The 57,671-nt window shown below is 65.6% G+C and carries 44 protein-coding genes, 1 other RNA gene and 2 pseudogenes (1 of these 47 cut by a window edge); 30 read left to right on the top strand and 17 right to left on the bottom strand.

Annotated features, from left to right (window positions below; all coding sequences use genetic code 11):
• The 6 genes from recC to ABQU90_RS20070 form a co-directional block, all read left to right on the top strand.
• Positions 1-93, top strand: the final stretch of a protein-coding gene (gene recC, locus ABQU90_RS20045; protein WP_323520792.1) for an exodeoxyribonuclease V subunit gamma. 3,312 nt of this gene lie to the left of the window's left edge; 93 of the gene's 3,405 nt are visible here — the last part of the coding sequence; its start codon lies beyond the left edge, outside the window; the stop codon is at positions 91-93.
• A complete protein-coding gene (gene recB / locus ABQU90_RS20050) occupies positions 90-3,968 on the top strand; it encodes an exodeoxyribonuclease V subunit beta (protein ID WP_323520791.1) in 3,879 nt (1,292 codons plus the stop codon). The genes recC and recB overlap by 4 nt, the downstream gene beginning before the upstream one ends.
• Before the next feature lie 586 nt (positions 3,969-4,554).
• Complete coding sequence (locus tag ABQU90_RS20055) at positions 4,555-7,161, top strand: AAA family ATPase (protein ID WP_407078718.1); 2,607 nt, start codon at positions 4,555-4,557, stop codon at positions 7,159-7,161.
• A gap of 168 nt (positions 7,162-7,329) precedes the next feature.
• The gene (locus tag ABQU90_RS20060; protein WP_064507888.1) at positions 7,330-7,620 is read left to right on the top strand and encodes a HigA family addiction module antitoxin; all 291 of its coding nucleotides are present in this window, start codon (positions 7,330-7,332) and stop codon (positions 7,618-7,620) included.
• 147 nt (positions 7,621-7,767) lie between these two features.
• Positions 7,768-8,244, top strand: coding sequence for a hypothetical protein (locus ABQU90_RS20065; RefSeq protein ID WP_323520790.1), 477 nt, complete (start codon positions 7,768-7,770; stop codon positions 8,242-8,244).
• Positions 8,245-8,438: 194 nt separating this feature from the next.
• A complete protein-coding gene (locus tag ABQU90_RS20070) occupies positions 8,439-8,633 on the top strand; it encodes a hypothetical protein (protein ID WP_323520789.1) in 195 nt (64 codons plus the stop codon).
• A 426-nt stretch (positions 8,634-9,059) separates the two neighbouring features.
• Here ABQU90_RS20070 and ABQU90_RS20075 read toward each other — a convergent pair whose 3' ends face one another.
• Positions 9,060-9,392, bottom strand: coding sequence for a hypothetical protein (locus ABQU90_RS20075; protein WP_323520788.1), 333 nt, complete (start codon positions 9,390-9,392; stop codon positions 9,060-9,062).
• Positions 9,393-9,542: 150 nt separating this feature from the next.
• Here ABQU90_RS20075 and ABQU90_RS20080 point away from each other — a divergent pair, with 150 nt between their 5' ends.
• On the top strand, positions 9,543-10,235 hold the full coding sequence (locus ABQU90_RS20080; RefSeq protein ID WP_323520787.1) for a hypothetical protein: 693 nt from the start codon (positions 9,543-9,545) through the stop codon (positions 10,233-10,235).
• 247 nt (positions 10,236-10,482) lie between these two features.
• Positions 10,483-12,495 carry an AAA family ATPase gene (locus ABQU90_RS20085; RefSeq protein WP_323520786.1) on the top strand — a complete coding sequence of 671 codons (2,013 nt, stop codon included), beginning with the start codon at positions 10,483-10,485 and terminating at the stop codon, positions 12,493-12,495.
• Between the two features lie 152 nt (positions 12,496-12,647).
• Here ABQU90_RS20085 and ABQU90_RS20090 read toward each other — a convergent pair whose 3' ends face one another.
• Positions 12,648-13,484 (bottom strand): restriction endonuclease, encoded by an 837-nt coding sequence (locus tag ABQU90_RS20090; protein WP_323520785.1) that lies wholly within the window; start codon positions 13,482-13,484, stop codon positions 12,648-12,650.
• Between the two features lie 793 nt (positions 13,485-14,277).
• Here ABQU90_RS20090 and ABQU90_RS20095 point away from each other — a divergent pair.
• From ABQU90_RS20095 to ABQU90_RS20105, 3 genes are all read left to right on the top strand, one after another.
• On the top strand, positions 14,278-15,390 hold the full coding sequence (locus ABQU90_RS20095) for a pectate lyase family protein (RefSeq protein ID WP_323520784.1): 1,113 nt from the start codon (positions 14,278-14,280) through the stop codon (positions 15,388-15,390).
• 243 nt (positions 15,391-15,633) lie between these two features.
• On the top strand, positions 15,634-16,530 hold the full coding sequence (locus ABQU90_RS20100) for an RluA family pseudouridine synthase (RefSeq protein WP_323520783.1): 897 nt from the start codon (positions 15,634-15,636) through the stop codon (positions 16,528-16,530).
• A gap of 126 nt (positions 16,531-16,656) precedes the next feature.
• Positions 16,657-16,983, top strand: coding sequence for a hypothetical protein (locus ABQU90_RS20105; protein ID WP_323520782.1), 327 nt, complete (start codon positions 16,657-16,659; stop codon positions 16,981-16,983).
• 106 nt (positions 16,984-17,089) lie between these two features.
• On the opposite strand, the gene ABQU90_RS20110 is transcribed toward ABQU90_RS20105, so the two are convergent.
• Entirely contained in the window at positions 17,090-17,521 is a 432-nt protein-coding gene (locus ABQU90_RS20110) for a hypothetical protein (RefSeq protein ID WP_323521124.1), read from the bottom strand.
• 231 nt (positions 17,522-17,752) lie between these two features.
• Between ABQU90_RS20110 and ABQU90_RS20115 the strand changes: the two genes are divergently transcribed.
• Entirely contained in the window at positions 17,753-18,154 is a 402-nt protein-coding gene (locus tag ABQU90_RS20115; protein WP_055852415.1) for an antitoxin Xre/MbcA/ParS toxin-binding domain-containing protein, read from the top strand.
• A gap of 387 nt (positions 18,155-18,541) precedes the next feature.
• On the opposite strand, the gene ABQU90_RS20120 is transcribed toward ABQU90_RS20115, so the two are convergent.
• Positions 18,542-20,149, bottom strand: a complete 1,608-nt coding sequence (locus tag ABQU90_RS20120) for an alpha/beta hydrolase (protein ID WP_323520781.1) — start codon at positions 20,147-20,149, stop codon at positions 18,542-18,544.
• A 333-nt stretch (positions 20,150-20,482) separates the two neighbouring features.
• The gene (locus ABQU90_RS20125) at positions 20,483-20,839 is read right to left on the bottom strand and encodes an XVIPCD domain-containing protein (RefSeq protein WP_323520780.1); all 357 of its coding nucleotides are present in this window, start codon (positions 20,837-20,839) and stop codon (positions 20,483-20,485) included.
• 345 nt (positions 20,840-21,184) lie between these two features.
• Between ABQU90_RS20125 and ABQU90_RS20130 the strand changes: the two genes are divergently transcribed.
• Positions 21,185-21,445, top strand: coding sequence for a hypothetical protein (locus tag ABQU90_RS20130; protein WP_323520779.1), 261 nt, complete (start codon positions 21,185-21,187; stop codon positions 21,443-21,445).
• Here the strand turns inward: ABQU90_RS20130 and ABQU90_RS20135 are convergent.
• Entirely contained in the window at positions 21,432-21,866 is a 435-nt protein-coding gene (locus ABQU90_RS20135; protein ID WP_323520778.1) for a DUF6393 family protein, read from the bottom strand. The two genes, ABQU90_RS20130 and ABQU90_RS20135, sit on opposite strands and share 14 nt — an antisense overlap.
• Before the next feature lie 698 nt (positions 21,867-22,564).
• Here ABQU90_RS20135 and ABQU90_RS20140 point away from each other — a divergent pair.
• Positions 22,565-23,053 (top strand): hypothetical protein, encoded by a 489-nt coding sequence (locus ABQU90_RS20140; RefSeq protein WP_323521123.1) that lies wholly within the window; start codon positions 22,565-22,567, stop codon positions 23,051-23,053.
• Between the two features lie 102 nt (positions 23,054-23,155).
• Positions 23,156-23,232, top strand: a non-coding RNA gene (locus ABQU90_RS20145) — sX9 sRNA.
• Positions 23,233-23,367: 135 nt separating this feature from the next.
• On the opposite strand, the gene ABQU90_RS20150 is transcribed toward ABQU90_RS20145, so the two are convergent.
• Both ABQU90_RS20150 and ABQU90_RS20155 read right to left on the bottom strand, forming a co-directional pair.
• Positions 23,368-24,480 carry a type II toxin-antitoxin system RelE/ParE family toxin gene (locus ABQU90_RS20150; RefSeq protein ID WP_323520777.1) on the bottom strand — a complete coding sequence of 371 codons (1,113 nt, stop codon included), beginning with the start codon at positions 24,478-24,480 and terminating at the stop codon, positions 23,368-23,370.
• Positions 24,467-24,673 carry a hypothetical protein gene (locus ABQU90_RS20155; protein WP_323520776.1) on the bottom strand — a complete coding sequence of 69 codons (207 nt, stop codon included), beginning with the start codon at positions 24,671-24,673 and terminating at the stop codon, positions 24,467-24,469. Before ABQU90_RS20155 ends, ABQU90_RS20150 begins: the two co-directional genes overlap by 14 nt.
• Positions 24,674-24,922: 249 nt before the next feature.
• Here ABQU90_RS20155 and ABQU90_RS20160 point away from each other — a divergent pair, with 249 nt between their 5' ends.
• Positions 24,923-25,447 (top strand): CcdC protein domain-containing protein, encoded by a 525-nt coding sequence (locus ABQU90_RS20160; protein ID WP_323520775.1) that lies wholly within the window; start codon positions 24,923-24,925, stop codon positions 25,445-25,447.
• A gap of 31 nt (positions 25,448-25,478) precedes the next feature.
• Here the strand turns inward: ABQU90_RS20160 and ABQU90_RS20165 are convergent, their stop codons facing one another.
• A complete protein-coding gene (locus ABQU90_RS20165; protein ID WP_323520774.1) occupies positions 25,479-26,744 on the bottom strand; it encodes a phospholipase D-like domain-containing protein in 1,266 nt (421 codons plus the stop codon).
• 168 nt (positions 26,745-26,912) lie between these two features.
• The gene (locus ABQU90_RS20170) at positions 26,913-27,461 is read right to left on the bottom strand and encodes an RNA 2'-phosphotransferase (protein WP_323520773.1); all 549 of its coding nucleotides are present in this window, start codon (positions 27,459-27,461) and stop codon (positions 26,913-26,915) included.
• Positions 27,462-27,794: 333 nt separating this feature from the next.
• On the opposite strand from ABQU90_RS20170, the pseudogene ABQU90_RS20175 reads away from it, so the two are divergent.
• Both ABQU90_RS20175 and ABQU90_RS20180 read left to right on the top strand, forming a co-directional pair.
• Positions 27,795-28,343 (top strand): annotated as a pseudogene (locus ABQU90_RS20175) (YdeI/OmpD-associated family protein); the annotation flags it as partial.
• Positions 28,344-28,459: 116 nt separating this feature from the next.
• Positions 28,460-29,821 (top strand): MFS transporter, encoded by a 1,362-nt coding sequence (locus ABQU90_RS20180; RefSeq protein WP_115526484.1) that lies wholly within the window; start codon positions 28,460-28,462, stop codon positions 29,819-29,821.
• 252 nt (positions 29,822-30,073) lie between these two features.
• Here the strand turns inward: ABQU90_RS20180 and ABQU90_RS20185 are convergent, their stop codons facing one another.
• The 5 genes from ABQU90_RS20185 to ABQU90_RS20205 all read right to left on the bottom strand — a co-directional run bounded on the left by ABQU90_RS20185 (position 30,074) and on the right by ABQU90_RS20205 (position 35,394).
• Positions 30,074-32,245, bottom strand: a complete 2,172-nt coding sequence (locus tag ABQU90_RS20185) for an FUSC family protein (RefSeq protein WP_323520772.1) — start codon at positions 32,243-32,245, stop codon at positions 30,074-30,076.
• Positions 32,242-33,702 carry an efflux transporter outer membrane subunit gene (locus tag ABQU90_RS20190; protein WP_323520771.1) on the bottom strand — a complete coding sequence of 487 codons (1,461 nt, stop codon included), beginning with the start codon at positions 33,700-33,702 and terminating at the stop codon, positions 32,242-32,244. Before ABQU90_RS20190 ends, ABQU90_RS20185 begins: the two co-directional genes overlap by 4 nt.
• Complete coding sequence (locus ABQU90_RS20195; protein ID WP_323520770.1) at positions 33,699-34,622, bottom strand: efflux RND transporter periplasmic adaptor subunit; 924 nt, start codon at positions 34,620-34,622, stop codon at positions 33,699-33,701. Before ABQU90_RS20195 ends, ABQU90_RS20190 begins: the two co-directional genes overlap by 4 nt.
• The gene (locus ABQU90_RS20200) at positions 34,619-34,837 is read right to left on the bottom strand and encodes a DUF1656 domain-containing protein (protein ID WP_074052590.1); all 219 of its coding nucleotides are present in this window, start codon (positions 34,835-34,837) and stop codon (positions 34,619-34,621) included. The genes ABQU90_RS20195 and ABQU90_RS20200 overlap by 4 nt, the downstream gene beginning before the upstream one ends.
• Before the next feature lie 101 nt (positions 34,838-34,938).
• Positions 34,939-35,394, bottom strand: coding sequence for a MarR family winged helix-turn-helix transcriptional regulator (locus tag ABQU90_RS20205; RefSeq protein WP_323520769.1), 456 nt, complete (start codon positions 35,392-35,394; stop codon positions 34,939-34,941).
• Between the two features lie 130 nt (positions 35,395-35,524).
• Between ABQU90_RS20205 and folE the strand changes: the two genes are divergently transcribed.
• The 6 genes and pseudogenes from folE (at position 35,525) to ABQU90_RS20235 (ending at position 46,062) form a co-directional block, all read left to right on the top strand.
• Positions 35,525-36,127, top strand: a complete 603-nt coding sequence (gene folE / locus ABQU90_RS20210) for a GTP cyclohydrolase I FolE (protein WP_055852376.1) — start codon at positions 35,525-35,527, stop codon at positions 36,125-36,127.
• 19 nt (positions 36,128-36,146) lie between these two features.
• On the top strand, positions 36,147-37,616 hold the full coding sequence (locus ABQU90_RS20215) for a DUF3375 domain-containing protein (protein WP_115526479.1): 1,470 nt from the start codon (positions 36,147-36,149) through the stop codon (positions 37,614-37,616).
• Entirely contained in the window at positions 37,603-38,307 is a 705-nt protein-coding gene (locus tag ABQU90_RS20220) for a DUF4194 domain-containing protein (RefSeq protein WP_115559364.1), read from the top strand. The genes ABQU90_RS20215 and ABQU90_RS20220 overlap by 14 nt, the downstream gene beginning before the upstream one ends.
• A gap of 417 nt (positions 38,308-38,724) precedes the next feature.
• Positions 38,725-39,234: a hypothetical protein gene (locus ABQU90_RS20225; RefSeq protein ID WP_323521147.1), complete on the top strand. Its 510-nt coding sequence runs from the start codon at positions 38,725-38,727 to the stop codon at positions 39,232-39,234.
• Positions 39,235-39,390: 156 nt separating this feature from the next.
• Positions 39,391-43,069 (top strand): annotated as a pseudogene (locus ABQU90_RS20230) (ATP-binding protein); the annotation flags it as partial.
• Positions 43,070-44,001: 932 nt separating this feature from the next.
• Complete coding sequence (locus tag ABQU90_RS20235) at positions 44,002-46,062, top strand: TonB-dependent siderophore receptor (protein WP_323520767.1); 2,061 nt, start codon at positions 44,002-44,004, stop codon at positions 46,060-46,062.
• 25 nt (positions 46,063-46,087) lie between these two features.
• Here ABQU90_RS20235 and ABQU90_RS20240 read toward each other — a convergent pair whose 3' ends face one another.
• The gene (locus tag ABQU90_RS20240) at positions 46,088-46,861 is read right to left on the bottom strand and encodes a sulfite exporter TauE/SafE family protein (protein ID WP_193552549.1); all 774 of its coding nucleotides are present in this window, start codon (positions 46,859-46,861) and stop codon (positions 46,088-46,090) included.
• Positions 46,862-47,127: 266 nt separating this feature from the next.
• Between ABQU90_RS20240 and ABQU90_RS20245 the strand changes: the two genes are divergently transcribed.
• The 6 genes from ABQU90_RS20245 (at position 47,128) to bphP (ending at position 55,932) form a co-directional block, all read left to right on the top strand.
• The gene (locus ABQU90_RS20245; RefSeq protein WP_323520766.1) at positions 47,128-47,517 is read left to right on the top strand and encodes a YchJ family protein; all 390 of its coding nucleotides are present in this window, start codon (positions 47,128-47,130) and stop codon (positions 47,515-47,517) included.
• A gap of 809 nt (positions 47,518-48,326) precedes the next feature.
• Positions 48,327-48,533: a hypothetical protein gene (locus tag ABQU90_RS20250; RefSeq protein ID WP_323520765.1), complete on the top strand. Its 207-nt coding sequence runs from the start codon at positions 48,327-48,329 to the stop codon at positions 48,531-48,533.
• Positions 48,534-48,872: 339 nt separating this feature from the next.
• Complete coding sequence (locus ABQU90_RS20255; protein ID WP_323520764.1) at positions 48,873-51,047, top strand: lytic murein transglycosylase; 2,175 nt, start codon at positions 48,873-48,875, stop codon at positions 51,045-51,047.
• Between the two features lie 1,025 nt (positions 51,048-52,072).
• Positions 52,073-53,338 carry a TCR/Tet family MFS transporter gene (locus ABQU90_RS20260; RefSeq protein WP_055852348.1) on the top strand — a complete coding sequence of 422 codons (1,266 nt, stop codon included), beginning with the start codon at positions 52,073-52,075 and terminating at the stop codon, positions 53,336-53,338.
• A gap of 99 nt (positions 53,339-53,437) precedes the next feature.
• Positions 53,438-54,031 carry a biliverdin-producing heme oxygenase gene (locus ABQU90_RS20265; protein ID WP_323520763.1) on the top strand — a complete coding sequence of 198 codons (594 nt, stop codon included), beginning with the start codon at positions 53,438-53,440 and terminating at the stop codon, positions 54,029-54,031.
• Positions 54,028-55,932 (top strand): bacteriophytochrome BphP, encoded by a 1,905-nt coding sequence (bphP, locus tag ABQU90_RS20270; protein ID WP_323520762.1) that lies wholly within the window; start codon positions 54,028-54,030, stop codon positions 55,930-55,932. The genes ABQU90_RS20265 and bphP overlap by 4 nt, the downstream gene beginning before the upstream one ends.
• Before the next feature lie 223 nt (positions 55,933-56,155).
• Here bphP and ABQU90_RS20275 read toward each other — a convergent pair whose 3' ends face one another.
• Complete coding sequence (locus ABQU90_RS20275) at positions 56,156-57,331, bottom strand: benzoate/H(+) symporter BenE family transporter (RefSeq protein ID WP_323520761.1); 1,176 nt, start codon at positions 57,329-57,331, stop codon at positions 56,156-56,158.
• Positions 57,332-57,671: the final 340 nt, after the last annotated feature.

Raw genomic sequence — 57,671 nt, forward strand, 5'->3', positions numbered from 1 at the left:
CTCGAACGCGGCAACACCGACACTACGCTCGACCCGGAGCGTCTGATCGACAGTTGGCGGCACTGGCACGGCGCCCAGGACGACGCCGAATGAGCGCGCCCGTGACCGACCCGTATCTGCAGTTGCCGCTGCACGGCGTGCGCCTGATCGAAGCCAGCGCCGGTACCGGCAAGACCTTCACCCTGGCCACGTTGTTCACCCGGTTGGTGGTCGAACGCGGCTTGCGCATCGGCCAGATCCTGGCAGTGACCTTTACCGAAGCGGCCACGCAGGAATTGCGCCGCCGCATCCGCGAACGCCTGGTGCTGGCCGCCTCCCTCGTCCCCGATGCCGTCGTAGGAGCGGACCTGGCCGCGACCAAACCGCCTGTAACGCAGGCATCCAACGCGCCATCAGCGTCTGTAGGAGCGGCGTCGGCCGCGACCGACCTCGCCGACGTCCCGTCGCGGCCAAGGCCGCTCCTACAGGAAGCGCCCGACGTCCTGCTCACCCGCGCCATCCTCACCGCGCATCTGGCCCACGGCGATGAAACCCCGGCCGCCTTGCGTCGCCGCCTGCAGCAGGCGGTAGAAGAAATCGACCTGGCCGCCGTGTTCACCATCCACGGCTTCTGCGCGCGCGTGCTGCGCGAACATGCGCTGGAAAGCGGCCAGGCCTTCGCCGCGCCGCAACTGCTCGCCAACGACCGCGAATTGCTGGGCGAAGTGGCCGCCGATCTGTGGCGCCAACGTGCGGCCGATGCGGTGATGGCCGAAGACTTGATCGCGCTGTGGTCGGGCGGCCCGCCTGCGCTGGCCACCGATTTGCGCGCGTTGGTGCGGCACGCGGCGATCCTGCCGGCAGCGTCCGATGCCAGCAGCGACGATGCCGCCGCATTGCTGCAGGCCGTGCACGATGCGCGCCACGCGCTGGCAAGCGCATTCCACGCGCATGGCACGGCGTTTTTCGAATCCATCATGTCCGCCATCGATGGCGGCATCTTGAGCAAGGTCAGTTACAAACCGGAGTGGCTCACCGCGCTGTGGCACTGGTTCGACAGCTTCGCCGCCGCGCCAACGCACGACAGCGCCCCGCATCCCAAGCTGCTCAAGTTGACCGCGGCCGAACTGGCATCGGGCACCAACAAGAAGTTCCTCGATCGCACACCGGCCTCGCCGATGAGCCACGAAATCGATGGCTATCTCACGGCGTTGGCACGTGTCGAAGAATGGCGTACACGCCGCCGCATCCGTCTGCTGCATGCCCTGCGCGACGATGCCATCGCACGGCTCGCGCTACTCAAGCGCCAGCGCCGTGTGCAGACCTACGACGACCTGGTCGATGGCGTGGCGCACGCGCTGCAAGGCCCGCAAGCCGATGCCCTGGTGCAACGCCTGCGCGCGCAATACGCCATCGCGCTGGTGGACGAATTCCAGGACACCGACGACCGTCAGTGGTCGATCTTTTCCACCGTATTCGGCGAAGGCCCGCTCGCACGTGCGGCCGGTCTGGAGCCGGCGCTGTTTTTGATCGGCGACCCCAAGCAGGCCATTTACGGTTTTCGTGGCGGCGATGTGCGCACCTATCTGGCCGCCGCAATCACCGCCGAACTGGCCCCACCGCTGAGCCACAATTTCCGCTCGCGCCCCGGCGTGCTGGCGGCGATCGATGCGCTGTACGCGCAGGCCGGCTACACCGAGGCCTTCCTTACCGACGGTATCGTCTTCCACCCGGTGCAGGCCGGCACCAAGCGTAGCGATGCCGACCTGCAGCGCGATGGCGCCACTGCCCCGGCGCTGACGCTGTGGCGCGCGCCGGAACCGCCGCCGCCTGCGAAAGGAAAGCCCAAACCCTGGAGCGCCGGCCGCGCGCGCGAGCTGGCCACCGCCGCCTGCGTGGCCGCCATCCGCGGCTGGCTGGCCGGTGGCCGCGACGGCACCGCCACCATCAACGGCAACCCGGTGCAGGCCGGCGATATCGCCGTGCTGGTGCGTAGCCACGGCGAGGCCACGCGCATCCAGCAAGCACTGGGCGCGATGGGCATTCCGGCGGTTGCCGCCGGCAAGCAGAGCCTGTTCGCCACCGACGAAGCTTTGGAACTGCTGGCCCTGCTGCAGGCCTTGCTGGATCCCGGCGACGACAGCCGCCTGCGCGCCGCGCTGGCCACGGTATTGATCGGCGAAGACGCCATCGCCATTGCCGCGCTGGAACGCGATGGCGAACGCCATCGCCGCTGGCAGCAGCACGCACTGGACTGGCGCGAGCGCTGGCAGCGCGGCGGCCCGCTGGCCTTGATCGGCGAGTTGGGCGCCACGCACGGGCAACGCCTGCTCGCGTTGGTCGATGGCGAGCGCCGCCTCACCAATTACCTGCAACTGGCCGAACTGCTGCAGGAAGCCGACGTGCGCGCACTCGGCCCGCACGGTCTGGTGGACTGGCTGGCACGCCGCATCGCCAATGCCGACGACAACGACGAAGCCCAGCAACTGCGGCTGGAATCGGACGCGCGCCGCGTGCAGATCGTCACCCTGCACAAGAGCAAGGGCCTGGAGTATCCGCTGGTGTTTCTGCCGTACATCGGCATCGGCCGCAGCGACAAGGGCGCTGGCCGCCATTGTGTGGTGCATGCGCCGGATAGCGGCCGTCAGCTGCATTGGAACGTGTCCAAATGGAGCCGTGAGAAAGACGACCCGACCTGGAGCGCCGCCGAAGCCGCCTGGAAGCAGGAACAACGTGCCGAAGACGCACGCCTGCTCTACGTCGGCCTGACCCGCGCCGAGCATGCGCTATGGATCGCCAGCGGCAGCTTCCATCAGCACGAACGCACCGCTTTGTCGGGCATGCTGCGCGCGCTCGATGCGTTGCAAGGCGCGGCAGGCGAGGGCGCGGTGGTGGTGGACACCAGCACCCCGCCAGCCAACCTGCCGCGCCTGCCGCCGCCGCTCGAAGCGCAGGTGCCGCCGGCGCGCAGTCCGCAGCGGCACATCGCGCCGGAATGGTGGGTCTATAGCTTCACCCAGCTGGCCAACGCCGATGCCGGTGCCGCCATCGACCCGATGGCCAGCGCCACCGTAGTCGGCAGTGGCGGCAGCGACGAACCGTCCGGCAGCGAGGCGGTGGCAGTTGCCGCGGCCACCGAGGCCGAACCGTTCGATGCGCGTTTTGCCGGCAACCGCTTCGGCGTGGTGATGCACGATGTGTTCGAGCGCTGCGACTTTGCCGCCTGGCACGCGTGGCAGCCCGGCCAACCCGCGCCCGAGGGTCAGGCCACCGCTATCCTCGAGGCCCTGCAACGCGGCGGCTACGCCAAGGACGACCTAGACGACGGCCTGCGCGTGCTCACCGCCCTGATCGGCCACACCCTCACCGTGGTATTGCCCGAAGGCACCGCCCTGGCCGCCGTGCCCGAGCCGCAGCGCCGCAACGAAATGGAATTCCACTTCGCCATGCGGCCCACCCGCGTTGATGCGCTGCTGGCGTTGCTGCATCGGTTTGGTGTGGTCGGCGACCGCCAGGCCTTCGGCGCGCGCCACCGCCTGGAAGGCCTGATGACCGGCCTGATCGATCTCACCTACACCGTCGACGGCCGCTGGTATGTGCTCGACTACAAATCCAACCGCTTGCCCAGCTACGACGCCGATGCCCTGGCCCGCGCCATGGCGCACAGTGAGTACGAGCTGCAGGCGCTGATCTACACCGTGGCCTTGCACCGCTGGCTGCGCTTCCGCCTGGGCGACGTCGCCGATGGTGGCGGCTACGACTACACCCGCGACTTCGGCGGCGTGCGTTACCTGTTCTGCCGCGGCCTGGACGCCACCCGCAACGCAGCCGACCCCGGCTCCGCCAGCGCTGCCGTGCCCGGCCCGCCCGCTCCCGGCATCCACGCCTGGCGCTTCGACCCGGCCCTGGTCGACGCCCTGGACGCGCTGTTCGCCGGCAGCGTCCTGGAGCCGACCTCCAGCAACGCAGGCACGCCCAATGCCCACTAGCGCACAGCCTCTTGCTGCCGACACACCAAAGCCCCTGTCCCTCCGGGAGAGCGCGCAGGCCGTCAGCGTCGACGTACCAAAGCCCCTCTCCCCCCGGGGCGATCAGGCACTGGTTGCGCGCCGCTGGCGCGCGTGCCCTGGAGCGCCCGCGCCGCTGGCGTGGGCTGGGCCGCGGAGCGGGGGTTGGAGTGAGGGTACGTCCGCCACCGAAGCATCCGATCAATGAACCAACCGACCACGTGCTTCACCAGCAACGGGCTCACGTCCGTCTCTCATCAGAGCGCCAGGGCAGCGTCCGCATGCCACTGGAACGCGCACGTTAGAGTGCCCGCCCCACAAGCGTGGGCCTGGGCGCAGAGCCCAAGTGAATTTAATCGCAGGCCATCGCGCGAGACGCCTACCCCATGACCCGTCGAACCGCATCCTGCGCCAGCGGACCATCAAAGCCCCTCTCCCCCCTGGGCGATCAGGCACTGGTTGCGTGCCGCTGGCGCGCGTGCCCTGGAGCGCCCGCGCCACTGGAATGGAATGGGGCGCGGAGCGGGGGTTGGAGTGACGCTACGTCCGCGAGTCAGGCATCCACCCCATGAGCCCTCCAACCCTGCTGACCGCCCTCCACCAGAGCGGCGCCCTGCGCACGCTGGATCTGGCCTTCGCCCAAAGCCTGCAACGCCTGGCCCCAGACACCGACCCACAGGTCCTGGCGGCCGCCGCGCTCGCGTCGCTGGCAGTCACCAGCGGCCATGCCGGGCTGGACCCGGCGCGCGCCGCCATGCTGCTGGACCAACGCGACGGCCCATCGCCCGCATTCCCGGACCCCGCCGACTGGCAACGCACCCTGGCCGCCTCGCGCTGGGTCGACCAACCGAACCCCGACGACCCGGCCGCCGCCGACTGCCCGCTGGTCCTCGAACACGGCCTGCTCTACTTGCGCCGCTACCGCGAGTACGAACGTCGGCTGGCCCTGGGCCTGCAGCGCATCGCCGCCCAGCCCATGCCGGCGTTCGACGCCGACGTGCTGGCGCCGTTGTTCGCACAGCTGTTCCCAAACGCGACCCCAACCGCTCAGCCTGTGGACCCAATCCCTCTCCCCCCGGGAGAGGGTGCCCGAAGCGCGGGTGAGGGGTCGGGCCTGCCCGCGCCATCCCACCACCAAGACGGCACGAAGCCACCGACCCCGTCCCACTCCCCAGACCGCCAGGCCCAAGCCGCCGCGCTGGCGCTGCGTCGCGCGCTGCTGCTGATCACCGGCGGCCCCGGCACCGGCAAGACCACCACCATCGCTCGCTTGCTGCTGCTGCGCATCGCCCAGGCCCATGCCGCCGGCCACGCGCCGCCACGCATCGCCCTGGCCGCGCCCACCGGCCGTGCCGCCGAGCGCATGGCCGAAAGCCTGCGCGCCGCCGTCGCCCGCGCCATCGCCGCCGGCATCCAGCTGCCGCCCCCTCCCAACGCAGCCACGCCCAGGCCAACGACACAATCGCCGAACCCCGCCACGTCTCCTCTGCATCCAGCGACAGAGGCAGCAAACCTCGGTGCTTCACCTCTCCCGCAAGCGGCAGAAACAGCAGGCCCGCATGTTTCCCCTCGCCCGCAAGCGGAAGCAGCAAGCCCTGATGTTTCCCCTCACCTGCAAGCAAAAGCAGCAAGCCCTTATGTTTCCCCTCTCCCGCAAGCGGAGGCAGCAAGCCCTGATGTTTCCCCTCACCCGCTTGCGGGAGAGGGTGCCCGAAGGGCGGGTGAGGGCCCGCCACTGCCCTGGGAATTCCTCCTCCCCACCGGCGCCAGCACCCTGCATCGCCTGCTCGGCGTCATCCCGGATTCGCCAAACTTCCGCCATAACGCAGACAACCCGCTGCCGTTCGACCTGATCGTCGTCGACGAAGCTTCCATGGTCGACCTGCCGCTGATGTGCAAGCTGGTCGAAGCCGTGGCCGATGGCACCCAGCTGATCCTGCTCGGCGACGCCGACCAGCTGCCTTCGGTGGAAGCCGGCGACGTGCTCGCCGCCATCCTGCAGGCCGCCGGCCCCGGCGATGCCCTGCAACCGCACGACGCCAACGCGCTGCAACCGCTGCTCGGCAGCACGCCCACTGACAGCACGCCTGCCAGCATCCAGACCGTTAGCCACACCATCAGCCACACCCACAGCAGCGGCCTCACCGGCCACCGCGTGCACCTGCTACGCGGCTATCGGCAAGCAGAAAACTTCGCACTCGCCCCACTGGCCGACGCCATCCGCGCCGGCGACGCCGACACCGCGCTGGCCCTGCTGCGCAGCGGCGAGCTGGCCGGCGTGCACTTCCACGAAGACGGCGACGACCCGCTCACCCTCGGCCGCGACGCACTGCTGGCCCACTGGCGCGCCCTGGCCGATGCGCAAGACCCTGCCGCCGCCCTGCGCGCGGCCAGCCGCCTGCGCCTGCTCACCGCCGTACGCGCCGGCCCGCAAGGCGCGCGCGGCCTCAACGCCCGCATCGAACAACTGCTCGCCGACACCGGCTCCGGCGCCCGCAGACTTGGCGGCGCCTCGCCCTGGTTCCAGGGCCGCCTGCTGCTGATCACCGAAAACAGCTACCGCCACGGCCTGTTCAACGGCGACGTCGGCATCTGTTTGCGCAGCGACGCGAGTCCCTCTTCGGGGCGAAGCGACGCGAATCCCTTCTCGGGGCGCGACGACACAAGCGCCAGCTCAGAGCGCAGCGATGCGAGCACCGTGACAACGCGCGCCGCCGCAGCCCCGTCTTCCGGCTCAGCACACCCCAGCGGCACCGCAACCCGCGACGACCCCGCCGCCGACCGCCGCGCCCAAGGCCCCTTGGTCGCCTGGTTCGAAGGCGACGGCGACGGCCAGGTGCGCGGCTTCCACCCCGCCACCTTGCCCGCCCACGAGAGCGCCTTCGCCATGACCGTGCACAAGGCCCAGGGCAGCGAATTCGACGACGTCTGGCTGCAACTGCCCACCCGCGACGCCCGCGTGCTCAGCCGCGAACTGCTCTACACCGGCATCACCCGCGCTCGCCGCGCCCTGCACCTGGCCGGCAGCGAAGCGGTCATCCGCGCCGCACTCGCCCGGCACGCCGCGCGCATCTCGGGCCTGGCGTGGCGGTTGGGTGCGCAGCAGCAGGCGGCACCTGCCAAGCCAGCAACAGAACCATCCACCGCGTCGCCCGTGCAGGGGTCGTTGTTCTGATGGACGCAAGCCGGCGCGATGACAGCAGTGAAAAGTGTTCTCAGGCAAAGAGCTGTAGCCGAAGACAGTTGTTCGAAATTTTCGAATAACTGCCGCCGACGGCAAGAGCTATGCCACCAAGCACTAAAATCGCGGCGATCATCGCCACTGAGCACAAGGCATCTGTCCATGACAGTCCTACCCAACATCCACCCCGGCGAAATCCTGCTTGAGGAGTTCCTCGAGCCGATGGGCATCAGCCAGAACGCACTGGCGCGGGCTACCGGCGTGCCGCCGCGTCGTATCAACGAGATCGTGCTGGGCAAGCGCGGCATCACCGCCGACACCGCCGTGCGCCTGGCTGCAGCGCTGGGCACGACCGAGCGCTTCTGGCTGGGCCTGCAAGCCGATTACGAGCTGGAACAAGCGCACCGCGCGCTGGGCGATTTGCCGTCACGGATCAAGCGGCTGGCGGCGTGATACGCGTTTTTTCAGCATGCCGCGTTAAGCACATAACCAGAGCAGATTAGCGAATCTGGTCTGACCGTTGCGCGGTAAGGCAGCACTGCCTGCTGCAACGCTTGGCTGTTGTAGGCAGTAATCAATTCTAGAAACAGGACCACACCGATGGACCGACGTCGTCGCAAACGGATGGAGCGCTACTGGGCGCGGGCAGAAGCCAAGGCGCGTGCTGCGGTCGACCGGTTGGCCCCGCAGAGCTGGTTCGATCTGTGGCATACGCATGTGGACTGGAATGGCCGCGGCCACTCCTCTGCTGAGCATCGGCAGATGGTCAACGCGGTTGCAGTGCGTGTGCTGTGCTACCTGGAGACACGTCTGGCGCATCGTGGTGCAGCGGTGCAACTGTGGGCGGACCTCAGTCCGGACACGATGGATACCGGCATCTACGCGCACTCTGCCAACCCGAACGGCACGACCTTCCCCGCGACCTTTCCCAACCTGGATTGGCAGCAGGCTCTGCCTAGGGAGGTCGCAGCGATACTGCCCGCCACGCATCGGGCCGGCATCGCGTCATGCGATGGCAGTACCTGGTACGTCGTGCAGCGTCAGCCCGATGCAGCCAGCACGGGGGGCCGCCAATGAATTCCACCGACAAAGCCCACCGCACCGCAGTGCGTTACGCAGTCGGTGCCCGTCAGCCGCGGAGAGCAAAGCCGCCTGTCACCGGCGCCATCTATCGCCTGGCGCACGCCTGCTTCGGGTGCCGCAGAAGTCTCAAGATTGCGCCGCGCGACCAGGTGGCACCGTGCCCTGGCTGCGGCAAAACGCTGTGCGTGATGGGACGCTCTTTCAAGGCGCCGCCGGCCCGCAACCATGTGCAGTGGATCCAGGTCGAGCGGCTGTACCGCGCGGGCTTTCGGTTCTTCAGTTACCGCAGCCACCTGTGCGCTCCGCTGCCTGCCAAGCTGCCGGAGGTGAATCGCTTCATCCGTGAGCATGCTACGCACCCGTTACGTCTGGGCGGTGCTTGAAGCTCTTTGCAAAGCGCTTCTCTCAAGACGCGAGGTCAGGCGATCCACCTGACCCCGTTTTGCCGTCTGGCAGGCCGTGCGGCTTACTTGCCCTTCTTTTCCTGCTTGGCCGCGCGCTTTTCCTTCAGCGTCTTGGCCGGCTCTTTCTTCTGGCTCTTCTTCTGGTCCATCCCCTTGCTCATGACACCCTCGTAGTTGCTGGATTGATCGGTCGGGCAGCGCCATGACCCTGGCGTGCCTGCGCACTTTACGGCTTGTGCGCCCTGGAATGGGAGGGGGGAGCGAGGCCGGGGGACAAGCGGCGTGTCAGGCGCAGCATTTTCAAGGAGCGGCGCCGGCAGCTCCCGCAGCCGCCGGCAGCCCCAGAACGCAAAACGCCCGCGTGCGACGGTCACCGTCTGCACGCGGGCGCTGGCGGCAACGGCCTTACTTGGCCGGCCCGCGCTGGTACTGCTCGCCGCCGGTGTTGAGGTGGCCATTGGTCTCATCGATGGCGAAGTTCACCGTCTCGCCATCGTTGGTGACCTGCAGTGCCCCGTCCTTGTAGACGGCCGGGTAGCTCTCGGTCTTGGGCTTGCGGCTGAAGAACTTCGGCGTGGTGCTGCGGACCATGAAGGTCTCGCCATTACGCGCGATGTCCATCGTCTCTTCCTGCGTCTGCACGTTGACCCAGTGGCCGACGAACTTTTCGCCCTCCACCTTGGCGCACCCGGTCACCAGCAACGCCGCGGCAAGCGCGGTACCCATCCACTTCATCATCGTGCGTTCTCCAGTTGAGGCTGGGGCGAGGATGGCCGGTGGGGGATGTATGGGAGGTCAAGGCTGCCGTAATACGGCGGCGCTACTGCAGAGGCGGCCCACACTGTTGGTAATATCAAACCTGACCTAATCAAAAGAAGCGGACTACGCGTGAATTGGTATCGCATCGCTTTTACCAGCTTGCTCCTGATCCTAATCGCCGCGTTAGCGCTGTCTGCAAAATCAGTGACCTCTTATTTCGATGAAGTGTCTGAACAGCCCGCGCAACGGCAGCAGGCCACAACTCCATCGCCGCAGGACATGATTCTTATATGGACAGCGATCGTAGATCAGCCATATCCCGGATTGCCTTTTCCGCCTAAGGACAAAGACTCCCATGCGGCTACAAAACGTAAACCGGTTGTACTGCTCGATCGATCCACGCAGACGTGTGCAGGTACCAGAGCGCAGCAGCCGTGCGCTTCAAGTTTGAACCAAGAGCTGCTCTCAGGTTCCGCTGTCGATGCATTTGTATCCAAGCAAGCGCGAAAAGCACTGATTTCGGCGAATGCCAGCCAAGTGACGGTACGGCTACCTGACAGCACCTACGTTCAAGGAGCGTCAACAGCCGCCGTCGATGCCTTGCTTGTCGACTTCAACTGGGCGGCTTTCTACAAGGCGTTCCCGGGAACGGCCGGGTACTTACAACTGAGCGTGCCAGTCCTCGTCGATGGAGGCTCCCACGCCTTGGTATATGCCGAACAACGTTGCGACGGGCTATGTGGCACGGGCACGCTATACCTTCTGACACATGGAGGCGACGGATGGAAGATCACCAATGGACTTGTACTTTGGGTCAGCTGAGGTGGCCTAGTCATCGTTGCAGTGTTGGATTATGAGGCTCTATACCGGAGCAGGTACGCCGAAATGAAACTGATCCCGCTCTAGAAAGAGTCTACCTGACCCCGTTAATCGGTCATCGTCGAGATAACGCCGTAGTGGCGTCCGCCACGAAGACGCCTGAGCGCTTAACAAATTGTTTGGCAAATAGGCTCTTTTGGGTATGCTGATTGAGAGAGGGACATCAAACTATTAGATAGGGAGACGGCGGATGCGACTGCAGAGAGCTAAGGTCACAAACTACAGGGGTATCATCGACACCGGCTGGTTCGAAATCGAAAAAAACAAGACCATCATGGTCGGCCCCAACGAGGCGGGTAAGACAGCGGTGTTGCAGGCGTTGCAGCAGATCAATCCGCCCGAGGGCGTACCAAAGTTCGATGCGCTTCGCGACTATCCGCGAGCCAAGTACAACGACATCTCGGTCGGCAAGGTCAACGTCGAGAACGTCACTGTGGTTGAAGTTGAATTCGTGCTTGATGATGCGGATCGCGCGGCGCTGCCTGCCAGTATGCATGGCGTTCGGTACCGATGCGGAAGGAAATTAAACAACCAGTTATGGCACGATCTTCTTGATGCCCCTGCGTTGCCCGCTTACGGTACGATTTCAAAAGATTTTGCTCGACTTTGCTCCCATCTTGATCCGCGTGCGGAATCCAAGACGCCTGGTGGCGTACCACCCAGCATCGAACTTGCTGCGATCACTAATGGATGGGTTGCATCCACTGCAATCACGGGAGAGCGGGCTACCTCGCTAAAAGCCTGGTTAGATAAGTCTCTGGCGCTGGTCGATGAAAATGATGTCGCCGAGGAACAGCGGTTCGATCGGCTCGTCCTTGAAACTACGGCGTACCTCGATCGTGATGCGGCACTAAAGGCCCTTTACGCCAAATTGCCTGTCTTCGTGCTCTTCAACAATTACTATCGGGTCAGGCCACTGATCCAGCTCGACCATCTTGCGCAGCGACTTGCCAGCAATGTGCTCGATGACGACCAGTATGACTATGGCAACGTTTGCCTGCTAAAGCTGCTCGGATTCACCGCGCGCGAACTCTCCGATCTGGGAAAGACGGCGCCTCCGGCTGAGAATGATCCCGCTGCGTTGCAGAACTACCGCAACCAACTGGATAAGCGTTCGTACCAACTCAATGCGGCCAGTGTGAAGCTTACTGACGAGATCCGTTCGGTCTGGCGTCCGCGCGAAGGGCGCGCCGAGGCGGACAAGTTGCGTATCCTTGCCGACGGTCAGTACCTTAAGGTGGTAGTGGAGGACGAGGTAGGGGTCGACATCGAGCTCCATCAGCGGTCCGAAGGATTTCAGTGGCTGGTGTCGTTCTTCGTAGTCTTTTTCGCCGAAGCCTCCGACAAATACGAAAACGCCATCCTGCTTCTCGACGAGCCTGGAATGTCCCTGCATGGTTTGAAGCAGCGCGAGTTCCAGAAGACATTGAGTCGCTTGTCCGAGGGCAACCAAACGATCTTCACGACCCATTCGCCGTTTCTCGTTGGGTCCGGTGAGCTTGACTTGGTGAGAGTAGTCGACATGCTTGATCGCAGGGTCGGAACCAAGGTTCACACCAAGGTGAGCTCGGGAGACTCTGCGGCCCTGCTACCGCTACAGGAAGCCCTAGGCTATGACTTGGCCCACAGCCTTTTCACCCAAGAACGCAACCTTGTCCTCGAGGGATTGACTGACTACTGGTACATTGAGGCTACGGCGGCAATGTTGCGCAGCGATGGCGTGGTGAACCTCAACGAAAAGATTGCATTGGTGCCTGCGGGCAGCGCAAGCAAAGTGGTTTATTTCGCCACAATCCTCCACGCACAAAATTTCAAAGTTGTGGCCTTGCTTGATTCCGACTCCGCCGGTGATCAGGCTGCGAAGCAGGAGACACTGGTCCATACCTTGGGTAACAAGTGCATCTTGAGAACCAAGGATGCGTATTCCGGTACCGTAGGGAGCCCAGAAGTCGAAGACCTGCTTCGGGAGACGCTCACCAGCATTGCTAGGGACACGTTGTCGATTGATGTGTCTGCCGATGCAGCGGCCCAGCCCGGCCGGCCCATCATCGACCTACTGAGTGCCAATGCTGGATTCTCGAAGTACAAGCTGGCCAAGGCTTATGTCAAGTGGGCCCGCGATCATTCATCCAGCAATCTAACGTCAGCCGAGCGCGATCAGTTCAAGACATTGTTCGAGAAGATCAACAAGGCCTTGAAGTAGCCTCATGGTTCTGGGTAGCGGTCACTGGGTGGCAGCTGTTTTCGCCGCCCTATGGGCTGAATAGCCTCTAATTGACGCGTGGAGAAGCATACTAGCGCTGACATTCTGTCCCCACGACAAGGCAACACCTGAATACGGGGGTCAGGGTTCACTTATGCGGTTCCTTTGCACTTCGGGAACTGACTACAGCCTAGAAAGTTCTCGCTAGTGCGCCGGTTTCTTCTCTGCACGAGCGCGCTGCCGCAGCGTGGGCAGCTTGGGATGGCAACGGCCGCGCAGGCAGTGGAATCAGGTGAAGCAAAGACAGGCTCGATACGCACGGCTGTCGCCGTCGGCTGCGCTATGACTTGCTGTTGCACCGCTCGTATCATCCCCAACAGTTGCTCGCCGCCAATCAATTCAATCGGCTTGCCTTGGGCGAAGTGCTCTGCATCATTGGTGTAGCTGCCGATACAGACGATCTTGACCGCGTCAGCCTGGTGATGGGCGAGCAGGCCGAACATTTCGCGTACGACGCTGACGCCGACCTGTTGGCGCTTCCACTGTTTGCATTGCACCAGCGTGCGGCGGCCGTCCTTGCGCAGGATCAGGTCGATGCCGCCGTCGGGGCCGCCCAGGCCGGTTTCCTCGACGCTATAGCCTTGTCGGCGAAAGGCTTCGCCCACCAGTTGTTCGAACTGGCGCCAGCCGCCGGCCGCCAAACTCTCCAGCGTGGTGCGTGTTTCCAGAAAGCGTCGCCGCCTGCGTGTGTCCAGGTAGGAGAACAACGCGGCGAGCCAGCAGATGCCGAGCAGCATCCACGCCAAGGGCGCGAACATGCCATTCGATTGTTGGGCAATGCCTTGCGACAGCATCCCGCCGTGCTGAGAGAACCACCAGCCGATGCCGTAGCGCACTGCGAGATACGCGGCGATTCCCGCAACGAAGGCGGCTGGCCACGGCAATGCGGCCAACGCTTCAAACCCGCTCTGTTTCTTTCTGCGTCCCATGCAAGAACCCCCGTTCCAAGTTCGACCATAGCTGCTGAAATGTGTTTTGTCAGCAGAGCGCTCCTGCCGATACGAACAACGTCCCATCAACGATCTGCGCGATGCACGCGGTCGGAAAAAGGCGAGATTTGTCATTAAAAGCTTGAGCTCGCTTATGCGTCTGGCCGCGCTCCTGCGCGTGCAGGTATGGATGCGATCAACCCGGCGTCGTCGATCTTGGTGTGAGCGTTGTCTGCCAACGCATCGTATGGGTATGGCTCGAACGTCTTCCTCCGTGATCGGAGAGAGAGACATCCTGCAGAGAGAATCGGCACGGCAAAGCGCGATCCCATTGCATGAAGCGGCTGCGGACGCCACGGCCAAAGCCAGCGTCGGCAAGTTGTAAGCGGCCGGTCTTCGACGTGTCTTTTTTTTGACGCCGTACACGTCCAAACAGCGCGCGTAGCGATGCAGGCGCTGTGCGTTTTGCGCAATGTCTTCAACGTTGTCCCAATGGCTCGGGTGACATGCGTCGGCGCATTGTGGATTTGTGTGCATGCCATCACCCGCGATGGGTTCGCTGCGCAGCAAAACGCAACACACGCGCAATTTATAAGTGAATAGTCGTTTGCGGTTGAGTCTGTTTTGCTAGATTTCGCCCGCCATCGCGGCACCCTGCAATAACAGTGGTGTTGCCGATGGCCAGCATGCCTGCCGTCTTCGTCTTGCGACGTGCGTGCGGCAGGCAATCTCTTGCATGCGTCATGGGGACAACATGAAGATCGAATCGAGCAAGACTCTTGCGCGAAGTGGGATGCTGCGCGCCGTTTGCGGCGCGTGCCTGTGTGTGGCGAGCATGGCGGCGTTGGCCGATCCTGCACGTGAGGTGGCCAGCACCGGGTGGGCAACACAAAATGGTGGGACACGTGGCGGCAGCGCGGCGGCGCTGGCAGATACGTTCGTGGTCGCCGATGCCGATGCGCTCAGGACGGCGTTGCGCGCACCGGTCGGTGCGGGCGGACGCCTGATCTATGTGCAAGGCGTCATCGACGTCAGTGGCGGTGTGGCCTATGCCACCAAGGCCGAAATGAAGCAGCGCGCGCGCCTGGAGATTCCCGCCAAAACTACGCTGATCGGGGTGGGAGCCGATGCCTGGATCATCGAGGGCTATCTGCTGGTCAAGAGCAACGATGTCATCCTGCGTAACCTCAACATCGAAAACCCTTGGGATCCGGAGCCGCTGTGGGATCCGACCGACGGCAAGCTGGGTAACTGGAATTCAGAGTTCGATGGGCTGACCATCGACGGTGCCAGCAATGTATGGATCGACCACATGGTGTTCACCGATGGACGCCGGCTGGATGATCGCAACGAAGTCGCCAATGGCCGCCATGTGCAACATCACGATGGCGCGCTGGACGTCAAGAATGGTGCCAACTACGTGACCATCTCGCACACGTTCTTCGATCACCACGAGAAGAACACGCTGATTGGCTCCACCGACAAGACCGACCGTGGTGATGTGGGCAAGTTGAAAGTCACCATCCACGATTCGCTGTTCAACGCGGTGGCATCACGTGGCCCGCGTGGGCGTTATGGCCAGATCCATCTATTCAACAATCTGCACCTGGGCGACAAGGCCGATCCGGACTATCCGTTCAACTATGCGCATGGTGTGGCGATCCAGTCGGCGATTTTGTCGGAGAACAATACCTTCCTGGTGGGCGGCGCCAGTGGCTGCAAGGATGTGGTGCAGGACATCGGTGGCGGCAGGTATATCGATCGTGGTTCGCAGGTCAACGGCGTGCCCATGGTCTGCACACTCAACACGGCGATCGGCTGGAAGCCGCCGTATGCGTACGCGCTGCTGCCGACGTCGGAGGTGCCAGCCGCAGTGCTGGCAGACGTAGGAACCGGGCTGCTGTAGCGGCATGCGGCGCAGGCGCGGGCCTGCGCCGCATGCATGGTGTCGATGCGTGCGTCGGGATGAGCGCACGCCACATGCGTGCCAGCAAGCCAGGCGGCAGGGGATGCGTTGTCCACCAACGCGCTGCTTGGAGATCGCTTGGGAATCGCATTCCCCGATCAGCGAGGCAGGCACGTTGCAGTGATAGTCGGTGCGGCAAGGTACGATCCCATTCAATTGTTTGAGTGCGCTGCTGCCGTCGCCATGTCCGCTCCCCGCCCGACCCGTGATGGCATTCCTGCCAGCCAGTTCCAGCTGCCGTCCGGCCCTTGGCACACGGTGCTGCAGGCGCTATGTGCGTGCTTTCCTGGCGTGTCGGCTGAGACGTGGCGCGATCGCTTCGCGCGTGGACGCGTGCTGGATGACCAGCAGCAGGCACTGGATGTCGCCACGCCGTATCGGCTTGGCGCGGAGATCTATTATTTTCGCGAAGTCGCGGATGAGCCGATCATCGCTGCAACGGAAACGGTGGTGCATGCCGACGCGCATATCGTCGTGGCCTGCAAGCCGCATTTTCTGCCCGTGGTGCCTGCTGGTGCGTACGTGCGCCAGACGCTATTGACGCGGTTGGTTCAGCGCCTGGATAACCCGGCGCTGGTGCCGCTGCACCGCATCGACCGCGATACCGCAGGGCTTGTGCTGTTCTCGGCCAACCCGGCCACGCGCGGGGTCTATCAAACGTTGTTTCGCGAGCGACGCATCCGCAAGCACTATCTGGCGGTGGCGCCGCCGCTGCCGGGGCTGGCGTTTCCGTATGTGCATCGCAGCCGACTCGAACCGGGCGAGCCGTTCTTTCGCATGCGCGAGTGCGTGGGCGAACCGAATAGCGAGACGGTGATCGATGTGGTTGCGCGCGGCGCAGACGCGTGGACCTATCGGTTGGAGCCGGTCACCGGGCGCAAGCATCAGTTACGCGTGCATATGGCCGCGCTGGGCGCACCGATCCTGCATGACCGCTTCTATCCCGATCTGGAAGACCAGCGGCCAGATGATCCAGAACGGCCGTTGCAGCTGTTCGCGCAGACGCTGGCATTCGATGACCCGCTCACGGGGGAACCGCGGCACTTCACCGCGACGGTCGGACCAATACATACCGCTTGAAGCGATGGCGCTACAACGACGCGTGCCGCTAAGACATGCCCGCATTATCTGATTTTCAGATATCCGGGATAACACGCTAGCGTGAGCTCGCGGGCATCCCGCCCGCACACGTCGAGCGCGAGTGCCATGACGACATTGAAACACCGCAAGACCGCCAAGCGGCCAGACCCCGTGCTGGCGAATAACCGACCGATGCAGGAGGACTTCACCTTCGGCGTCACCGTCGCGCAAATCGACAAGTTCCACACGCTGCTGCGCACGATCACTGCGCAGAGCGACATGGTAGCGGTGTGCAGCGGCCATCCACTGGATGCCACCAGCCTGTCGGTGCTGGGCGAGAACATTTTCAATGCCGCACGCGCGGCGCGCGTGGTCGTCGACCAGATCCACGCGCAGCGGCTTAGCGATGATTGCGCAGTGCGGGTATCGCTAGCGCGCGGTAGCAAGCGGTAGTGCAGATATCAGATGCCGGGGCGCGCGCCTGCATGCGGCCCCGGCGGGTGCAGGCATCGCTCGGGATGCCGGCTGAAACGGTTCCGGCGCGTAGCGCCGAATGGCTTCAACGCACCTTGTACAACACCGCCGCACCCGGCCGTGGCTCGAACATCGGCACGGTCTGCTCCTTGAGTGCGGTGCCCTTGGCGTCCCACACCAGCGTTTCGACCGGGTAGTCGTCCTTGCGGGTCATCGTGTCGATCTGCTTGACGATCACGGTCTTGCCGGCGGGTACTTCCGGGTTCCAGGCGAACACGCCCAGGCGCCCGTAGAACACGGCCGGGGCGGTGGCATCCAGGCGGCGGTCGGGGCACATCACCAGGCCACGCTCCAGCATCACGCGCAGCGCGCCGACGGGCACGGCCTTGACGGTGGGGCTGGTGCGCTCGGTGCTGTGGCCGGGGCAGACATTGGCCGAGCGGGTGATCATGTCTTCGGCGACTTGCCGGTCGGATTGGGCCAGCGCCGGCACGGCGGTGGCGGACAGGGCAAGCAGGGCAACGGCGGACTTCCAGTTCATCGGCGACTCCTCATGAGATGACACTCCAGAAACGGCGGCCCGGGTCACCCGGCGCCACCAGCAACGCGCCCAGATGCTAGCAAGGCGGTTGTTAAAGACTGCCGATGGCAATGCCGGCTGACTGAGGCAGCGGATGTCGGGAGACTCCTGATTGAGCGCAGTCAGCCGCACCGTTAGCGTGCGCGTTAGACACTGCCGGACTGCACCGTGGAACGCGCTGACCTGATTGACTCACTGCTCATTGGCATGCGCCGGGCCGAAGCCCTGCGCGCGCAGCCGTCCAGCTACAGCACCGCGCACAGCGCACAGATGGCGGTCGATCACGGCAAGGCCGCCGACGCCGAGCTGGTGCTGTCGCTGTTCAAATTCAGCCCGGAGCATCTCAAGTTGCTGGGCGGTGCCGGGATCGAGGCGCTGGGCGAGATCGTGTGCCACGCCTGGGCACTGCACGGCGGCAATAACGAGGCGCTGATCCGCTGGTTTCGCGAGCCGATGAACGCGCTGGATGGCCAGACCCCCGCCGCATTGGTCCGCTCCGGCAGTCTCAAGGTGTTGCTGCTGGTATTGCGCCAGCAGATGGAGTGGGAGCTGCCCAAGCGCTCGGCGTGAGCAGCTGAGAAACCGACTGTACTCACCGCCTAGCGGACGTGGCCGGTGCTCGGTGCACGCTGCACACCGGTGATGGGCGCGTCGTCCAGAGCCACCTGACGACTGCTCGCGACGTGTTTTTAGCTGCTCTCAGTGGCGAGAGCGAAGATGCGCGCGGTGTGGTCAATGCCAGGCATCTTGCGCGTCGTGCACAGCACGTTGGCGCAGGTTTCGCGATGCTCAGGTGCGTTGCTGCACGCAGCAGCCCTGCATGCAGTTGCACGAGCGCGCTGCTGCGCCGTGCGGTGTTGCACCGCAGGCGCAGATATCGCTTTAATCAGCCGCGCGAAACCCCTCACGCATACCACCGGGGCGCCACGCGGCGGCGCCGGCAGTGCGAGGGCGCACTTACTGCTTCGGTCGCGCCACTGCGTACATTTCCGCGGCGATCTTCTTCATCAGTGCGTTGCCGTCGTCGCCTTCCTTGTACAGGTCGAAGTGGCTGCGGCCTTCCAGATAGCGGAAGTCGCTCTTGGCGCCCAGGCCGTCAAGCACCGACTGGAATTTATGCGCCGCGCCGTCCAGGTAGAACGTGTCGGCGGTGCCGACAATCAGGTGAATCTTGCCGTCCAGGTCCGGCTTGAGCGTGGGCCATTGCGCGGCCACGCGGGCGGCGATGTCGTAATGCGTGCGCCAGTAGGCTGCCACGGCCGGGTCGACCTTGCCGGTGTCGCGGTCGAACATCGGCACCGGGCGGCCGTCGGCACCGCGCGGGGAGAACACCCACTCGAACGAGGTGAGCTGGCCGCCGTACGGGCCGAGCACGCGTTCGAGCTTGGCGAAGGTTTCCAGCTCGGCCACCACCTTGCCCCCATCGCGGACCAGCGGGAACTGGCTGCCGTCGGGGCGCCGGTAGACGTTGGCATTGGGCGCGTACAGATCCGGGCCGGTGAAGTCGCGGAAGTCGCTGGAATCGGGCGAGGTAGACCAGGTGCCGCCGAACAGTTTGGGGTAGCGCGTCTGCAGCCACAGCGTGGCCCAGCCGCCGGACGAGTGCCCGGTCAAGAACCGGCCGCTGGCCTTGCCGTCCATCTTGTACTGGCGCTCCAGTGCCGGGATCAGCTCTTCGGTCAGCGCGGTGCCCCAGGGGCCATTGTTGACCGAGTCGGCGAACTCGTGGGTGCCGGTGGGCGTGGCCTGATCCAGGAACACCCAGATCATCGGCGGCATCTGCTTGGCCGCCATCACGCTCCAGGTGGCGGCGATGCTGCCGGCAAAGCGGTTGTAGTTGCCGCCGAAGCCGTGGGTGACATACACGGTGGGGTAGCGCGTGCGGGCCTTGGCGTCATAGCCGGGTGGGGTGAGCACGCGTGCGCGCAGCGAGACCGGCCGGCCCCAGAACGCGCTTAGCGACTGACTCACCATCGAGGCATCGGTGGTGTGCAGCTTGGCCTCGGGCACGGCATCGCGCACAGCCTGCGGTGCGCGTGGCGAGACCTGCCACGGGTCGTCCGAGACGGGTAGCTGTGTGCTCAGCGTCAGTGCCGGCAGCGCTGCGCCTTTGCCCAGGGTGACCGGCGTCACCGCGCTCAGCAGATCGCCGCCATCGCGGCCGCCGTAGCCATAGCTGTGGTCCGGGTCCAGCACGGCCTGGAACAGATAGGCACCGGCCGGCAGCGCAGAAAACCCGTTCGGGTAGGCGATGTTATCCAGATCGATCTGCACGCTGGCCCCCGGCGCGAGCCCGGCAACCTCCTGCGCGGCCACCGTGGTGGCACTGGGACGGAACGGGTTGGTATCCACCGCCTCCACCTTGCCGTCCTTGGCCTGCGCCTGCGCGTCCTTGGCCAGGGTGGCGAACACTAGTAGCCGCCCGGAAACCTGCTGGTCGGTGGCGCCACCCAGGGTGACGCGCAGCAGGCGATGCGCGGCCACCGGCTCGGCGGCGTGCGCGGCGCAGGCGCACAGCAGGCCAACGGCCAGCCCAAGGCGAGGTGCAAGACGATGCAGGGACATGCGGATCCTTTGAGACGCAGATGGATGGAGTGGGCATGGCGGCCCTGAGCGGACTGTAGCCAGTTTGCAGCGTGGCGCGTGCTGCAATCGCGAGATCTAGTCACCGTATCCGATCTGAGTAACGTGAAACTTACTCCGGCGGCGCGAGCGACGGGAGCCATAGCGCCTGAGGAAGTCCAATGCACAGGGGGCAGCTAGAGTTGCCGCCTCCTGTCGCCAAGCAGCTCAAATGAGCAACGCCGACGCGCCAGGCAGCCTGGAACCGTGGCTGTAAGCGTGCTGCATCGGTGAGCTAAGGGAACAGCGCACTACAATCGCATTTCAAGCTGCTGCTCACCGCATTCCAAGCGCACCATGACTTGGTTGTTCCACTGCGCGTGATGCCTCTTGCGTAGATGTCTGCACGGTCTGCTGATTTGCAACTTCGAGTTTCTGCAGATTCTCGGCCAAGGGCTGATTGACGGCTTCGGCTTTGTCCACATGCGTGCGCACCACATCCATGTCGTTCCCAGGATTCTTGTACGTTGCGAAAACATTGCCGTTCGTTTGACTGGGAATGACGTCTTGGATCTCGGGTAGAGACGGGCGATTGAGCTTGGCCTGGACCGCAAGTGCACCTGCAATGCGTTCCTTGTCTTGCTGATTGCTATAGATGCCGGCATCCGGGCCGAGCTTATCGAGCCCGGCCAAGGCTTGCTTGAACAATGGGTCATCACGCAGCCGCGCTTCTTGCTGCGGATCGAGAGGTGCTCCACCTGCGCTGAAGGTGCGTCCCGAGTTGCCTAGTCCTGGCACCGAGGGCTGGATCGATTCGTCGAGCTGTCGTCCCGATGCAGGCGCCCAATGGCCGAAAACGCCGTCGTTCTTCGGTTCCGGAAGTCGTACATCCCGCAGCACGCTATCGGCCAGTGTGTTGGAGTTTTGCAACTGGGGATCGTAGGGGTAGTTGTCATCCTTGCTCTTGGCATTGGCGACCATGCTTACCCACGTTGCCGACAAGTCCGCACCGTGTGCGATCTCTTCGCGATACTGCTTTTGTCCAACCGCATTCGGGTTGTCCGGATGATCGGGGTTGGCCCGGTCATAGGGCAGGTTAGCCTCGACGTGCATCCGCCCATACGGCAATCCGGGGTGCTCATCGCCGGTCCAGCCGCTGATGGTGTGCTGGTTGCCTTCCTTATCGGTGTAGAGAAGGAATTTGTGGTGGTATTCCTTACCCAGCGCAGCCCCGATGTTGCGGTATCCAACTTCGATCTTCTCGTCCATGACGTTCTCCGTTGGCTTACTGATTCTTGATGTGGACGGCGTCGATGTGTGTCACCTTGCCGGCGGTATCCAAAGAAAACGTCATCACGATGGAACGTGCATCTGGATCAAGCATTGCCTGCCCTCTGTTGTCCCTGATGACCACCTTGTCTGCAGTGTCTTCAACAATCTTTGACGTTGGAGCTTTGCCGAATGTCTCCAGCACCACCAACTTCGTCGCCCCCAAAGGGATGTACTTGGCAACGGTGCTGCTTACGTCGACCTGTTCGAATCGGACGGGCTTTTTGGATGCATAAATCTCGTCAAGCATTGGGCTGGCTCCTGATTTCATCGTGTCTTCCTGTGTCGAAGCGGTGCGTGCGGTATCTGTATTGGCGCAGGACGAAAGCGGGAGCGCAAGCCAGGTAAGTGCGAGCGTTGCAGCCCAACTGTTTAGCATGATGCGTGGCATGGCGACTCCTGATGCAACTAATCACTAGAATAAAATGCCCGAGAGGTCTTGGGCTTTCCCTAGGTAGGCTAGGACATCAACCTTCCTTAAAAACGGACGAGCCTAGCGTACTACACGCTCTTTGCCTTTGACGCATGGGTGAGCTGGGTCGTTAGGGTTAACTTGGAAAGAGCGCAATCTTGGCGCATCCAAATGTGTGGATTGGACATTCCTGTAATCCATATCTCGTCAAATAGGTGGCCAAACTTCGGTGGCACGACTAGAAATGGTAAGCCCCCAAATGCTCCATATAGTCGTTCGTCTCGACCGATGCCTGAAGTGAACAGTGGAAGTCGCCGCGTTTGCTTCCTAATTCCCAACTCCATCACGCAACGAAGTTGTTGAGACGATTTGCCGGGTTCGCTGCGTGCCGGTCTCCAAAGATTGACATGCCAGGGGCGCAGCCAGCTGGGTGCGGTAGATGTGGTGCTTCCCACGCATACGCTAGAGTTCATCGAACGCAATCGATCATCTGCCGCTTGGCGTTATGCACAGGTGCCGTTGCGAATATTCATTCAAGGGGCAAGTGGCGGCAGCGCTAACAGTCGCTGCCGAGGCCTTGCATCACACACCAAGGAGTGATCGAAATGAAAAGTAAATCCAGCTATCGCTGTGCGCTTGCGACAGGTGGCCTCACACTGGCCGTGGCCGCATTGTGCATGGACGCTGCCGTTGCAGCACCAGTCACCGGGACGGACAAGGTCACCTTGACCCATGTCTTCGCCACGCTGCAGAGCGGGCAGGAAGACAAGAAGCCGGAAGACATTGCCGCATGTCGCAAGCAGGTTGCGGCGCCGAGTTCCAAATATCTGGGGATGGTGGTCACCACCACGTATTCCATCGATGCGCAGTCCCTGATCATGACCGCCTCGTCGTCGCTTCCCTCACCCGTCGTGACACAGCCGCTGATGCTGACGGTGCCGCTGTCCCCGTTGGGGTTGTCTGGCGAATATGCCTTCGGCGCGTTTCGCCCGAGCGCGTTGCCCAGTACCTATGTGCTGTTTTCGACCGGGCTGAATTTCAAGGGCCCCAAGTCATCGGTGCTCGTCCTCAACAGCGACAAACCCTATAACTGCCTGGTCACCAGCGATCCGGCGCCGTTCAATGGAAAACTGGGCACCCAGCTGGGCAAAGACCAGGGGCGCTGATCTGCGCGACGTGCGAATTGCCGCCGAACGCGCTGACTAAGGGCAGCTAACAACCCTACCGTGCTCACCGCCAGGCGGGCGCGGCCGGTGCTCGGAAGCGGCATGTACCACCCATACATGCCGGTTCTGAGCGCGCCGTCCACACCCACCTGACGACTGCTCGCTACGTTTTATTAGCCGCTCTAAATGGTCGGCGCGTTCGGTTGCGGTCGATGGGCAACGCGACAGCGGTTTTTAGTGAGCGTTTCTGGAGCACAGCGGGATTGCCTGCCGACATGTGCGGCAGACACAGATCCACGCTTACCGATCCACGCTTACCGATACGGCCCCGGCCCGCGCCAGACCGGCTCGCCCTGGCGGTAGACCTCCATCATGTTGATGACCTCGCGGGCGTCGCCGATGTTCTTCAATTCCGGCGAATCCGGTGGCAGCAGGCGGCATTTGCTGGAGCCGCGTTTGAGCGCGACATCCAGCGGGCAGACCATGCGTTGCTGGGTGCCGGGCAGAATGATGGCGATCTCCTGCATGCCCTGTTCCTTCCACGCGCGCAGCTGGGTTTCGCTGCGCACGTCGTAATAGACCTGGAAGCCGCCGATATCCATGCTGGGCTGGGCATTGCTGCGGTCGCGGCGGCGGCCTTCGCTGATGGTGGGCGTGTTGGCGCTGCCGTCTTCGGCGGCATCGGCCGGTTCGTCGAGCATGCCCGGTGGGCGGCCGGTCCAGGTTTCGGGGCGGCGCTGCGGCGGCGATGACGGTTCGGCCGGCGGTTGCGGCGGGGTGGGGCGCTGCACCGGTTGTGCACGGCGCTGCTCGGCCAGGCTGCCGCGGCGGGTATTGCCTTGCGGCGGCACCGGGTTTTTGGCGTTCTGGACCAGCGTGGATTGCAGCGGCGAGGCGGCCGGCGGCGGCTGTACCGGCGCAGGGGTCTGCGAGGGCGGTGTGGGCGTCGGGGAGGGCGTGGGTTGCTGCGGCTGATCGGTGTCGCCGACAAAATCCACCTTGGTGCGGCCACCGCTGGCTGAGCCTTGCGGCGGGGTCATGCTGGGGGTGGAGGCGGACAGCAGGATCAGCAGCATCAGCACATGCAGCAGCGCGCTGATCAGCGCAGCGACCCACGGCTCGATGCGTTCGATCAGCGGTTCGCTGCGGGGCAGCCAGTCGCTGGGGTCCAGATGGACGTGCAGCAGTTGCAGCGCGTCGTCGCGCACGCGGTAAACCAGCACGTAGGGCGTGTGCTTGACCACCCACTCGCGGGTACCGGGCACGCGGCCGGCGTGGCCACGCCCGGGCTGCTCGGCCAGGGTGCGGGTGGCCTCCAGCACATGCCGCGCCATCGCCGCGGCAATGGTCGGGTTGAGCGCGTGGTAGTGATCCTGGGCGTGGGCGAGCTGCTTGGCGGCCGGGACGGTCCAGTCACGCCGCAACATCAACGCCCCATCTGGCGAACAGTGCGGTGACCTGGGCCGGTGCGGTGATGGCGCCCTGGTCGGCTGCGGCAATCCCGTCCAGCACGGCGGCCTGGAAGCTGGCCGCCTCCACGACGCGCACCACGTCCTGCCAGCCTGCCGTGTCGGGCAGCGTATCGATCAGCGTCTGGGCGTGGTGCTTGATGGCGGACATGGCACTGCGGTGGGGGAGTACTGCCGGCAAGTCTACCGCCGCGGCCTTGATCCGCGTGTGGCAATGGCTGGCGTGCGCGTGTGCGGCGTTCACCGGAGGCAATGGCACCGGCGATCGGGAGAGCGAGGCACCCAGGAGCCGGCCGCCGTGAAATACGCCGCCGGCCGCAGAAAGTGACACTTGGCACCTTGTTCGCGGTGCCGGCGGGTTTCATCCTGCAGCCGTAACTGCACCCACACAGGATTGGTCATGCCCGCTGCTGCCATCGCACCGTTTACCCCGTACCTGTCGATGGCGGCCATCGCCTTCATTTACTACCGGCGCATCCGCCGCAGCTTCGGTCGCCAGCAGTGGAAGCCGGTGGGCACTGCGGTGCGTGCGGCCGTGCTGGTCATCGCCGCCGCCGCACTGGCGTTTGCGGTCTACGGATTACCGCAGGTGCGGCTGGGCGTTGCGCTGGGAACGGCGGCCGGCATCGGGCTGGGCGCAGTGTCGCTGCGTTACACGCATGCCGAATGGGTGGACGGCCACGGCTGGTACACGCCCAATCCATGGATCGGCGGCGCGTTGATGCTGGTGCTGCTGGGCCGATTGGCCTGGCGCTGGGGCGCCGGTGCTTTCAGCGAGGGTGCGGCCGCTGCCGGGTCGCAGGCCAGCCCGCTGACCCTGGGCATTGCCGCCGCACTGGTGCTGTATTCGCTGGTGCACGTGGGCGGGGTGTGGTGGCGCCTGCGTCAGCTGCGGTTGCAGGCAGCGGCTTCCGCAGTGGTGTGAGCGGGTGCGGTGCGGCGTCGGTGACGCTGCATCACACCTGCGAACGGAACGGGAACACCAGCTTTTCGCCCAGCTTCTGCCGCAGCGGCCGCGCCCGCCAGCGTTCCAGCGTGTACTGCTCGGCGCGTTGCAGGTCGCGATCGAATACCTCGGTCATGCGCGCGGCCAGCGTAGCGTCGTAGACATTCAGGCTGGCCTCGTCGTTGAGGCGGAACGAGCGGATGTCGAAGTTGGTCGAGCCCACCGACACCAGCAAGGTATCGATGATCAGCAGTTTGGTGTGCAGCATGGTGGGCCGGTACTCGTGGATCTCGATGCCGGCCTGCAGCAGCGGCTCCCAGCTGGCCTTGGACGCCAGCCGCACCGACACCGCATCGATATGTTTGCCCGGCAGCAGCACGCGGATCCTGACGCCACGGCTGCGTGCCTCCAGCAGCGAGCGGGTGATCAGCGCATCCGGCACGAAGTACGCCGCGGCCAGATCGATGGACGTGCGTGCCGCGGCAATGGCGATCAGATACATCAGGTGCATGCTCTCGCTGCCGCCGGCCGGCGAGGCCACGAACAGCTGCGCATCGCTGTCGCCGGCTGGCGCCAGCTGCGGGTAATACTCGGCGCCGTTGAGCACGCGGCCGGTGGTCTTGATCCAGTTGTCGTTGAAGGCGGCCTGCACCTGCGCCACCACCGGGCCTTCGATGCGGTAATGCGAGTCGCGCCAATGCTCCGGGTCCTGCGCATCGCCCATCCATTGATCGGCCACGCCCACACCGCCGGTAAAGCCGATGCGGCCATCGATCACCAGCAACTTGCGATGGGTGCGGTTGTTGACGCGGTGCAGGTTGTACCAGGTGAGGGGACGGTAACGGTGCACTTCCACGCCGGCATCGGTCATCTCTTCGACCAGCGACGGGTCCATCTTCAAACTGCCGCCCCAATCGATGGTGACGCGCACCTTGACGCCGGCGCGCGCGCGCTCGGACAGCGCCTCGCTGAACTCGCGGCCGATCTCGCCCGACCAGTAGATGTAGGTTTCGAAGGTGATGGTGTGCTGCGCTGCGCGGATGGCGGCCAGCATCGCCGGAAAGATCTCGTGGCCGTTCTGCAGCACCTCGATCTTGTTGCCGGGCAGGATCGCTGGCCCCAGCAACACCGACATCTCGCGTTTGAACTGCGGGTCCGAAACGTCGTAGCAATGGCTCGGAATATGCTCGAGCTTCTTCTCAGGTGTGGCGAAGTTGAGCAGCAGCAGCCCCACCAGCAAGGTGATGACGACGGTGGCCACGATGATCCATGTCATGCATCCAACTCCGATTCCCCTGCCACTGCGGCCACAAGCGGCCGGCATTCTGCCAAGGCGCGCGGCATGGGGGTTGTGAAGGCAGGCGCGTGCGCGGCGCTGCGAGGCACTGCCGTGGTGCCGTGCCACATGCCGCTGCGCTCAGCGGCAGTTGCCGGCCTGCGCGCGTCAGCTCGCCTGGGTCAGAAACGCCATCGGTACCGCGTCGATGAGCCACACGCCATTGTCGGCTTCAAAAAACCGCAGGCCCTGGTCATGCATTTGTCCGGCCTGGACGATCAGTAAGACCGGCGTGCCATAGCGGGCGCCCACGTGCATGGCGGTCTGCGGATCGGCGGACAGATGCACATGGTGGCGTTGGCCTGGGCGCAGGCCTTCGCGCAGGATCGCGTCGAGAAACCGCGTTGCGGTGCCGTGGTATAGCAGCGTCGGCGGTGTCTTTGCCACGTGCGCAAGCGCCACGCTCGCCGTCGAATGACCCTGCACTGCACGGATGCGCAGGGCGTCGGCAGATAGCGCAAAGCGCTGCTTGTCGCTGCTGGAGACCACCGTGCCGATCAGCTCCGCATCCAGCGCCGTGCCGTGGGCATTGGCTGCCGCAATCAACGCGTCGATGTCTGCCCAGCCGTCGCGATCCAGCGTCAGCCCGATGGATTCCGGTGCATGCCGCAAGACGTAGCTGAGAAATTTACTGGTCTCGGTGTGATGCTTGCTCATGGTGATTGCGCTGGACGATCCGTGTGCCCTGGACGCTTGAGTTTACAGGTGGGGATAGAGGCGGCTGCCTGAGCGCCGGGCAGGTGCGTCTGGTGCGGCGGTTATGCAGTGCGTCCGTTTCCCGTGCGGCGTCCGCGCGTCTTCTGGCCAGTCGCTGCGTGTCATGGGGTGCTCGCCGCTTTGCGACGAAGCTGCAGACGCATCGATTGCGAGCTACAGCTTGCACCGCCATCTATCTGCGTCGCAGTGTGGGCGATCGGCCTCTACAGGCGCCCGCAACGCGCGCACTGCGCGGCAGCGAACGCGATCCCATGCAGTGCTATCGTCCGCGCCATGGTCAAGCCAGCCGACACCATCCGCTTCAAGGCGGCGCTGCTGCAACCGGCAGCGCCGGCCGATGCCACATGGCTGTTTCTGCAGCTGCCCGCGACGGCAAGCAACAAGCTGCCGTCGCGCAGCATGGTGACCATTGCGGGCACGTTTGCCGGGCATCCAGTGCAGGCGACGTTGCAGCCAGACGGGCAGGGTGGGCATTGGCTCAAGGTGGATCGCGCGCTGCAGCGTGCTGCCGGGGTTGCCGCTGGCGAGACGGTGGCGCTGGACATCGCGCCGGTTGCCGAAGAACCCGAGCCGGTGCTGCCGGACGATCTGCATGCCGCGCTGGCCGCGCACCCAAACGCGCGGGCCACCTGGGACGTCATCACCGCCGTGGCGCGGCGCGACTGGATCTTCTGGGTCACCTCGGGCAAGAAGGCCGACACGCGGATCAAGCGCATTGCCACTGCCTGCGACATGCTCGCCTCCGGCAAGCGGCGTGCGTGCTGTTTCGACCGGTCGGGGATGTACGGCACATCGCTTGCGGCGCCAACGCCCAAAGCGGGCTTAAGCGGGCGCGCGGCAGCCGGATCTGCGGGTGTATATGCGCCGAAATGCTTACATGCGTCACACAAGTGCGCACCTATACTCCCAGGCTGCCCCACCGAAGAGGTTCTGACCGCATGAGCGCACCCCCATCGTCTCCGATCGCCGCCGGTTCTGGCGCAGCACCCGGTAGCCTTCGCCGCTCGGTGTCCAATACGCTCAAGGGATCGGCCGGCAATCTGGTCGAGTGGTACGACGTCTACGTCTACTCGGTATTTGCCACCTATTTCGAATCGCAGTTCTTTTCCAAGGAAGACAAGAACGCCACGATGTTCGTGTGGGCGATCTTTGCGATGACGTTTTTGATGCGGCCGATCGGTGCGTGGTACTTCGGTCGCTTTGCCGACCGCTACGGCCGGCGGTTGGCGTTGACGATCTCGGTGTCGATGATGGCGCTGTGCTCGTTCGTGATCGCGGTAACGCCGACGGTGGCCACTATTGGTATTGCCGCGCCGATCATCCTGCTGCTGGCGCGCCTGGTGCAGGGCTTTGCGACCGGTGGCGAATACGGCACCAGCGCGACCTACATGTCCGAGGCGGCGATTCCAGGCCGGCGCGGGTTCTTGTCGTCGTTCCATTACGTCACCCTGGTGGGCGGGCACGTGCTGGCGCAGACCACCTTGCTGGTGATGCTGCACTTCTTCGATGCCTCGCAGGTGTCCGAATGGGGCTGGCGTGTGGCGTTCGGCCTGGGCGGTATCGGTGCGCTGGTGGTGTTCTGGTTGCGTCAGACCATGGACGAATCGCTGAGCTCTGAATCCATCGCCGATTCGCGTACCGGCAAGGCCAAGGCGTCCGGCTCGATGCGCGAGCTGTTCGTCAATCAGTGGCGTCCGCTGTTGCTGTGCTTCTTGATCACTGCCGGCGGCACCATCGCGTTCTACACCTATTCGGTGACCGGACCGAAGATGATCCAGACCGCATTCGCCGGTGGCGATGTGATGGCCGGCACCATCATCAACCTGGTTGCGCTGACGGTGCTGATGCTGATGCAGCCGGTGGGCGGTTGGCTGTCGGATATCGTGGGGCGCAAGACCTTGCTGGTGTTCTTCGGCATCGGCGGCGTGCTGTACACCTGGTTCCTGGTGACCGAGCTACCCAAGCAGACCGACTGGTTGACCGCATTTGCGATCCTGACCGTGGGCTTTGTGATCCTGACCGGCTACACCTCGATCAATGCGGTGGTGAAGGCGGAATTGTTCCCCACCCATGTGCGCGCGCTGGGCGTTGGCCTGGGCTATGCGCTGGCGAACTCCGCGTTTGGTGGCACCGCGCCGCTGTTGTATCAGGCCTCGTTGAAGACCGGTCACGTGAGCGAGTTTGTGATCTACGCAACCGCGGTAATTGCGGTGTCGTTGGTGGTGTACATGTTCTTCCTGACCAACAAGGGCAGCAACTGGCTGGATGACGAAGCGGCGATGCGTGAGCGCAAACGCTGAGGTGTTGATGCAACCGCAAGCTTGATAGCTAGCTCCCTTCTCCCTTCGGGAGAAGGTGCCCGAAGGGCGGATGAGGGGCGCCTCAGGCGACTAGCATGCCAGCCATGGTGAACGCGTCGCCACGCGTCGCCAAGGTGAAGCATCGATATTGCGGTCGTGCATTGGGACACCCCAACCCCAACCCGCGCCCCGGCCCGCGCCAGCAGCGCGGGCGCTCCAAGGCACGCGCGCCAGTGGCGCGCAGGCAGTGCCTTATCGCCCCACAGGGAGAGGGGCTAAATCAGGCTTCTGGTGTCTGGCATTTGCGTCCTTCTGTGCCATCTCGGCAAACACGCTGTAACGCAGCCCGATCAAGCCCAGCAGCGCATCATCGCGATGCGCCCCCGCCGGCACCTTGCCCACGCGCGCCAGCGAGGCATCCAGCCGCGCACGCAAGGCATCCGGTGCAGGCAATGGGCGCTTGTGCGCGATCTGTTGCCGGTAGTGCGCAGCGACGTCGGCCAGGATGGTGTCCACCGCGTCCACGCTCGATGGCGGCAAGCCGTGCCGTGCGCTGCGCAGCTGCAGGATGTTCAAACCCACGCGGACTTCGCTGAGCATATCCATTGATGCCAGGTCGCTGCCTTCCGGCGCCAAGGCCAACCTGGGCGCGAGCAAGCCGAGCAGATCCAGCATGCGCGCGGCGAACTGGTGGCGGTCCTGCGCGCCATGGCCATCGGCGGCGTCGGCCAGCGTGCGCCAGCCCTGGCGGACCAGGCGACGCGCACTCCATTCGGCGCCGACCGAGCGGAACACCTTTGTGAGCACCACCGCGAATCCGATCCCCAGCACCATCGCCACGGCGGCGTTGACGAAGCTTTGGATGTTGGCGTTGTAGGTGTTCTGCAGGCTGAGCAGGGCGGTGAGATTCACCACCAGCGGCAGTGCGATCAACATGCTCTTGGGCCGATGCAGCAACGCACCGATGGGCAGAAACACCGCCGCCAACAGCAGCACCAACATCGGGAAGTCGTGGATCGCAGGGAAGATACCGAACAGGTAAATACCTGCGACCACGCTGGCGACCACCGCCCAGGTCAGAAACGACACCATGCTGGGTGCGGGGTCGTCCTGCGCGGCAAAGAACGCGGCTGTGACCGCAGCCATCATCGCGCCGTTGCCGCCGCCCTCCCAACCGATGCCGATCCACAACACGCAGTACGCCAGCAGCGCAAAGCCAGCACTGAGCGCGGAAAACGCCGCCATGCCGAAGTCGATGTGGCGTGCGCTGCTGGCAGGGACGCCTGCATCGGCGGTTGGGGGCCGCGATATGCCCAGGCGTTGCAGCAGCGAGGGTCGCAGGCGCGAACGCACACCGGCATCGCCTTGCACAGCGTCCATCGATTCGGCTGTTGCAGGCTGTCTTGCCGCCGGCGGCGCGGTGCCCCGCACCAACGCCTGCTCCAGCGCGCGGCAGTCTTGCCAGAGGTCGAGCAATTCTTCCAGGCGCAGCAGCAAGCTGGCCAGCAGCAGATGCTCGATGTCCTGATCGACCACCGGGCGCAGCGCGGCGATGCGTGCGCGCAACGCGTCGACATCGGCATCGCTGCCTGCGTCCTCGCGCTGATCCACCCAACCGGCGACGTCATCCAACAGCGCCTTGAGTGCGGGCGGCTGTGCAGACCCATCGCGCTGCAATGCATCCAGCCGATCGGCCATCGACGACAGCACCGGCAGCAGCATCAGCATGCGCGCGCGCAGTTGCTCCATGGCCGGCGCCGCACTGGCATGCCGCGGGTCGTCGTGACGGACGAAGGCGATCAAGGCCTCGAACTGCACCAGGTCTGCCGCCAGCCGGTTACGCGGCGTGTGCGAGGGGCCACGCTGCAGCACTTGCCGGCACCATTGCGCAGCGTCCTGCATCCAGTTGCCGATGCGTGCAGTGAGCATTGGCCGCACCGAAGCGGGGAACACCAGCGAGGCGAACAGCACCGCCATCACCGTGCCCAATACGATCTCTTCGCTGCGCGCCACCACGGTGTCGAAGATGCCTTCCGGCGCAGTCACCGCAGGAAAGCCGATAAACGCGGTGGTGTAGCCGGCCAGCAAAAACGCATAGCCGCGCGGGCCGCGATTGAGCAGCGCCAGAAACAGGCAGGCCGACAACCACAACGCCATCGCCGCGCTCAGCAGCAGCGGCGTTTCGACCAGATTCGGCAGCATCACCAAGGTGGCCGCGCCGGCCAGCACGGTGCCGAGCACGCGGTACACGCCCTTGGCGCGGGTGGGGCCGAGCAGCGGTTGCGAGACGATATAGACGGTGGCCATCGCCCAGTACGGCCGCGACAGATTGCCGGCCAGCGCCACGTACAACGCGGCGATCGAGGCGGCAAAGGTCTTGACCGAAAACAGCCAGGCCTGGCGATCGCGCAGCAGTGCGTTCATGGCGTGGCAGTGGCAGCGGTGGCGTCGCTACGGGCGTCGGTATTCCAACCGCCGCCCAGCGCCAGAAACAGCTGGAGTTGATCCTGCGACACCTGCGCCTGCGCAGTGGCCAGGGTCATGTCGGCAGTTGCCAGGGTGCGCTCGGCATCCAGGCTGGACAGATACGGGGTGCGCCCGCCTTGATACAGCCGGCGGTTTTGCGCCGACGCCAGTTCGGCCTGTTGCTGCGCCTGTTCCAGCAGGTGCAGGCGATCCAGATCCTGCGCATAGCGCGAGAGTGTGGTCTGCACCTCGCGCAGCGCCTGCAGCACGGTGTTGTCGAACTGCGCCAGCGCGGCATCGGCGCCGGCTTCGGTGGCGCGCACGCGCGCACGCGCACCGCTGGACGGCAGCGTCCAGGAAATCAGCGGGCCGAACGACCAGGCATGCGTGGCCGGCTCACCGAAGTCCTCCAGCAGGCCGGTGGCGCCGATCGAACCGCCCAGGCGGATATCCGGATACAGCTCGGCGGTGGCCACGCCGATACGCGCGGTGGCCGCGGCCAACCGCCGCTCGGCCTGGCGCACGTCCGGGCGACGGGCGAGCAAGCTGCGGCCATCGCCAATCGGAATGGGTTGCTGCAAGGCCGGCGCATGCGCGCAGCGGTCGACACCGGCAGGCACTTCGCCAGGCGTCTTGCCTAGCAATGCCGCCAGTTGATAGCCGGCTGCCTGGCGGCGCGCGCGCAGCGGTGGCAGGGCGGCTTGCAGCATCGCCACCTGCGCGGTGGCGCGGGCCAGATCCGGTGGGGTGCCGCGTCCGGCGGCGATCAGGCGTTGGGTGATCTCGCGGCTGCGCTGCTGCAATTGCAGCGAATGCTCGGCCACGTGCAGTTCGTGGTTGGCGTGGCAGATCTCCACATAACTGCCGGCGACCTGCGCGGCCACGTTGACACGGGCCAGATCGATCGCGGCCTGCGCCACCTGCGTATCGGCGTGCGCAGCCTCGGCGCCGCGTTGCAGCTTGCCGAACAGGTCGAACTGGTACGACACGCCAAACTTGCCATCGGCCAGGTTGAACACCGGCAGCTTTTCTTCCTGCAGGAAGGCTTCGGCCGACACCTGCGCGCGGCTGACGCCGGCTTCCACCTCGTAATCGAAGCCGCCGGCATCCATGGCCTGTTCGTACACCGCTGCGGCACGGCGCAGGTTGGCGCTGGCCACCTTCAACGCGACGTTGTCGCGCAGCGCCTGTTCGACCAGGCCATCGAGCATCGGGTCCTGATATAGCGCCCACCAGCGTGCCGGCAGCGGCGCGCCGGGCTGCACCTGGTCGTTGCCGGTGTCCAGAAACGCGGCGTTGGCGGCCGGCCGCTGGTAGGCGGACTGGTCGGGCAGCGCGTAATTGGGGCCGACCGTGCTGCACGCCGCCAGCAACGTGACGGCTGCGCTCAGAGCGAGCAGACGCAGGCGCTTCATGGCGCGGCCTTTGCCTGCACATGCGCAGGCGCCCCAGCAGACGGCGCCGGTGCGGCATCGGGCAGGATCGTCACCGTGGCGGTGCGCCCGGCAATCAGCTGCACGTGCGTAGGCACCTGATCCAGCGCAATGCGCACCGGGATGCGCTGCGCCAGCCGCACCCAATCGAACGCCGGGGTGACATTGGGCAGCGCGCCGGCGCTACCGCTGCGGTAGCGGTCTTCGATGCCGGCAGCGATGCTCTGCACATGTCCGTGCAGGGTCACTGGCTCGCCCATCAGGCGCACGTCCACGCGCTGGCCGGCATGCACGCCATGCAGGCGGGTTTCTTCGAAATAGCCATCGACGCGGAACGAGCCGGTATCCAGCACCGCCACCACCGGACGCCCGGCGCTGACGTAATCGCCCACTCGCACGGTGCGGTCGCTGACATGGCCATCGGCCGGGCTGCGCACTTGCGTGCGGTCCAGATTGAGCTGGGCCAGGTCCACCGCCGACTGCGCGGTGGCCACGGCAGCCTGCGCCTTTTGCACGTTCGAGCGGCGCACCTCGGCATCTTCGGCCGCCACCAGGTCCTGCAGGCTGCGGTCGCGCGCAATCTCGCGGCGCAACTGGCTCAGCGTGGCCTGGCGCTCGGCCAGCGCGGCTTGCGCCTGTTCCAGCGCAATCGCATAGCGCGCGCGGTCCACCACAAACAGCAGCTGGCCGCGCTTGACCGCCTGGTTGTCGTCCACCGCCACCGATTCCACCAGCCCGGACACATCCGGCGCCACCTGCACCACATCGGCGCCCACGTGCGCATCGCGCGTCCACGGCGCGTCCATGTAGTACCGCCACAACTGCTGCAGCACCAGCGCGGCCACCACCACCATTGCCAGGGTCAGCAGCGCCGGCCCCGCGGTCTTGATCAACTTTTTCACGATTGCATCCAACGGGTAAGGAAAAACAGGCCGCCCAACAGCGCGATGTACAGCGCCAGGTTGAACAGCGCCGGGTGCCAGACATGGCGATACGCACCGGCGCGGGTCAGCAGCGCGCCGATGGCGCTGTTGAGCAGGTAGGCCAGCGTCATCAACGCCAGCAAGGTGGGAACGAACACACCGTAAAGACTGAATTCGCCGTACATCGGGCACATCCTGGGAAAGGGAAACAACCACGCCCGGCGCAGCGCAGCACGCGCGCGAGGGCCTGAGGAACGTCACAACCGGCGTCGCAGGACGACGCCTGACAGCTGACTCAGTCGGGCTGACTCAGCCGCGCATGCGCCTGCGCGATCTGCTCCCACAGCGTCAGCACCGTCTGCACCTGCGCTTCGCTGAGCGCGCCGAAGACCTCGGCGCGCAGCGCATCCAGGCGGATCTCGATGCGCCCGACCAGCGCATGGCCTGCGTCGGTGAGCCACAGCTGGTTGGCGCGGCGGTCGCTGCTGTCTGCCTCGCGGCGCAGCAGCGCCTGTGTGCAGAGCTTGTCGAGCAGGCGCACCAGCGAGGGGCCTTCCATGCCCAGCTGCTGTGCCAACGCCACCTGCCGGATACCGCCGCCGGAGCGTCCGATCATCAGCAGCGGGCCGGTGCAGGCGCTGGACAGGCCGAATTCGGCAAAGGCCTGGTCGGCCAGCCGCTGCCACTGGCGGGCGGCGACCAACAGGCCGGAGCTGAGCTGGGCGCGGGGAGAGAGGGTGCTAAGCGTCATAATAGTTAGGATGCTATCAATTCAACAATGAATCAATAGTCACTGAACCCGGCCCAGCGGCCACAACCGCCACTGGGGCCGCCGGCCCGTCCTCGGGTACCATGCTCGCCCCCTTTGGGTGCACCTGCGCATGAGCCAGTCCGACCAGCCCGATTCCTCCGTTACCCAGGCCCAAGCCGAAGATGCCGTACGCACCCTGCTGCGCTGGGCCGGCGAAGATCCGGCCCGCGAAGGCCTGTTGGATACCCCGCGCCGTGTCGCCGAAGCCTATGGCGACTGGTTCAGCGGCTACCGCGAAGAACCGCGCGAATACCTGGAGCGCACCTTCGAGGAAGTCGCCGGCTACGACGAACTGATCGTGCTGCGCGACATTTCCTACGAAAGCCATTGCGAGCACCACATGGCGCCGATCATCGGCAAGGTGCACGTCGGCTACCTGCCCAGCGGCAAGGTGGTGGGCATCAGCAAGCTGGCCCGCGTGGTGGAAAGCTACGCGCGCCGCTTCCAGGTGCAGGAAAAAATGACCGCGCAGATCGCCCAGTGCATCCAGGACGTGCTGCAACCGCGCGGCGTCGGCGTGGTGGTCGAAGGCTCGCACGAGTGCATGACCACCCGCGGCATCCACAAGCGCGGCGTCAGCATGGTGACCTCCAAGATGCTGGGCAGCTTCCGCGAAGACGCGCGCACCCGCGCCGAATTCCTGCAGTTCCTCGAAGTAGGCGGCAAGCGTTGAGGCAGCCCCTGCAGTCGCCATGAAGCACCAGGCACGGATTGCCGGCTACCGCCAGTTGCGCGACCAGCCGGCGTGGAAATTGCTCGCCGCCGATCACGCCCCGGAGCTGATCGGCCTGCTGCAGACCCTGTTGCTGGACGGCGAGCGCCGGCTGCCGTCGGCGGTGCTGCATGCGCGCCTGCAGCGTCAGCTGGATGCGCTGCGCGGCGATGAACTCTCGCGCGAGTTGCCGCGCACCGCGCAGGCGTATCTGGCGCATTGGCTCTCGCAGGGTTGGCTGGAACGGCGCCTGCCCGAAGGCGCGGCCGAAGAGGACTACGAACTCTCGCGTGCGGCCACCCAGGCCATCCGCTTCATCGCGAGCCTGCGCGAGAGCGGCAGCAGCGCCACCGAAAGCCGGTTGTCGCTGGTGATCGAGCAACTGGTGCAACTGGCCGGCCAGACCGAGGCCGACCCGGCCACGCGCCTGGCTGCGCTGCGCGAAGAACGCGACCGTATCGATGCCGAGATCGAGCGCGTAGCGGCCGGCCGGGTTGCGGCACTGGACGGTAAGCGCGCGCTGGAGCGCACCCGCGACCTGATCCATCTGGCCGACGAACTGGCCGAAGACTTCCACCGCGTGCGCGATGACTTCGAGCAGCTCAACCGCCAGTTCCGCGAGCGCATCATCGATGACGAAGGCGCGCGCGGCGATGTGCTGGAGCAGTTGTTCAGCGGCGTGGACGTGATTGCCGACAGCGAGGCCGGGCGCACCTTCGAGGCGTTCTGGAGCCTGCTCAACGACACCCAGCAGAGCAGCCAGCTGGACAACGCGCTGGACGCGCTGCTCGCACGCGGCTTCGCACGCAAACTGGACCGCCGCGAACGCGCCTTCCTGCGTGGGCTCACCGGCACGCTGCTGGAGCGCGGCGGCGAGGTGCACACGGTGATGCAGCACTTCGCGCGTAGCCTGCGCGGGTTCGTGCAGAGCCGCGGCTATCTGGAACAGCGCCGCCTCAATCAATTGCTCAAGCAGGCGCAGGGCGAAGCCCTGCAGCTGCGCGACAGCCTGCACGCCACCGCCGCCACCGGCTACACACAGGCGCTGAGCGCCAGCCGCCTGCGCTCGCTGTCGCAGTGGCGGCTGCACGATCCACGGCTCACCCAGGTCGATGGCCGCGTGTATGCCGCCGACGCGGCAGAGATCTCGCTGGACAGCGTGGGCGACCTGGTCGCGCAATCGGAGATCGATCTGCGCACCCTGCGCAACGATCTGTACGTGCTGCTTGGGCAACAGCCGCGGCTCACCATTGGCGATGCCTTGCAGCAACGCCCGGCCGCGCAGGGGCTTGGCAGCGTGATTGGCTATCTGTCGCTGGGCACGCGCCATGGCGTGGTGATCGACGGTCACATGGAAATGGTGCAATGGGAAGGCGGCGACGGCATCTTGCGGCGCGCGCGCATTCCCTTGGTGTGGTTTACCCGGGAGAAACGCAATGAACTGGTCTGAGCAGGCCCCGCTGGATGCGGACGACGACAACGACGACGCCCGCGATGCCGCATTGACGCTGCCGGCGAGCGATGCCGCCAACGCCGCGCCCGGTGGCGCACTGTTCCTGGGCGACACCGGCACGCTGCCGTTCGATGCACGCCGTGCGCTGTGTCAGCTGTTGGCTGGTCCCAGCATCGATGCGCAACGGCACGGCAGTTTGTGGCCGGCGCTGCTGCGCAACGAAGCGGCAGTGCGCCAGGTGTTGTGCGAGCTCTTTCTGCAGCTGGTGCTGGACCGCGAAGGCGGGGTGGCGTTCACCCGTCAGGCCGACACCGCCGAACTGGAATCGCCCAGCTTGCTGCGCAGCGCGCCGCTGACCTTCATCGAGTCGGTGCTGCTGCTGTTCCTGCGCCAGCAACTGGCCGAGGCCGATACGCGCGGCGAACGCGCGGTGGTGGACGAGACGCAGCTGGTGGAGGCGTTGTCGGTGTACGAAAAGAACGTGTCCACCGACAAGGCCGGGTTCACGCGGCGGGTGATGACGGCGATCGGCAAGATGCGCGACAACCAGTTGCTGTCGCGGTTGCGCGGCAGCGAGGAGCGTTACGAGGTGTCGCCGGTGTTGAAGCTGTTGTTCTCGGCGGAGGATGTGCAGGCGTTGGTGGTGGCGTATCGGGAGTTGCGAGAGGGAGAGGTTGCGTTGGAGTGATGCCGTTTGCACCTGGGACGCCATCTCCCTTCTCCCTCCGGGAGAAGGTGCCCGAAGGGCGGATGAGGGTGCGGTGTCAGGCGGTGTGTGGTGCTGTGCGGATTGTTTCTGCACTTGGGATGGCATCTCCCTTCTCCCTTCGGGAGAAGGTGCCCGAAGGGCGGATGAGGGTGCGGTGTCAGGTGGTGTGTGGTGTTGTGCGGGTTGATTGATGTTTGGCTGTGAGCGGGTAGGGCAAGAGCTTTCACGCCCTTGCGGGCGCGAGTCACTTTTTCTTTGCTTGTGCAAAGAAAAAGTAACCAAAAAGAAAGCACACCCCGTCCTCGCGCCCTCCGCGCCAAGGCGCTGCGGGTGCGCAAGTCCGGCAGAAATTTTTGTAAGGGACATCCGTGTCCCTTACAAAAACGTCGCGCATCCATGCGCGCCGCCCTGCGGGTTGTATCTGCCGGCCTTGCCGCTGCGGTATGGGGCCCCGAAATGCAAACTGCGCAAGCAACAGCAACAGCAACAGCAACAACAGCAACAACAGCAACAACAACAACAACAGCAACAGCAACAACAACAGCAACAACAGCAACAGCAACAGCAACAACAGCAACAACAGCAACAGCAACAACAGTAACAGCAACAGCAACAAGTGGGGCCTGTACCAGCAACACAATGCTGAAAGCAGCAAAGCAGCAAAGCAGCAAAGCAGCAAAGCAGCAAAGCAGCAAAGCAGCAAAGCAGCAAAGCAGCAAAGCAGCAAGGCAGCAAGGCAGCAAGGCAGCAAGGCAGTCACGAAAAAACGAAGAAACGAAGAAGGAGCAATGGGCGCGCGATCGGCCGATGTTGAAAGGTGAGTCGCGCAGGTGTTCGACAATCCGCAGCGGTTGTCGCGCTCGTCCGGCTTTCACCGCAATTGGTTCAAGCACCACGCTGTTGTAGGAGCGACCTTGGTCGCGAAGCCGTCCCCTTGCCCCATCCGTATTCCTGCCTAACTCCTACCCACCCGCATCCCGCACCACCGCCCCACAAAAATGCGTCACCGTTCGTAATGGTCTGTCCTTGTTGTCCCTGTCGTTCTGTTTTGGTGAGTGAGCAATGAATTCCCAGTCCAACCTGTCGCCGGCGTCGCCGGGTGCTTCCTTGTTTGCCGAGACGCTGGCCGAGCAGCGTGCGCAGCAGTTCCGCATGCGGCGCTTGCAGGTGCACAACTGGGGCACGTTCAACGGGTTGACCGAGGTGCCGATCGCCGAGAAGGGTTTTCTGTTCGTCGGGCGCTCGGGTTCGGGCAAGTCCACCTTGCTGGATGCGATGTCGGCATTGCTGACGCCACCGAGCATCGTGGATTTCAACGCGGCCGCGCGCGAGGCCGAGCGCAGTGGGCGCGACCGCAGCCTGGTGTCGTACGTGCGCGGTGCGTGGGCCGATCAGCAGGACAGCGCCTCCGGCGAGATCGCCACCCAGTACCTGCGCAAGGGCGCGACCTGGACGGCGCTGGTGCTGGAATACCGCAACGCGCAGGGCGAGGCGGTGAGCCTGATTCGGCTGTTCTGGATCGCCGGTAGCGGCAATGCCGCGGCCGATGTGCGCCGCCACTACATGGTGGCCCCGCGCAGCTTCGATGTGGCCAGCGAACTGGATGGCTTCGACCTGGACCTGCGCAAGCTCAAGGCGCGTCTGGGAGAGGACGTGGCACATTTCGACGGCTTTGCCGGCTATGCCGAACGCTTCCGGCATGCGCTGGGTATCAGCAACGAGATGGCGCTGCGTCTGCTGCACAAGACCCAGTCGGCCAAGAATCTGGGCGATCTCAATGCCTTCCTGCGCGGGTTCATGCTGGATGAGCCGCGCACCTTCGAAGCCGCCGACCGGCTGGTGGAGGACTTCGCCGAGCTCGATGGCGCGCACCACGCCGTGGTCACCGCGCGGCGCCAGGTGGAAACGCTCAGTCCGGCACGCGCGCACCATGCCGCGCTGATGGACCTGCGCCGCAGCGTCGGTGAGCTGCGTGAGCTGCAGCTGGGCGTGGACAGTTACCGCGAGCAGCAACGCGTCGCCTTGTTGCAGGCACGCCTGCTGGAACTGGACAGCCAGGACCGCGGCCTGGCCGGTGAAGAGGGCCAGCGCCGCGAATCGCTGGACAACCACGAGCAGAAACTGGCCGGGCTGGAACGCGAGCAACGCGCCGCCGGTGGCGAACAGATCGAAGAGCTCGAACGCGAGCGTGTGCGGGTGGAGCGCGAGCGCGACGAGCGCCTGCGCCGCCGCGCGCAGATCGAACAGGCCTGCCGCCAGCTCGGTACTGCGCTGGCAGCCGGCGCCAGCGGCTTTGCCGCGCAGGTGGCGCACGCCCAGAGCGTGCTCGATGGCGGCAAACAGCACGCCAGCGCGCTGGACGAGGCCATTGCCGAGCGCATGGGCGAGCGCCGCGACGACGAGCGCCGCTTTGCGGACATCCGTAGCGAACTCGATGCGCTGAAGAAGGCGCCGTCCAGCCTGCCCGCACCGATGCAGGCACTGCGCGCGCGCTTATGCGAAGACACCGGCATCGCCGAATCCGCGCTGCCCTTCGTCGGCGAGCTGCTGCAGGTGCGCGCGGACCAGGTGGCCTGGCGCGGCGCGATCGAACGCGTGCTGCACGGTTTTGCGCAGTCGTTGCTGGTGGACGAGCGGCATTACGCGCAGGTCAGCGAATGGGTCAACCGCACCCACATCGGCACACGCCTGGTGTACTTCCGCGTGCGTCGCAACGACGAGCTGCATTCGCGGCGGGTCGATCCCGATGCGCTGCCTGGCAAGCTGCAACTGCGCGAGCACGCTTTCACCGACTGGCTGCGCAACGAGCTGACTCGCCGCTTCGATTATGCCTGTGTGGACAACGCCGCCGCGCTGCGCAATGCCGACCGCGCCATCACCCGCGAAGGGCAGGTCAAGCATCCCGGCGATCGCTATGAAAAGGACGACCGCCATGCCGTCAACGACCGCAAGCGCTGGCTGCTGGGGCACGACAACCGCGACAAGCTCAAGGTGTTCGAACGCGAAGCGCAGGCGCTCGCGCAGCGCATCGCCAGCTGCGAAGCCGACGTGGCCGCGCTGCGCAAGCAACGCGAGCAGGACCAGGAAAAACAGCTGGCCGCGCACACGCTGGTGGAGCGCGACTGGGACGAGATCGACGTCGGCCCCAAGCTGCAACGCCTGACCGATATCGACGAACAACTGCAGCAACTGCGCGAAGGCGACAGCGGCCTGCGTGCCTTGGGCCAGGCCATCGAGACTGCGCGTACCCTGCGCGATCAGGCCAAGCGCACCTTCGAGGACGTGCGCCTGGAACGGGCACAGCTGGCGCGCGAGCGCGTTCGCCTGGAGCAGCAGCAGGCCGGCGGCGCAGGCCGTGCCGGCACCGCCGCGCTCACTCCCACCCAGTTGCAGGGCCTGCACGAACGCCTGGCCGCGCTGGCACCGCTGTCGCTGGACAATCTGGAAGCGCACTTCCGCGTGGTCGAACGCGGCCTGGCCGAGCAGCTGGCCGAAAGCCAGGGCCGCGACAGCCGGCTCAGCGCGCAGTTGCTCGAATGCTTCCGCCGCTACTGCCAGCAGTGGCCCGAAGACAGCGGCGACTTCACCGTGAGCCTGTCCAGCGCCGACGATTTCCTCGCGCGCCTGGACCGGTTGGAAAGCGATGGCCTGCCGCGTCACGAGCACCGCTTCTTCGACCTGCTGCAGACCCAGAGCAAGAACAACCTGCTCGCCCTGCAACGCCACACCGCCGAAGCCCACAAGGGCATCAAGCAGCGCATGGACGAAGTCAACGCCAGCCTGGAGCAGGTGCCGTTCAACCGCGACACCATTCTGACCATCGAGGTCAGCGACCGTCGCCTGGCCGAGGTGCAGGAATTTCAGCAGCAGCTGCGCGCCGTGCTGTCGCATCAGCAGACCGAAGACCGTGCGCTGGCCGAGGCGCAGTTCGCCACCTTGCGCACCTTGGTGGCGCGTCTGGGCGCGCAGGAACCAGAGGCGCGACGTTGGCGCGAACAGGTGCTGGATGTGCGCCTGCATGTGGAATTCATCGGCGTGGAGCTGGACGCGCAGAGCCGTGCGCAGGTGGAGATCTACCGCAGCGGCGCCGGCAAGTCCGGCGGCCAGCGGCAGAAACTGGCGACTACCTGCCTGGCGGCAGCGTTGCGCTATCAACTCGGTGGCGAAGATGGCGAACTGCCGCGCTATTGCGCGGTGGTGCTGGACGAAGCCTTCGACAAGGCCGACAACGAATTCACCGCGCTGGCGATGAACATCTTCGAAAACTTCGGCTTCCAGATGGTGGTGGCCACGCCGTTGAAATCGGTGATGACGTTGGAGCCGTTCATCGGTGGCGCATGCTTTGTGGAAATCAGCGGCCGCCACAACTCCGGCGTGTTGCTGATCGAGTACGACGAACAGGCGCAGCGGCTGAAATTGCCCGAGCGCTCGCGTGGCGAGGAACCCGCGGCCTCGCAGGCCGAGCCGCCAGCCACGGCGGCGCAGCAACGCCACGCAGCGGCGGTGAGCGATGCACCGTCAGACCGCGAGGCAGACGAGCAGGCGACAGCGGGCGCGGCGATCGCTGCACCAACTGAAGCCTTAGCCGCGTCACCGACGCGTCGTGGCAAGGGCAAGCCGGCCATTGCAGCGACTTCTTCCGCGCCCGTGCCTGCACCCAGCAGCACGCGTGCGGCAGGCCCAACGCGCACGGCAGCCACAGCAGACGGCGCTGTATCAGCCAAGCGCACATCGGCGGTGTCGGGCGCACGCCGCACCCAGGCTGCAACGCCGGGCAGGTCGCCCAAGGCCGCTGCGAAACCCGCTGCCAAGCCGGCGCTCAAGCGCCCAGCTACCGCTGCCAAGCCTGCCGCCAAATCGACATCTGCAGCCGCAGCTACGGCTCGCACCGTCAAACCGACGTCCAGCTCTAAGCGTGCCGCCAAGGCGCCAGCAAGCGTAGCCAAGGTCGCCTCATCGGGACGCACGTCAGGCAAGCAGGCCGCAACGCCAGCGTCAGCGGCATCCACCAAGCCGCGGCCCGCACCGGCGCGTGGTGCGGCATCGAAGGCACGCAGCAAACGCTGAGTGCCCGGCGCGGCTGTGCCGTGGGAGCCGCCGTCCGACGCGGCGTCACGGCTCGCTACCGCCGCCGCAGGCATGCAGACACGGCGCTGGCGGCGACGAGCGACACGCTGCGCGGCGTAGGGCTGCTCAGGTGTTGCCTTCGTCGCTAGATGGCAGCCGACACGTCGACTGCGTCGTCCCCTCAAGCGATGACGTCGCCCCGGGCGCTGCGACACATGCGCAAGGCTCCGCCTGCATACTCGTCATTGAAAAAGAGACGCCGTTGCGAACGCAGATGTCGGCGCATTTGTCCGGCGTGCAAACACCGAAGGTGCACCTCGCTCAAATGACGGTAACCGGCAAGGTAAACCGCACAGCGCGCTGTACCTGCCGCCAGCTGGACCAAAAAATCCGTGTCTGCCCAGGCCAACGCGTCGCCTTCTGCGTCGCAACGCCGGAGTGCGCGGGCCACCAGCGCGCCGGCATGCAGCCGTTTGCATGGTCAAACGAGCGGCTGACAACCGACCACCCAGCGCAGGCACACTCCACATTTGCAGATAGGAATCGTTATCATCTCGGGTCCTGATGTGTTCGCAATCGCACACATCGCTCCCGCTGAAGATGTCGATGACCCCACGCCCCCTGCCGCGCCCGTTGTTGTTGGTGTCCCTGTTTGCCGCATTGCCGGCCGCCGCGCAGGAGGCCAGCCTGCTTGATGCCATCGTGGTGAGCGAGCGACGCGCCTTGTACCGCCCGGAAAAAGCCGCCGGCGCCACCCGCACGCAGACGCCGGTGGAGCGCATCCCGCAGGCGATCCAGGTGGTGCCGCGTTCGGTGATCGACGAGCAGCAACTCACCCGGTTGGTCGATGTGGTGGCCAATGTGTCCAACGTGCAGCCCGGTGGCACCCAGGGCAATCGCTCGGAAACCTTCGTCATTCGCGGCTTCGAAGCGTCGTCGTATGCGGTCGACGGCATCCTGCTCAACCCGGCGCAGAACTTCACCGAGACCGTGCGCGACCTGGCCAATGTCGCCCAGGTGGAAGTACTCAAAGGGCCCGCGGCGGTGTTGTACGGGCGCGGCGAGCCCGGCGGGGTGATCAACCTGGTCACGCTGCGGCCGGACGACACGTTCGGCGGCAACGCGTCGCTGCAGGTGGCCGAACATGGCTTGCGCCGCGTGCAGTCCAGCATCACCGGCCCGCTGAGTCCCACGCTGTCTGCCCGCGTCAGCGCCGCCGCGCAGCAGACCGGCAGCTTCCGCGCTGCGCAGGCCGATGGCGACCGCGTCTTCGTCTCGCCCTCGCTGGCATGGCGGCCCACTGCGCAGCTGCGTGCCGATCTGGATCTGGACTACACCCGCCAGACCAGCCCGGGCGATCGCGGTCTGGTCGTCATCGACGGTGTGGTGCGTGGCCCGGCAGAGCGCAGCTTCGGTGAGCCGTGGTCGCGCAATCGCGGCACCTCGCGCACTGCACGCGGCCGTATCGAATATGACGCGAAGGAATGGCTGACGCTGCGCCAGATCCTCAATCACCAGGACGGCGACAGCGGTCGCGACGTGGCCGACTTCACCGGCTTCAGCGCCGACCGTGCGTTTCTGCAACGCCGCGCCGTGCGTCAGGACCAGCAGGTACGCGCGACCACCTCGCAGACCGAAGCGCTGGCACGTTTCGATACCGGCCCGCTGCGCCATCAGCTGCTGGCCGGCGCCGAATACGTCGATGCGCATCGCCAGACCGATGAAGCCCGCGCGCCGTTGGCCCGCATCAGCGTGACCAATCCGGTGCAGGGCGCACTGCCGGGCCGCTACGTGCCGGCGCGGCAGATCGAGGTCGATGCGCGCTACGCCGCGTTGTACGTGCAGGATCAGATCAGCATCGGGCAGCGCTGGGACGTGCTGGCCGGCGTGCGTTGGGACGACGTGCAGCAGACCACGGTCGACAACGGCGTGCGTACCCGCGAAGACGGCCGCCGCGCCTCGCCGCGTGTGGGTGTGGTGTGGAAGGCCGCGCCGCAGCTGTCGCTATATGCGAATACATCGACGTCGTTTCGCCCGCGTAGCGCCACGCTGTTTGCCGGCGGCAGCGCACCGCCGGAGACCGGCCGCCAGTACGAGATCGGCCTGAAAAGCGCGCTGCTCGACAACCGCGTGCTCGCCACTGCTGCGGCGTTCCAGATCACCAAGGACAACGTCGCCACCAGCGACCCGGACAACAGCGGCTTTGTGCTGGTCACCGGCCAGCAGCGCGTGCGCGGCGTCGAGTTGGACATCACTGGCGAGCTCACTCAACACTGGCGGATGATTCTCGGCGCCGGCTATCTGGATGCGCAGGTCACCCGCGACAGCGTGATTCCGGTCGGTAATCGCCTGCGCGGTGTGCCGCGCGTCAGCGCCAGCTTGTGGAGCACTTACCACGTGGCCACCGGTCCGTTGTACGGCCTGACCCTGGGCGCCGGTGCGGTGCATGTCGGCGAGCGCGAGGGCGACTTGAACAACAGCTATCGCATTGCCGGCTACACGCGCTTCGATGCATCGGCGGCGTACCGTTTCGGCGGCCGTTATCAACTGGCGTTGATGCTGCGCAATGTCGCCAATCGTTTTTACATCGAGCAACCGGTGACGCAGACAACCAACTACCCGGGTGCACCGCGCACGCTGTCGGCGACGTTGAGCATGGAGTTTTAGAAAGGCGAGGACATCTGCAGCGTGATCAGTGCAGCAGGTCCCAGCCCATCTTGCCGATCAGCACCACCACCAGCACCAGGAACAACTTGCGGATCAACGGCGTGCCACCGCGCAATGCCATCCGCGTGCCTGCCACCGCGCCGGCCACGTTGGCCACCGCCATCGGAATGCCCAGCGCCAGCATCACCTGGCCGCTGGGCAGAAAGAACGACAGCGCTGCCAGGTTGGTGGCCAGGTTCACTACCTTGGCCGCCGCCGAAGCGCGCAGAAAATCCAGCCCGAAAAAGCGAATGAACAGGAAGATCAAAAAGCTCCCCGTGCCCGGACCGAAGAACCCATCGTAGAACCCGATCGCCGCGCCCATCGCCAAGGCGGTGATCAACTCGCGTCGACCGATCTCGCGCGGCCGATGCAGCGCGCCGAAATCCTTCTTGATCAGCGTGTAGATCAACATCGCGATCAGCAACAGCAAAATCAGCGGCCGCACCGCCTGCTTGGGCAACAGGCTGACCGCCGTCGCGCCCAGAAACGAAAACGTAAACGCCGCCGCAGTGGCGTACAGCACCGGCCGCCACGGAAAGCGCACCGTGCGCGCATACCGCCACGCCGACGCCCCGGTACCGAACATCGCGCTGAACTTGTTGGTGCCCAGGATCAGCGACGGCGCCTGCTGCGGCAAGGTCGCAAACAATCCCGGCAACTGGATCAACCCGCCGCCACCCACCGCGGCATCCACCAGCCCGGCAACGAACGCAATGCACAGCAGCCACGGCAACTCGGTGGGAATCAGCTCCAGCACAACGGCGCTCCGCACGACGGGGGCGACAGCATAGCGAGTGCACTGACGGCATGCGCCGCAGTGACAGCTAACGGAACGGCGGCAGGCGTAGCAGCGTCGGGAGTAGCAGGATCAGGCGTAGTAGCGATAGCAGTAGCAGTAGCAGTAGCAGCAGGAGCAGGAGCTAGGAGTATTTAACCCCGCAGACCGCTCATGACATATGGACGCTGCCGCCTGCCGATCACCAAATCCCGAATCCCGAATCCCGAATCAAGCACAATCCCCCCATGGCGAACTCTGCATCTACCGATCCCTGTCCCTGCGGCCGCTCCGCCGACTACGCGCGCTGCTGCGGGCTCTACCACGCCGGTGCCGCTGCGCCGGATGCCGAAACCTTGATGCGCTCGCGCTACAGCGCCTATGTGCGCCGCGATGTCGACTACCTGCTGGCCAGCTGGCACCCGTCCACGCGCCCGGCCGAGCTGTCCCTGGACGAAGGCGGCCGCACCACCTGGCTCGGCCTGACCATCCAGCGCACCAGCGTCACCGGCGAGGACACCGCCGAGGTGGTGTTTCTGGCCCGCTACCGCATCGGCGGTGGCAGCGCGGTGCGCATGACCGAACACAGCCGCTTCGTCCGCGAAGACGGCCGCTGGCATTACCTCGACGCCCGCTGAGTGCCGCCAGCGGTGCTGCAGTCCGCACAACGTGCTGGCCGTTTCCGTTGCCAGCAGTGGCTGATCGTCCAACTGTGCGGAAGACCGCGCGTACATCCGTGTTCCGACGCTTGCCCTCGCTAAGTACAGCCAGCGGTGCTGCAGTCCGCACAACGCGCTGGCCGGTTCGTCGGGCAACTGTGGTTGATCAAGCCACCGTGCGAATGACCACACACGCATCCGTGCTCCGACACTTGTCGCAATGACAGAGCAAAGGGCGACGTAAAAGACGTGCAGCCGCTTCAATCGACCACCGCAAGCGCAACCGCGCGCAACCATGTCTCAGACAGAGACAATTCAAACCCTTCTCCCATCGGGAGAAGGTGCCCAACGGGCGGATGAGGGTGCCTCCTCTGGCGCACTCGCTCCTCGACCCAGGCCAATCCCCCAAATCTAATAGGGGGAAGACCACCCTCAACGCCCCTGCCGCCCTTCGTGTTTGATGTCTTCCAACCAGCCAGCCGCAGCCTCCAACCAGCGCCATCGGGAATGCAGCGCGGTAGATAACCCGCAGCGAGCCATCGTTCCCTAAGGGGACCGCGCTCAGAACCGAAGCGGATGCCTGATCCAGGCTAGTACCGAGCACCATCCGCGCCCGCCTGGTAGCTGCGCAGCCGTGATTGGTATGCGCCATGCCATGCAGCACCTCCACCATCGCCGCCTCACCCGACCAACGGCGCCCATCGCGCCACTTTGTCGACACAGCGTTCGCAGCCGATCCGGGAAGCTTGCCGCGCGGCGAAGCTCGCCGCGGGGGGCGGACAGCGATCATGGCAACCTTCAACTTCTGGCAATGGGCGCTGACGGCCTTGGTGGTCTTTGCAATCGTGTTGCCGGCGTTGCTGGCCACGTGCATGGTCCGTTTTGGGCCTCGCCACGATGCGCCGCGACGCGCACGCCGCCGCCGCGTTGTCGAGACCGGCGCCTCCACGCCAGCGCTGTCGCTGCTGAGCGGCATCACCGGCGACGGCAGCTGACGCGTCAACGCTGACGCCCGCGTTACCCCAGCTGCAATCGCAACCCGGCCAGCGCCAGCGCACTCCGGACTCAAGCGGTTGACTGGTGAAAAACTCCTGATGTCGAGTGTGTGCCGTTCAAGGACGGCAGCAGATACCGGGCGCCAGCCCCGCAGCCGCCGAGCCAACGCACCGCCCACACATCCATCGCGCCCGCACCGCCGCGCGCGGCAACCACCGCGTCACGCCGGAGCCGCCGCTTGCACGCCTCGACCCAGCCAGGTTGGCTATCCTTCCGGACCGATTCGCGACTGGAGCGCTTTACCGCATGACGTCCGTCCACCCGCCGGCCACCGCGCCATGACGCCTACCCGGCGCGCCTTGCCGCTGTTGATGGCTTTGCTGCCGCTGGTCGCCTGCGCCGACCCGGCCTTCGACCGTTGCCTGGCCGGGTTGCAGCCCCAGGCCGCCGCCAAGGGTGTGGACGCCGCCAGTTTCCAGCGTTTTACCGCCGGGTTGGCGCCCGATCCCAGCGTGTTGCCGCTGTTGGACGCGCAACCGGAGTTCACCACGCCCATCTGGGATTACCTCGCCAGCCTGGTCGACAGCCAGCGCGTCAGCGACGGCCAGGCCATGCTGCTCACCCACCACGACTTGCTCACCCGCCTGTCCGAGCAGACCGGCGTCGACCCGGCCACCATCGTGGCGGTCTGGGGCGTGGAGAGCGACTACGGTCGCGTCACCGGCAAGCGCCCGCTGCTGGTTTCGCTGGCCACGCTGTCGTGCGCAGGCCGCCGCCAGCCGTTCTTCCGCGGCGAATTCCTCGCCTTGCTCAGCCTGTTGCAACGCGGCGACCTGTCTCCGGAGGAGCTCACCGGCTCGTGGGCCGGCGCGTTCGGGCAGACCCAGTTCATGCCCTCGACCTATGCGCGGATTGCGGTGGACGGCGACGGCGATGGCCGCCGCAATCTGGTCGCCAGCATTCCCGATGCGCTGGCCTCCACCGCCAACTATCTGGTCAAGGCCGGTTGGGAACGCGCCCGCCCCTGGGGGATGGAAGTCACCCTGCCGCGCGGCTTCGATGCCAGCAAGGTCGGCCGCACCCGCCGCCAACCCTTGCAGGCCTGGCAGGCTGCCGGCCTGCTCGGCACCGACGGCAAGCCGCTGGTTCCGACCGGCCTACTAGGCGAGACGCCGGCCGCCTTGCTGCTACCGGCTGGTGCCACCGGCCCGGCCTTTTTGGTGTTCCGCAACTACGACGCGATCTACGCCTACAACGCTGCCGAAAGCTACGCGCTGTCGATCGCGCTGCTGGCCGATCGCCTGCGCGGCGGCCCCGGGCTGGTTGCCGCCTGGCCCACCGACGACCCCGGCCTGGGCCGTCCGGAACGCCGCGACCTGCAACAGTTGCTGCTCGCCCGCGGCTACCAGATCGGCGAAGCCGACGGCATGGTCGGCAGCGCCACCCGACGCGCCATCCAGGTCGAGCAGACCCGGCTGGGCCTGCAGCCCGCCGACGGCCGCCCCGGCCAGCGCATCCTCACCGCTTTGCGTGCCGCGCCGCCGCTCACCGGCATGGCCACCGTGCGCGGCACCGCCTTCAAGCTGCCGGCCGCTTACCCCGCATTCGCCCAATCTCCTATCGTCCACAAGGCATCCCCCATGTCCGACACCACCGGCCTCACCACAGGCGACTTCCACGGCTTCCCCTCGCTGCTGATCGACACCCCGTTCTCCACTGCCGCCATCAGCCTGTTCGGCGGCCAGTTGCTGTCGTTCGTGCCCAAGGGCGGTCAGGACGTGATGTGGCTGTCGCCGCTCGCCAAGCAGCCGCCCACCCCGATCCGCGGCGGCGCGCCGGTGTGCTGGCCGTACTTCGGCCGCCAGGACCAGACCGGCGACGTGCCCGCGCACGGGTTCGTGCGCACCGTGCCGTGGCAACTCACCGAGAGCCATCGCGAAGACGACGGCACCGTGGTGCTCACGCTCACCCCGCCGGCCTTCGACGACCTGGCGCTGCGCCTGCGCATGACCCTGCGCATGACCCTGCGCATCGGCCGCACCCTCGAACAACGCCTGATCACCGAAAACACCAGCGGCGCCCCGGTGCGCTTCACCCAGGCGCTGCACAACTACTTCCGCGTCGGCGACGCGCTCAAGGTCAGCGTGCAGGGCCTGGATGGCCTGGACTATCTCGATAAATACGAGAACTACGCCACTGCGCATCGCCAGCAAGGTGACTGGAGCCTGCGCGACCCGCGCGATCCCGGCCGCAGCGACCGCATCTACACCAACGCCGGCGGCCGCTACACCCTCACCGACCCGGTGCTCGGCCGCCGCATCGTCATCGCCACCCAGGGCAGCCGCTCGCTGGTGGCCTGGAACCCGGGCGAGCAAGCCGGCAAGAAAATGGCCGACGTGGGCGAAGGCTGGCGCGACTACGTCTGCCTGGAAGCGGCCAACGCCGGCCCGGACGTGATCGAACTGGCCCCCGGCGCCAGCCACACCCTGACCCAGACCATCAGCGTCGAATAACTTGGTGGCAGACGCCGCAGCCGGTGTGGCGCTGGCCCACCCAGCCGGCCGCACACATCGTCTGTGGGTGGCCGTGGGCGAGGGCTGGCGCGACTGCGCGTCAACGGATGCTGAGCGTTGATATGGCCTCCATTCGATCCGGCTGAGCGTTGCGACGGCGCGCGCTGTCTGATCGCCGCGCAGTTCCTTTGATTGGAGCCTGCATGAAGGATGCAGCGGCCGAAGGGCAGTAGAGCCAGAGAGCCAGAGAGCAAGGTGGAACGGGTTGGAGACGCACTGCAGCCGCACCACACGCAGCCGCCGCACCCTCACCCCAACCCCTCTCCCGGCGGGAGAGGGGCTTGAGCATGGCGCCATTTCTCCAAGCGCAGGCAGACGGGAGACATCCAAGCCGCATCGCACGACCCACCCCCTTCTCCCACCGGGAGAAGGTGCCCGCAGGGCGGATGAGGGTACGGTTCCAGCAAGGGCTCTAACCGGACCCACCCGCACCTCAACTTCTCCATGTACAGGCAGACGGGAGACATCCAAGCCGCATCGCACGACCCGCTCCCTTCTCCCACCGCGAGAAGGTGCCCGCAGGGCGGATGAGGGTACGGTGTCAGCAAGAACTCCAGCCGGGACCCACCCGCACCTCAACTTCTCCATGCACAGGCAGACGGGAGACCTCCAAGCCGCATCGCACGACCCATCCCTTCTCCCACCGGGAGAAGGTGCCCGAAGGGCGGATGAGGGTACGGTGTCAGCAAGAACTCCCAGCCGAACGCACCCGCACGTCCGGCGCTGCTCGCAGCTAAAAAGATCAGCTGACATCGCTCTTCAGGCACCAAGTCGCTCAGCCCGCTCGCACAAGCCCCACCAAACCCAAGCGATCTCCACAGAGCGACTGCACCAATCTCCTGCGGCCGAGCCCAATCCAGCCGCTCGCACCGCTTAAGCCTCGTGCCCACGCCTGGTCACGCACCCAGAGCCGATCCGAGCCAATCCGCAGCTACACTTCCCGCCTCGCCATCCTGGGCCGCGCGATGTCTCTCTCCGCCGATTCCGCTCCAGCCCCGGGGCGCCGCCGCGCCGCGTTGATCTTCATCTTCATCACCGTGCTGATCGACGTGCTGTCCTTCGGCGTGATCATTCCGGTGCTGCCGGATCTGGTGCGGCATTTCACCGGTGGCGATTACGTGGTGGCCGCCGGCTGGATCGGCTGGTTCGGCTTCCTGTTCGCCTCCATCCAGTTCGTCTGCTCGCCGCTGCAAGGCGCCCTGTCCGACCGCTTCGGCCGTCGCCCGGTCATCCTGCTGTCGTGCCTGGGCCTGGGCCTGGATTTCATCCTGATGGCCATCGCCCATAGCTTGCCGATGCTGCTGTTGGCACGGGTGATCTCGGGCATCTGCTCGGCCAGTTTTTCCACGGCCAACGCCTACATCGCCGACGTCACACCCGCCGACAAACGCGCCGGCGCGTTCGGCATGCTCGGCGCCGCGTTCGGCATTGGCTTTGTCGCCGGCCCGTTGATCGGTGGCTGGCTGGGTGGCATCGGCTTGCGCTGGCCGTTCTGGTTTGCCGCAGGCCTGGCGCTGTTGAACGTGTTGTACGGCTGGTTCGTGCTGCCCGAATCGCTGCCGCCCGAGCGCCGCACCGCACGCCTGGAGTGGTCGCATGCCAACCCGCTGGGCGCACTCAAGTTGCTACGCCGCTACCCGCAGGTGTTCGGCCTGGCCTCGGTGGTGTTTCTGGCCAACCTGGCGCATTACGTCTATCCCAGCATCTTCGTGCTGTTCGCCGGCTACCAGTACCACTGGGGCCCGCGCGAAGTGAGCTGGGTGCTGGCCGGGGTCGGGGTGTGCAGCATCATCGTCAACGCGCTGCTGGTCGGCCGGATCGTGCGCTGGCTGGGCGAACGTCGCGCCTTGTTGCTGGGCCTGGGCTGCGGGGTGGTGGGCTTCGTCATCTACGGGCTGGCCGACAGTGGTGCCGCGTTCCTGATCGGCGTGCCGATCAGCGCCTTCTGGGCGATCGCCGCACCAGCCGCGCAAGCCTTGATCACCCGCGAAGTCGGCGCCGATGCGCAGGGTCGCGTGCAGGGCGCACTGACCGGATTGATCAGCCTGGCCGGTATCGCCGGGCCGTTGTTGTTCGCCAACGTGTTTGCCTGGTTCATCGGCAGTGGTGCGCCACTGCATCTGCCCGGCGCGCCGTGGTTGCTGGCCGGTGTGCTACTCGCCGCCGGGTGGGTGATGGCATGGAAGCGCGCCGGGCGGGGCGGTGGCATCGCTCCGGCAGCCCAGGGCTGATGCCAACGTATTCATCCAGCACTTGCGTCCGCTTTATCTGATTTGCACAGGCGCTGCTAGGCTGGTGCACTCCGTGCCGCGGCACCGCCTCGATTGCTTATGTGTCCTGACACCCTGGCTGTTCCGCCATCGGCCGCGCACGTGCTGCGGCACGCCACCCAGGACACCCATCGCCTGGTCGAAGCGGTGCCGCTGATGCAGGCCCTGGGGCAGGGACAGGTCGATCGCGCCAGCTATGCGCAGATCCTGCGTCGCCACCACGCCTTGCTGGCCGGCTTCGAAACGCATCTGGGCGATTGGCTCAGCACGCTGGTCGGCAACGGCTGGCACTATCGCCGCCGCGTGCCGGCCCTGCGTGCGGATCTGCGGGCGCTCGATCAACCACCGGGCCCGCCGATCGCGCTGCCCGCTGCGCGCACCGATGCCACGCGCTGGGGCATGTTGTATGTGGTCGAAGGCTCGCAGCTTGGCGGCCGCGTCATCGCGCGCGGTCTACGCAAGCACCAGCCCGGCCTGGCCGACGCGCTGCAGTATTTCGAACTGGCCGACGAAGACCCCGCCGGTTGGCGCCGCTTCCAGGCGGTCCTCGATCAGCGCCTGGATTCCGCCCACACGCAGGCTGCCGCCATCGCTGGTGCGCAGGCCATGTTTGCCCACTTCCACACTTGCCTCGCAGCGGAGCCGTACCCGTGAATCAGCCCACCGAACCCCTGGATATGGATGTCTGCGCGCGCGAGCCGATCCACATCCCCGGCTTGATCCAGCCTTATGGCGTGTTGCTGGTGATCGAACCGGCCGACGGCCGCATCGTGCAGGCCAGCACCACCGCAGCCGACCTGCTCGGCGTGCCGATGGACGCCTTGCTCGGCATGCCTTACGCCCAGGTGCTGGAGCTGCCCGACGCGCAGCCCTTCGCAGTGGACGATCAACCGCAACACCTGTTGCATGCGGAGGTGCGCTTCCCCAGGCGCGCTGCGCCCACCGACCACCCCTGGGTGGCCGCCTGGCATCTGTATCCCGAGCAGTGGCTGATCGAAATCGAGCCGCGCGACGCGCGCCTGATCGACGTTACCCTGCGCGAAGCGCTGCCGCTGTTGCGCAGCATCGAGCGCGATCCCGGCATCGCCGAAGCCGCGGTGCGGGCGGCCAAAGGCCTGCGCAGCATGATCGGCTTCGACCGGGTGATGATTTACCGCTTCGACGAAGAGTGGAACGGCGACGTGATCGCCGAGGCACGCCAACCCGATCTGGAGGCCTACCTCGGCCTGCATTACCCGGCCACCGATATCCCGGCCCAAGCGCGCGCGCTGTACCTGCGCAACCGCGTCCGCCAGATCGCCGATGTCGGCTACCGGCCATCGCCGATCGAGCCCACCCTGCATCCGCGCCTGGGCACCCCGGTGGATCTGAGCGACGTCAGCCTGCGTAGCGTCTCGCCGGTGCATCTGGAATATCTGGCCAACATGGGCGTGACCGCCACCCTGGTCTCCTCGATCGTGGTCAACGACGTGCTGTGGGGGCTGATCGCATGCCATCACTACAGCCCGCACTTCACCAGTCACGCCATGCGCGATGCCACCGATGCGGTCACCCGCGCGCTAGCCGGACGCATCGGCGCCTTGCAGGCGGTGTCGCGCGCGCATCTGGAATCGGTGCTGCTCACCGTGCGCGAAAAGTTGATCACCGACTTCAATGCCGCCGACCACATGACCGTGGAGCTGCTCGCCGACATGGCGCCGGATCTGATGGACGTGGTGGATGCCGACGGAGTGGCGATCTTCCATGGCAACGAGATCAGCCGTCACGGCAGTACGCCCGATGCCGCCGCGCTCCGGCGTATCCGCAACCACATCGAATCCGAGCACCACGAGGCGCTGCGCGAGGACGCCCTCGGCGCCCTGCATGTGGATGCCATCGGCGAGGTGTTCCCGGAGCTGGCCGATCTCGCGCCACTGGCGGCTGGTTTCATCTTCGTGCCGCTGATGCCGCAATCGCGCAGCGCGCTGCTATGGACACGCCGCGAACAGGTGCAGCAGGTCAAATGGGCCGGCAACCCGCAGTTGGCCAAGTTGCCGGATATCCCCAACTCACGGCTGTCGCCCCGCAAGAGCTTCGATCTCTGGCAGGAAACCGTGAGCGGCCGCGCGCGTCGCTGGTCGCCGCTGCACCTGGAGTCGGCACGCAGCCTGCGCGTGTTGATCGAACTGATGGAGCGCAAGCGCTTCCAGCAGGATTTCACTTTGCTGGAAGCCTCGCTGTCGCGTCTGCGCGACGGCGTGGCCATTATCGAGCGGGGCGCCAGCAGCGCCCCGCACCGGCTGATCTTCGCCAACCCTGCATTTGCCGACCTCAGCCAGGCCGAGGTTGCCGAGCTGATCGGTTGCGACATTCTGACCCTAGTGGCCGACGATGCCGCCAGGTCCAAGGTCGAACTGCTCGAGGACGCCCTGCGCCTGGGCCGCGCCGCCTACGTCACCCTGCCGCTGCGCGCCCACGATGGCTCGCCCATCTATCGCCAATTCCATCTCGAACCGCTGCCCAGCCCCAGCGGCGTCATCGCCCACTGGCTGCTGCAGCTGCGCGATCCGGAGTAAGTGCCGCCCGACGCATTGACGTCGAGTGGCGGTTGCAGGCGGCCGCTGCTGCCGCATCCATCGCGTCGGGCAACATCACCAGCGGCCCGGGCAACGATGCGTCCCTTCAGCCTCTTGAGTCACTGCGTATCGATCAGTCGTGGTACCGCTCAAAGCCTGAGGGAACACACCAAAGGACATCGAGCCCCCGCAGCGCTGCCAGCGCTGAGCTGCAATCGCCGCGTCAAGCGCGCGGCCGCAACAGCAACAGGGTGACGGTCCCGGCCACCAGCCCCCAGAACGACGAACCGATCCCTCCCAAGCTCAGCCCGGAGGCCGTCACCAGGAAGGTGACCAATGCCGCCTCGCGTTCGCTGTCTTCGCGCAAGGCTGCCGCCAGGCTGTTGCCGATGGTGCCCAGCAGCGCGATCCCGGCAATCGCCATCACCAGCTCGCGCGGGAACGCCGCAAAGACCGCCGCCACGGTCGCCCCGAACAAGCCGATCACCACATACAACACGCCCGCGCTCACCGCGGCGGTATAGCGCCGGGCAGGGTCCTCATGCGCCTCGCGACCCATGCAGATCGCCGCGGTGATCGCGGCCAGGTTCAAGGCGTAGCCGCCGAACGGCGCCAGCAACGTATTGACCACACCGATCCAGCCGATCGTCGGCGAGATCGGCACCGTGTAGCCGGACGCGCGGATCACCGCCACGCCGGGCACGTTTTGCGAGGCCATCGTCACTACGAACAATGGAATCGCCAGCCCGACCACCGCCGCCCACGACAGCGACGGCACCACCAGCACCGGATAGGCCAGCTCCAGCTGCACGCTATCCCAGTGCATCAGCCCACCGCCCGCCGCAATCGCAATGCCCACCAGTAAGGTCGCAATCACCGCATAGCGCGCAAACCAGCGCCGGCCAACCAGATAGGTGGCCAGCATCGCGATTGCCAGGACCCGCTGGCTCTGCATCGCCACGAACAGATCCAGTCCAAAGCGCAGCAGCACCCCGGCCAACATGCCGGACGCCAGGGACACCGGCATGCGCTTGATCGCCCGCTCGAACAACCCGGAGAACCCGGCCACCAGTCCAAGCACCGCCGCAACCACAAATGCACCGACCGCCTCACGCAAGGGAACCCCTGCGGCGCTGCCGATCAGCATCGCCGCACCCGGCGTGGACCAGGCCGTCACCACCGGCACGCGGTAGCGCAGCGACAACCCGATGCACGTCACGCCCATGCCGATGCCAAGCGCCCACATCCACGATGCGATCTGCGCCTGGTCCGCGCCCAGATGTCGCGCCGCCTCGAAGACGATCACCGCAGAACTGGCAAATCCCACCAGCACGGTGACAAAGCCTGCGGCAATCGCTGACAGGGATAGATCGCGGAACAGGTTGCGGGCTGGCGGCATCGTAGGGCTCCTCCGGGCCCTGCATTCTTACCGAGCCAACCAGTCAGCGGTACCGAAGCGTGGAGCGCACCACTCTATATAGAGGTGACCATGGAGCGCGCTGGTGTCCTTGCCGTGTTGGAGCCTGCCCAAGAAATTCGGCGCTTTGTCATGCCCGTGTCAAAAAGTGCTTGCACTTCTGCACAGGCTCGATAAACTGCGCGACCTCGCTCAGGACGGCGGCGCTCTTCAAGCACCGCAACAACGAACGGGGCGAATCAGAAACACCGAAAGGTGTTGACGAAACGGAAAAGCCGGCTATGATGGGCGGCTCTCTACACGGAAAGACGCTACGGCGGAT

It is taken from the genome of Xanthomonas sp. WHRI 10207 (assembly GCF_040202975.1).
Taxonomy (GTDB): Bacteria; Pseudomonadota; Gammaproteobacteria; order Xanthomonadales; family Xanthomonadaceae; genus Xanthomonas.

Excerpts from the sequence above, each read along its gene's own strand:
- recB (WP_323520791.1), top strand. The coding sequence starts at position 90 with ATGAGCGCGCCCGTGACCGACCCGTATCTGCAGTTGCCGCTGCACGGC.
- ABQU90_RS20055 (WP_407078718.1), top strand. The coding sequence starts at position 4,555 with ATGAGCCCTCCAACCCTGCTGACCGCCCTCCACCAGAGCGGCGCCCTG.
- ABQU90_RS20060 (WP_064507888.1), top strand. The coding sequence starts at position 7,330 with ATGACAGTCCTACCCAACATCCACCCCGGCGAAATCCTGCTTGAGGAG.
- ABQU90_RS20065 (WP_323520790.1), top strand. The coding sequence starts at position 7,768 with ATGGACCGACGTCGTCGCAAACGGATGGAGCGCTACTGGGCGCGGGCA.
- ABQU90_RS20070 (WP_323520789.1), top strand. The coding sequence starts at position 8,439 with ATGGGACGCTCTTTCAAGGCGCCGCCGGCCCGCAACCATGTGCAGTGG.
- ABQU90_RS20075 (WP_323520788.1), bottom strand. The coding sequence starts at position 9,392 with ATGATGAAGTGGATGGGTACCGCGCTTGCCGCGGCGTTGCTGGTGACC.
- ABQU90_RS20085 (WP_323520786.1), top strand. The coding sequence starts at position 10,483 with ATGCGACTGCAGAGAGCTAAGGTCACAAACTACAGGGGTATCATCGAC.
- ABQU90_RS20090 (WP_323520785.1), bottom strand. The coding sequence starts at position 13,484 with ATGGGACGCAGAAAGAAACAGAGCGGGTTTGAAGCGTTGGCCGCATTG.
- ABQU90_RS20095 (WP_323520784.1), top strand. The coding sequence starts at position 14,278 with ATGCTGCGCGCCGTTTGCGGCGCGTGCCTGTGTGTGGCGAGCATGGCG.
- ABQU90_RS20100 (WP_323520783.1), top strand. The coding sequence starts at position 15,634 with ATGTCCGCTCCCCGCCCGACCCGTGATGGCATTCCTGCCAGCCAGTTC.
- ABQU90_RS20105 (WP_323520782.1), top strand. The coding sequence starts at position 16,657 with ATGACGACATTGAAACACCGCAAGACCGCCAAGCGGCCAGACCCCGTG.
- ABQU90_RS20120 (WP_323520781.1), bottom strand. The coding sequence starts at position 20,149 with ATGTCCCTGCATCGTCTTGCACCTCGCCTTGGGCTGGCCGTTGGCCTG.
- ABQU90_RS20135 (WP_323520778.1), bottom strand. The coding sequence starts at position 21,866 with ATGCCACGCATCATGCTAAACAGTTGGGCTGCAACGCTCGCACTTACC.
- ABQU90_RS20140 (WP_323521123.1), top strand. The coding sequence starts at position 22,565 with ATGGACGCTGCCGTTGCAGCACCAGTCACCGGGACGGACAAGGTCACC.
- ABQU90_RS20150 (WP_323520777.1), bottom strand. The coding sequence starts at position 24,480 with ATGTTGCGGCGTGACTGGACCGTCCCGGCCGCCAAGCAGCTCGCCCAC.
- ABQU90_RS20155 (WP_323520776.1), bottom strand. The coding sequence starts at position 24,673 with ATGTCCGCCATCAAGCACCACGCCCAGACGCTGATCGATACGCTGCCC.
- ABQU90_RS20160 (WP_323520775.1), top strand. The coding sequence starts at position 24,923 with ATGCCCGCTGCTGCCATCGCACCGTTTACCCCGTACCTGTCGATGGCG.
- ABQU90_RS20165 (WP_323520774.1), bottom strand. The coding sequence starts at position 26,744 with ATGACATGGATCATCGTGGCCACCGTCGTCATCACCTTGCTGGTGGGG.
- ABQU90_RS20170 (WP_323520773.1), bottom strand. The coding sequence starts at position 27,461 with ATGAGCAAGCATCACACCGAGACCAGTAAATTTCTCAGCTACGTCTTG.
- ABQU90_RS20180 (WP_115526484.1), top strand. The coding sequence starts at position 28,460 with ATGAGCGCACCCCCATCGTCTCCGATCGCCGCCGGTTCTGGCGCAGCA.
- ABQU90_RS20185 (WP_323520772.1), bottom strand. The coding sequence starts at position 32,245 with ATGAACGCACTGCTGCGCGATCGCCAGGCCTGGCTGTTTTCGGTCAAG.
- ABQU90_RS20190 (WP_323520771.1), bottom strand. The coding sequence starts at position 33,702 with ATGAAGCGCCTGCGTCTGCTCGCTCTGAGCGCAGCCGTCACGTTGCTG.
- ABQU90_RS20200 (WP_074052590.1), bottom strand. The coding sequence starts at position 34,837 with ATGTGCCCGATGTACGGCGAATTCAGTCTTTACGGTGTGTTCGTTCCC.
- ABQU90_RS20205 (WP_323520769.1), bottom strand. The coding sequence starts at position 35,394 with ATGACGCTTAGCACCCTCTCTCCCCGCGCCCAGCTCAGCTCCGGCCTG.
- folE (WP_055852376.1), top strand. The coding sequence starts at position 35,525 with ATGAGCCAGTCCGACCAGCCCGATTCCTCCGTTACCCAGGCCCAAGCC.
- ABQU90_RS20215 (WP_115526479.1), top strand. The coding sequence starts at position 36,147 with ATGAAGCACCAGGCACGGATTGCCGGCTACCGCCAGTTGCGCGACCAG.
- ABQU90_RS20220 (WP_115559364.1), top strand. The coding sequence starts at position 37,603 with ATGAACTGGTCTGAGCAGGCCCCGCTGGATGCGGACGACGACAACGAC.
- ABQU90_RS20225 (WP_323521147.1), top strand. The coding sequence starts at position 38,725 with ATGCGCGCCGCCCTGCGGGTTGTATCTGCCGGCCTTGCCGCTGCGGTA.
- ABQU90_RS20235 (WP_323520767.1), top strand. The coding sequence starts at position 44,002 with ATGACCCCACGCCCCCTGCCGCGCCCGTTGTTGTTGGTGTCCCTGTTT.
- ABQU90_RS20245 (WP_323520766.1), top strand. The coding sequence starts at position 47,128 with ATGGCGAACTCTGCATCTACCGATCCCTGTCCCTGCGGCCGCTCCGCC.
- ABQU90_RS20250 (WP_323520765.1), top strand. The coding sequence starts at position 48,327 with ATGGCAACCTTCAACTTCTGGCAATGGGCGCTGACGGCCTTGGTGGTC.
- ABQU90_RS20255 (WP_323520764.1), top strand. The coding sequence starts at position 48,873 with ATGACGCCTACCCGGCGCGCCTTGCCGCTGTTGATGGCTTTGCTGCCG.
- ABQU90_RS20260 (WP_055852348.1), top strand. The coding sequence starts at position 52,073 with ATGTCTCTCTCCGCCGATTCCGCTCCAGCCCCGGGGCGCCGCCGCGCC.
- ABQU90_RS20265 (WP_323520763.1), top strand. The coding sequence starts at position 53,438 with ATGTGTCCTGACACCCTGGCTGTTCCGCCATCGGCCGCGCACGTGCTG.
- ABQU90_RS20275 (WP_323520761.1), bottom strand. The coding sequence starts at position 57,331 with ATGCCGCCAGCCCGCAACCTGTTCCGCGATCTATCCCTGTCAGCGATT.